This window comes from Biformimicrobium ophioploci, assembly GCF_030270605.1.
GTDB classification, from domain to species: Bacteria; Pseudomonadota; Gammaproteobacteria; order Pseudomonadales; family Cellvibrionaceae; genus Biformimicrobium; species Biformimicrobium ophioploci.
In genome coordinates, this window is the sequence record NZ_BSYJ01000002.1 from 57,672 (window position 1) to 113,843 (window position 56,172).

General features: G+C 61.2%; 54 protein-coding genes and 1 tRNA gene (2 of these 55 running past the window's edge). 33 read left to right on the top strand and 22 right to left on the bottom strand.

Translation table 11 applies throughout. The annotated features are described in order from the left end of the window. Nucleotides 1-566 carry the 5' portion of a VRR-NUC domain-containing protein gene (locus QSJ80_RS03685; RefSeq protein ID WP_285762932.1) on the bottom strand. It extends 1,075 nt beyond the left edge of the window, so only the first 566 of its 1,641 coding nucleotides appear in the window; its start codon is at nucleotides 564-566; its stop codon lies beyond the left edge, outside the window. A gap of 6 nt (nucleotides 567-572) precedes the next feature. Continuing rightward, nucleotides 573-1,292, bottom strand: coding sequence for an SIR2 family NAD-dependent protein deacylase (locus tag QSJ80_RS03690; protein ID WP_285762933.1), 720 nt, complete (start codon nucleotides 1,290-1,292; stop codon nucleotides 573-575). 59 nt (nucleotides 1,293-1,351) lie between these two features. On the opposite strand from QSJ80_RS03690, the gene QSJ80_RS03695 reads away from it, so the two are divergent. From QSJ80_RS03695 to QSJ80_RS03740, 10 genes are all read left to right on the top strand, one after another. Beyond that, nucleotides 1,352-2,170: a methyltransferase domain-containing protein gene (locus QSJ80_RS03695; RefSeq protein ID WP_285762934.1), complete on the top strand. Its 819-nt coding sequence runs from the start codon at nucleotides 1,352-1,354 to the stop codon at nucleotides 2,168-2,170. Between the two features lie 160 nt (nucleotides 2,171-2,330). Then, nucleotides 2,331-2,407: transfer RNA gene (locus tag QSJ80_RS03700), tRNA-Met, on the top strand. A gap of 403 nt (nucleotides 2,408-2,810) precedes the next feature. Next, nucleotides 2,811-3,269 (top strand): ribosome maturation factor RimP, encoded by a 459-nt coding sequence (rimP, locus tag QSJ80_RS03705; RefSeq protein ID WP_285762935.1) that lies wholly within the window; start codon nucleotides 2,811-2,813, stop codon nucleotides 3,267-3,269. A 60-nt stretch (nucleotides 3,270-3,329) separates the two neighbouring features. Further along, nucleotides 3,330-4,820, top strand: a complete 1,491-nt coding sequence (gene nusA, locus QSJ80_RS03710) for a transcription termination factor NusA (protein WP_285762937.1) — start codon at nucleotides 3,330-3,332, stop codon at nucleotides 4,818-4,820. A gap of 37 nt (nucleotides 4,821-4,857) precedes the next feature. Then, nucleotides 4,858-7,590 (top strand): translation initiation factor IF-2, encoded by a 2,733-nt coding sequence (infB, locus tag QSJ80_RS03715; RefSeq protein WP_285762938.1) that lies wholly within the window; start codon nucleotides 4,858-4,860, stop codon nucleotides 7,588-7,590. A 66-nt stretch (nucleotides 7,591-7,656) separates the two neighbouring features. Continuing rightward, nucleotides 7,657-8,079 carry a 30S ribosome-binding factor RbfA gene (gene rbfA, locus QSJ80_RS03720; RefSeq protein ID WP_285762939.1) on the top strand — a complete coding sequence of 141 codons (423 nt, stop codon included), beginning with the start codon at nucleotides 7,657-7,659 and terminating at the stop codon, nucleotides 8,077-8,079. An 8-nt stretch (nucleotides 8,080-8,087) separates the two neighbouring features. Beyond that, nucleotides 8,088-9,029, top strand: a complete 942-nt coding sequence (gene truB / locus QSJ80_RS03725) for a tRNA pseudouridine(55) synthase TruB (RefSeq protein ID WP_285762940.1) — start codon at nucleotides 8,088-8,090, stop codon at nucleotides 9,027-9,029. Nucleotides 9,030-9,120: 91 nt separating this feature from the next. Further along, nucleotides 9,121-9,390 carry a 30S ribosomal protein S15 gene (gene rpsO, locus QSJ80_RS03730; RefSeq protein WP_285762942.1) on the top strand — a complete coding sequence of 90 codons (270 nt, stop codon included), beginning with the start codon at nucleotides 9,121-9,123 and terminating at the stop codon, nucleotides 9,388-9,390. Between the two features lie 190 nt (nucleotides 9,391-9,580). Beyond that, the gene (gene pnp, locus QSJ80_RS03735; RefSeq protein WP_285762943.1) at nucleotides 9,581-11,692 is read left to right on the top strand and encodes a polyribonucleotide nucleotidyltransferase; all 2,112 of its coding nucleotides are present in this window, start codon (nucleotides 9,581-9,583) and stop codon (nucleotides 11,690-11,692) included. An 89-nt stretch (nucleotides 11,693-11,781) separates the two neighbouring features. After that, a complete protein-coding gene (locus QSJ80_RS03740; RefSeq protein WP_285762944.1) occupies nucleotides 11,782-12,663 on the top strand; it encodes a D-hexose-6-phosphate mutarotase in 882 nt (293 codons plus the stop codon). A 48-nt stretch (nucleotides 12,664-12,711) separates the two neighbouring features. Here QSJ80_RS03740 and QSJ80_RS03745 read toward each other — a convergent pair whose 3' ends face one another. From QSJ80_RS03745 to dksA, 10 genes are all read right to left on the bottom strand, one after another. After that, nucleotides 12,712-13,509 carry an acyl-CoA thioesterase gene (locus tag QSJ80_RS03745; RefSeq protein ID WP_285762945.1) on the bottom strand — a complete coding sequence of 266 codons (798 nt, stop codon included), beginning with the start codon at nucleotides 13,507-13,509 and terminating at the stop codon, nucleotides 12,712-12,714. Nucleotides 13,510-13,519: 10 nt separating this feature from the next. Next, nucleotides 13,520-14,344: a 3-methyl-2-oxobutanoate hydroxymethyltransferase gene (gene panB / locus QSJ80_RS03750; RefSeq protein ID WP_285762947.1), complete on the bottom strand. Its 825-nt coding sequence runs from the start codon at nucleotides 14,342-14,344 to the stop codon at nucleotides 13,520-13,522. A gap of 13 nt (nucleotides 14,345-14,357) precedes the next feature. Then, nucleotides 14,358-15,044, bottom strand: a complete 687-nt coding sequence (locus QSJ80_RS03755) for a deoxynucleoside kinase (protein ID WP_285762948.1) — start codon at nucleotides 15,042-15,044, stop codon at nucleotides 14,358-14,360. A gap of 58 nt (nucleotides 15,045-15,102) precedes the next feature. Next, the gene (gene folK / locus QSJ80_RS03760) at nucleotides 15,103-15,582 is read right to left on the bottom strand and encodes a 2-amino-4-hydroxy-6-hydroxymethyldihydropteridine diphosphokinase (protein WP_285762949.1); all 480 of its coding nucleotides are present in this window, start codon (nucleotides 15,580-15,582) and stop codon (nucleotides 15,103-15,105) included. Nucleotides 15,583-15,589: 7 nt separating this feature from the next. Continuing rightward, on the bottom strand, nucleotides 15,590-16,933 hold the full coding sequence (gene pcnB / locus QSJ80_RS03765; protein ID WP_285762951.1) for a polynucleotide adenylyltransferase PcnB: 1,344 nt from the start codon (nucleotides 16,931-16,933) through the stop codon (nucleotides 15,590-15,592). A 717-nt stretch (nucleotides 16,934-17,650) separates the two neighbouring features. Then, complete coding sequence (locus QSJ80_RS03770; protein ID WP_285762953.1) at nucleotides 17,651-19,051, bottom strand: sigma-54-dependent transcriptional regulator; 1,401 nt, start codon at nucleotides 19,049-19,051, stop codon at nucleotides 17,651-17,653. Nucleotides 19,052-19,136: 85 nt separating this feature from the next. Further along, entirely contained in the window at nucleotides 19,137-22,094 is a 2,958-nt protein-coding gene (locus tag QSJ80_RS03775) for an ATP-binding protein (RefSeq protein WP_285762954.1), read from the bottom strand. Continuing rightward, nucleotides 22,084-22,260: a hypothetical protein gene (locus QSJ80_RS03780; protein WP_285762956.1), complete on the bottom strand. Its 177-nt coding sequence runs from the start codon at nucleotides 22,258-22,260 to the stop codon at nucleotides 22,084-22,086. Before QSJ80_RS03780 ends, QSJ80_RS03775 begins: the two co-directional genes overlap by 11 nt. A gap of 42 nt (nucleotides 22,261-22,302) precedes the next feature. After that, entirely contained in the window at nucleotides 22,303-23,190 is an 888-nt protein-coding gene (gluQRS, locus tag QSJ80_RS03785) for a tRNA glutamyl-Q(34) synthetase GluQRS (protein ID WP_285762958.1), read from the bottom strand. A 174-nt stretch (nucleotides 23,191-23,364) separates the two neighbouring features. After that, nucleotides 23,365-23,799, bottom strand: coding sequence for an RNA polymerase-binding protein DksA (gene dksA, locus QSJ80_RS03790; RefSeq protein ID WP_285762959.1), 435 nt, complete (start codon nucleotides 23,797-23,799; stop codon nucleotides 23,365-23,367). A 333-nt stretch (nucleotides 23,800-24,132) separates the two neighbouring features. Between dksA and sfsA the strand changes: the two genes are divergently transcribed. Then, nucleotides 24,133-24,846: a DNA/RNA nuclease SfsA gene (sfsA, locus tag QSJ80_RS03795; RefSeq protein ID WP_285763645.1), complete on the top strand. Its 714-nt coding sequence runs from the start codon at nucleotides 24,133-24,135 to the stop codon at nucleotides 24,844-24,846. On the opposite strand, the gene QSJ80_RS03800 is transcribed toward sfsA, so the two are convergent. From QSJ80_RS03800 to QSJ80_RS03815, 4 genes are all read right to left on the bottom strand, one after another. Next, entirely contained in the window at nucleotides 24,843-25,199 is a 357-nt protein-coding gene (locus QSJ80_RS03800) for a Rieske (2Fe-2S) protein (protein ID WP_285762960.1), read from the bottom strand. The genes sfsA and QSJ80_RS03800 overlap by 4 nt on opposite strands. A gap of 28 nt (nucleotides 25,200-25,227) precedes the next feature. After that, entirely contained in the window at nucleotides 25,228-26,325 is a 1,098-nt protein-coding gene (locus QSJ80_RS03805) for a S1C family serine protease (RefSeq protein ID WP_285762961.1), read from the bottom strand. A 13-nt stretch (nucleotides 26,326-26,338) separates the two neighbouring features. Further along, nucleotides 26,339-27,226, bottom strand: a complete 888-nt coding sequence (gene htpX / locus QSJ80_RS03810; RefSeq protein ID WP_285762962.1) for a protease HtpX — start codon at nucleotides 27,224-27,226, stop codon at nucleotides 26,339-26,341. 178 nt (nucleotides 27,227-27,404) lie between these two features. Further along, nucleotides 27,405-27,689 carry a TfoX/Sxy family protein gene (locus QSJ80_RS03815; protein WP_285762963.1) on the bottom strand — a complete coding sequence of 95 codons (285 nt, stop codon included), beginning with the start codon at nucleotides 27,687-27,689 and terminating at the stop codon, nucleotides 27,405-27,407. A 239-nt stretch (nucleotides 27,690-27,928) separates the two neighbouring features. On the opposite strand from QSJ80_RS03815, the gene QSJ80_RS03820 reads away from it, so the two are divergent. The 3 genes from QSJ80_RS03820 to QSJ80_RS03830 all read left to right on the top strand — a co-directional run bounded on the left by QSJ80_RS03820 (nucleotide 27,929) and on the right by QSJ80_RS03830 (nucleotide 30,059). Beyond that, nucleotides 27,929-28,621: a M15 family metallopeptidase gene (locus tag QSJ80_RS03820; protein WP_285762964.1), complete on the top strand. Its 693-nt coding sequence runs from the start codon at nucleotides 27,929-27,931 to the stop codon at nucleotides 28,619-28,621. A gap of 27 nt (nucleotides 28,622-28,648) precedes the next feature. After that, nucleotides 28,649-29,431, top strand: coding sequence for a serine O-acetyltransferase (gene cysE, locus QSJ80_RS03825; protein ID WP_285762965.1), 783 nt, complete (start codon nucleotides 28,649-28,651; stop codon nucleotides 29,429-29,431). Between the two features lie 118 nt (nucleotides 29,432-29,549). Next, nucleotides 29,550-30,059 (top strand): hypothetical protein, encoded by a 510-nt coding sequence (locus QSJ80_RS03830; protein WP_285762966.1) that lies wholly within the window; start codon nucleotides 29,550-29,552, stop codon nucleotides 30,057-30,059. An 85-nt stretch (nucleotides 30,060-30,144) separates the two neighbouring features. On the opposite strand, the gene ppa is transcribed toward QSJ80_RS03830, so the two are convergent. Both ppa and QSJ80_RS03840 read right to left on the bottom strand, forming a co-directional pair. Next, a complete protein-coding gene (ppa, locus tag QSJ80_RS03835; protein WP_285762967.1) occupies nucleotides 30,145-30,681 on the bottom strand; it encodes an inorganic diphosphatase in 537 nt (178 codons plus the stop codon). Between the two features lie 134 nt (nucleotides 30,682-30,815). Then, entirely contained in the window at nucleotides 30,816-32,078 is a 1,263-nt protein-coding gene (locus QSJ80_RS03840) for a 6-phosphofructokinase (protein WP_285762968.1), read from the bottom strand. A 241-nt stretch (nucleotides 32,079-32,319) separates the two neighbouring features. On the opposite strand from QSJ80_RS03840, the gene mpl reads away from it, so the two are divergent. Genes mpl through QSJ80_RS03855 form a run of 3 tightly spaced genes read left to right on the top strand, consistent with a single transcriptional unit; the run spans nucleotide 32,320 to nucleotide 37,079 of the window. Then, nucleotides 32,320-33,690 carry a UDP-N-acetylmuramate:L-alanyl-gamma-D-glutamyl-meso-diaminopimelate ligase gene (gene mpl / locus QSJ80_RS03845; RefSeq protein WP_285762969.1) on the top strand — a complete coding sequence of 457 codons (1,371 nt, stop codon included), beginning with the start codon at nucleotides 32,320-32,322 and terminating at the stop codon, nucleotides 33,688-33,690. A 36-nt stretch (nucleotides 33,691-33,726) separates the two neighbouring features. Further along, a complete protein-coding gene (locus QSJ80_RS03850) occupies nucleotides 33,727-34,347 on the top strand; it encodes a flavin prenyltransferase UbiX (protein WP_285762970.1) in 621 nt (206 codons plus the stop codon). Between the two features lie 50 nt (nucleotides 34,348-34,397). Beyond that, nucleotides 34,398-37,079, top strand: coding sequence for an efflux RND transporter permease subunit (locus QSJ80_RS03855; protein WP_285762971.1), 2,682 nt, complete (start codon nucleotides 34,398-34,400; stop codon nucleotides 37,077-37,079). A gap of 160 nt (nucleotides 37,080-37,239) precedes the next feature. On the opposite strand, the gene QSJ80_RS03860 is transcribed toward QSJ80_RS03855, so the two are convergent. Both QSJ80_RS03860 and ypfJ read right to left on the bottom strand, forming a co-directional pair. Beyond that, complete coding sequence (locus QSJ80_RS03860; RefSeq protein ID WP_285762972.1) at nucleotides 37,240-37,527, bottom strand: peptidylprolyl isomerase; 288 nt, start codon at nucleotides 37,525-37,527, stop codon at nucleotides 37,240-37,242. A gap of 85 nt (nucleotides 37,528-37,612) precedes the next feature. After that, nucleotides 37,613-38,530 (bottom strand): KPN_02809 family neutral zinc metallopeptidase, encoded by a 918-nt coding sequence (gene ypfJ / locus QSJ80_RS03865; RefSeq protein ID WP_285762973.1) that lies wholly within the window; start codon nucleotides 38,528-38,530, stop codon nucleotides 37,613-37,615. Nucleotides 38,531-38,627: 97 nt separating this feature from the next. Between ypfJ and QSJ80_RS03870 the strand changes: the two genes are divergently transcribed. The 14 genes from QSJ80_RS03870 (at nucleotide 38,628) to QSJ80_RS03935 (ending at nucleotide 52,617) form a co-directional block, all read left to right on the top strand. Then, complete coding sequence (locus tag QSJ80_RS03870; RefSeq protein ID WP_285762974.1) at nucleotides 38,628-39,206, top strand: LON peptidase substrate-binding domain-containing protein; 579 nt, start codon at nucleotides 38,628-38,630, stop codon at nucleotides 39,204-39,206. Between the two features lie 90 nt (nucleotides 39,207-39,296). Next, nucleotides 39,297-40,598, top strand: a complete 1,302-nt coding sequence (locus QSJ80_RS03875) for a glutamate-5-semialdehyde dehydrogenase (RefSeq protein ID WP_285762975.1) — start codon at nucleotides 39,297-39,299, stop codon at nucleotides 40,596-40,598. Between the two features lie 12 nt (nucleotides 40,599-40,610). Next, nucleotides 40,611-41,264: a nicotinate-nucleotide adenylyltransferase gene (gene nadD / locus QSJ80_RS03880; protein ID WP_285762976.1), complete on the top strand. Its 654-nt coding sequence runs from the start codon at nucleotides 40,611-40,613 to the stop codon at nucleotides 41,262-41,264. A gap of 28 nt (nucleotides 41,265-41,292) precedes the next feature. Next, the gene (gene rsfS, locus QSJ80_RS03885) at nucleotides 41,293-41,646 is read left to right on the top strand and encodes a ribosome silencing factor (RefSeq protein WP_285762977.1); all 354 of its coding nucleotides are present in this window, start codon (nucleotides 41,293-41,295) and stop codon (nucleotides 41,644-41,646) included. Between the two features lie 7 nt (nucleotides 41,647-41,653). After that, nucleotides 41,654-42,136: a 23S rRNA (pseudouridine(1915)-N(3))-methyltransferase RlmH gene (rlmH, locus tag QSJ80_RS03890; protein ID WP_285762978.1), complete on the top strand. Its 483-nt coding sequence runs from the start codon at nucleotides 41,654-41,656 to the stop codon at nucleotides 42,134-42,136. A gap of 166 nt (nucleotides 42,137-42,302) precedes the next feature. Beyond that, nucleotides 42,303-44,189 (top strand): penicillin-binding protein 2, encoded by a 1,887-nt coding sequence (gene mrdA / locus QSJ80_RS03895; RefSeq protein WP_285762979.1) that lies wholly within the window; start codon nucleotides 42,303-42,305, stop codon nucleotides 44,187-44,189. Beyond that, nucleotides 44,182-45,327, top strand: a complete 1,146-nt coding sequence (rodA, locus tag QSJ80_RS03900) for a rod shape-determining protein RodA (protein WP_285762980.1) — start codon at nucleotides 44,182-44,184, stop codon at nucleotides 45,325-45,327. The genes mrdA and rodA overlap by 8 nt, the downstream gene beginning before the upstream one ends. 137 nt (nucleotides 45,328-45,464) lie before the next feature. Further along, the gene (mltB, locus tag QSJ80_RS03905) at nucleotides 45,465-46,472 is read left to right on the top strand and encodes a lytic murein transglycosylase B (RefSeq protein WP_285762981.1); all 1,008 of its coding nucleotides are present in this window, start codon (nucleotides 45,465-45,467) and stop codon (nucleotides 46,470-46,472) included. A gap of 463 nt (nucleotides 46,473-46,935) precedes the next feature. Further along, the gene (locus QSJ80_RS03910; RefSeq protein ID WP_285762982.1) at nucleotides 46,936-47,772 is read left to right on the top strand and encodes a septal ring lytic transglycosylase RlpA family protein; all 837 of its coding nucleotides are present in this window, start codon (nucleotides 46,936-46,938) and stop codon (nucleotides 47,770-47,772) included. Nucleotides 47,773-47,870: 98 nt separating this feature from the next. Then, entirely contained in the window at nucleotides 47,871-49,016 is a 1,146-nt protein-coding gene (locus tag QSJ80_RS03915; protein WP_285762983.1) for a D-alanyl-D-alanine carboxypeptidase family protein, read from the top strand. Nucleotides 49,017-49,197: 181 nt separating this feature from the next. After that, nucleotides 49,198-49,470 carry a YbeD family protein gene (locus tag QSJ80_RS03920; RefSeq protein WP_285762984.1) on the top strand — a complete coding sequence of 91 codons (273 nt, stop codon included), beginning with the start codon at nucleotides 49,198-49,200 and terminating at the stop codon, nucleotides 49,468-49,470. Continuing rightward, nucleotides 49,470-50,135, top strand: a complete 666-nt coding sequence (gene lipB / locus QSJ80_RS03925; RefSeq protein WP_285762985.1) for a lipoyl(octanoyl) transferase LipB — start codon at nucleotides 49,470-49,472, stop codon at nucleotides 50,133-50,135. The genes QSJ80_RS03920 and lipB overlap by 1 nt, the downstream gene beginning before the upstream one ends. A gap of 29 nt (nucleotides 50,136-50,164) precedes the next feature. Beyond that, nucleotides 50,165-51,187: a lipoyl synthase gene (lipA, locus tag QSJ80_RS03930; protein WP_434219163.1), complete on the top strand. Its 1,023-nt coding sequence runs from the start codon at nucleotides 50,165-50,167 to the stop codon at nucleotides 51,185-51,187. 107 nt (nucleotides 51,188-51,294) lie between these two features. Next, nucleotides 51,295-52,617 (top strand): NADH:flavin oxidoreductase/NADH oxidase family protein, encoded by a 1,323-nt coding sequence (locus QSJ80_RS03935; protein ID WP_285762987.1) that lies wholly within the window; start codon nucleotides 51,295-51,297, stop codon nucleotides 52,615-52,617. A gap of 5 nt (nucleotides 52,618-52,622) precedes the next feature. Here the strand turns inward: QSJ80_RS03935 and QSJ80_RS03940 are convergent, their stop codons facing one another. Together QSJ80_RS03940 and QSJ80_RS03945 are read right to left on the bottom strand one after the other, a co-directional pair. Then, on the bottom strand, nucleotides 52,623-53,363 hold the full coding sequence (locus tag QSJ80_RS03940) for an N-acetylmannosamine-6-phosphate 2-epimerase (RefSeq protein WP_285762988.1): 741 nt from the start codon (nucleotides 53,361-53,363) through the stop codon (nucleotides 52,623-52,625). Continuing rightward, nucleotides 53,360-54,097: a GntR family transcriptional regulator gene (locus QSJ80_RS03945; protein WP_285762989.1), complete on the bottom strand. Its 738-nt coding sequence runs from the start codon at nucleotides 54,095-54,097 to the stop codon at nucleotides 53,360-53,362. The genes QSJ80_RS03940 and QSJ80_RS03945 overlap by 4 nt, the downstream gene beginning before the upstream one ends. A 163-nt stretch (nucleotides 54,098-54,260) precedes the next feature. On the opposite strand from QSJ80_RS03945, the gene QSJ80_RS03950 reads away from it, so the two are divergent. Both QSJ80_RS03950 and QSJ80_RS03955 read left to right on the top strand, forming a co-directional pair. Beyond that, nucleotides 54,261-55,553, top strand: coding sequence for an ABC transporter substrate-binding protein (locus tag QSJ80_RS03950; protein WP_285762990.1), 1,293 nt, complete (start codon nucleotides 54,261-54,263; stop codon nucleotides 55,551-55,553). 7 nt (nucleotides 55,554-55,560) lie between these two features. Continuing rightward, nucleotides 55,561-56,172 carry the 5' portion of an ROK family protein gene (locus QSJ80_RS03955; protein ID WP_285762991.1) on the top strand. 327 nt of this gene lie beyond the right edge of the window, so the window shows 612 of its 939 coding nt (coding positions 1-612); it begins with the start codon at nucleotides 55,561-55,563; the stop codon falls past the right edge of the window.

Genomic DNA, 56,172 nt, shown 5'->3' on the forward strand with positions numbered 1-56,172 from the left:
AAGCGGTACAGGCCGAGGTCGCGCAGCACAAATTCGGTCAGGTCCTGGTGCAGGTTGCCGAAATAAAGCAGCTTGAACGTATCGAACCAGGCCGGTTGCCGCAGCTCGATGATGGTAGAGGGCAGGCAAGGCCTGTCGCCGCTGTAAATGTTGCGCAGTTCCGCATCGAGCTCGGCGCGCTTCAGAGCACGTAGCGCCCTCAACTGTTCGGTACTTACCTTGTCGGCCAGGGTATGCAGCCATTCCGGCTTGCTGTACAGCCCGGCCACCGCTTCGACCGGTAAATCCGGGTCCAGCCGCACCAGGCCGGCCGCTTCAAGTGTTTGCGCACTTTGTGCGGTATCGGCAATTTCAGCGTATTGCAGCCTGTCGAGCCGGAACAGGTTGCCGCGGCGCATCAGCATGCGCACGTACCGCATCTGCGCCTGTGCAGGCAGTGCGCGCAGGGTGCTCACCTGATGGCGCTCGGTATCATTCAGCAGGTCGTCATGATGCGCGCGCACGTGGTCCACGAGGCCGCAGAAATTACGGAAATAGTAATCCGGGGGCAGGTCGGGCGTGCTCATCCGGGCCTAAGCCTGCTGCTCGCGCACGTAGGCTGATGCCCGCATACGATGGTAGGTGACATTGCTGAGGGGCACCGGTACCGGCTCGGGGTCGACAACTTCCACCGGCGTATCCAGTTCCCGCGCAATCATCAGCGCCATCTGGGTGATGTTGACGCTGAACGAGGTACCCATAAATACGATGCGGTCTGCCTCGAACATGCGCTGTTGCGCCTCGCTGATGCCGTAATTGTCGGTGTAGAGCTCATCGAACAGCAGTACATGGGGCTTGTACGAATGGCCGAGGCGGGGCGCACCGTCGATGCGGAACAGTGCCAGCAGGGAGTCGGTCAGGTGCGCTTCATCGACCCGGTCCCAGGGGGCGTCGATCATTTCGGCCGGTAGCTCCTCGTCGTCGAACAGCGCCATCTTGTCGATGCGCCCATGTATCGCGACATAATCCGTGTTGCCGGCCTTGCCGTCGAGGCCGTCGATATTCTGGGTGATCAGGTTCTTGTCCGCGAGCCAGTGGTGTACCTCGTTGGGACCGTGGTTGCGGTAGGCCACGAAGCGCTGGTAATACCAGCGCAGGAATTCTGCCGGGTTGTCGCGGTACATGCGCCTGGTGGCCATTTCCTGAGGTGTGTAGTTGGTGCTGCCGATGGTCCAGTAGCCGTCGCGCCCGCGAAATGTGGGAATGCCGCTTTCCGCGCTGACGCCCGCCCCGGTAATGTAGAGTGTGTTCATTTCGTGCCCCCGCTCAAGCGGGTATTATGCCGCAGGAACAAGGGAATTGGGGGTGGCGTTTGAGCGGTGAACGATCGCGCGAGGATCGCAATTTCGACGATCTGGTCCAGCATTTTGAAAGCAAAGTCTACGGCGGGCGCAAGGGCGCCATCCGGCTTGCGGTGTTGCGCCGCGACCTGGAGCGGTTGCTGGATGCCAGGCCGCCTTCCGCAGCGCCACTGCGGGTACTGGATATCGGTGGCGGGCTGGGGCAGCTGGCGTGCTGGCTGGCAGGCCGGGGTCACCGGGTAACCTACAATGACCTTTCCGATTCGATGTTGTTGCGCGCGCGAGAGCACGCGCGCAATGCCGGGCTGGAGGACCGTATTACCTGGCACGGCGGGCCCTATCAGTCGCTTGTGCAGGGGCTAGTGGAAACGGCGGGTGAGCCCTTTGACCTGGTCCTGTGCCACGCATTGCTCGAATGGCTGGCGGAGCCGGAAGCGCTATTCCCGGTTTTGAACCGGCTGGTCGCGCCCGGCGGGCACCTCTCCCTGTGCTTTTATAATCCGGCGGGCAAGACCATGCGCAACCTGGTGGCAGGTAATTTCCTGGCGCTGCAGCGGCAGGCGCGTGCAGACGATGGCAGCCTGACCCCAAACAGCGCCATGACCCTGGATCTGGTGCAGGCGCATCTCGCCAGCGCGGGATTTGGGGTGGAAGCCCGTAGTGGCCTGCGGGTATTCAATGACTATGTATTCGAGCGACGTGGCGGCAACGCGGATGACAATGCGGTGATCGAGATGGAGCTACTGCACTCGGACCGGGAGCCGTTCTGGCGCATAGGCCGTTACCTGCACCTGCTGGCCAGGGCCGAAGCTGCCGGGGCAGCGCGCTGATTTGCCGCGGAAAAGGCCTTTGGCGCGGCTATAATTGGGCAACCGTAGCGTGTGAGGGCCCTGTCGGAGCCCCGGGCCTGACTTGACGCGGCGGGTACAGGTGCATAGAATGCGCACCCTTAATTGCGGTTGCTGTTTCAGGCGCCGTAGACGAGATTGATGCGGGGTGGAGCAGCCTGGTAGCTCGTCGGGCTCATAACCCGAAGGTCGTCGGTTCAAATCCGGCCCCCGCTACCAAATCGAGATTGGTGACTGAGGTCCCAGAGACAGCCCGGGTCGGGCTCCCTCTCTACCTCAGGCGGCATATCCGGCGAAGGTCGACGGATTATTCCGGCCCCCGCTACCAATTCGCAATCAGCATTGACTGATTGTCAGGTCGTCAGAGGCATTGGTGTAGTCACCAGTCTTCGCTACCATGTTTATCTGGCGGCTACAGGTGCCGGCAGAGTGTCTGCACCGTCCGGTGCGCGTTGGAGGCCCCTTTTCAGGGGCTTTTTCGTATTCGTCCGGTACGGTGGTTTAGTTGTCAGCGGGGTGCAGCTCCGGCTGGCGTGTCGCGAATGGGCCAGGAGTCAGCCTGCAGGCACGATGCCAGCGGTGTTGTTTCCTCTGCCCATTTTTTGTTTTTAGAGGTATGGCAATGGCAGGTAAGCAAGACCAGTTGCGTGATTTGCTGGCTCCGGTGGTGGAGTCGCTGGGCTGCGAGCTCTGGGGTCTCGAGTATATGACCCACGGTCGTAATGCGACCCTGCGACTGTATATCGACAGTGAGAACGGTATTGGCGTGGAGGACTGCGAGCGCGTCAGTCGTCAGGTTAGTGCGGTCATGGATGTAGAGGATCCGATCAGCGGCGAGTACACGCTGGAGGTTTCCTCCCCAGGACTGGATCGCCCGCTGTATACGCTGGCCCAGTATGAACAGTTTGTCGGTGCGCAGGTGGAGTTACGCCTGCGCATGCCGCTGGAGGGGCGCCGCAAGTGGCGTGGCCTGCTGGCGGGCGTCGAGGGGCAGGAAGTGATCCTGCGCATCGATGCAGAGAATGAATACCTGTTGCCGATCGATAGCATCGAGAAGGCAAATGTAGTGCCCACTTTCTGAGTAGAGTGGCACCAGGGAATTTGGTTTGAAGTTTCAACGTGGCGTGAAAGAGGCAGCTGCATGAACAAAGAGATCTTGCTGGTAGCCGAGGCGGTTTCCAACGAGAAGGGAGTCGACAAGGACATCATCTTCGAAGCGATTGAAGTGGCGCTGGCGACAGCGACCAAGAAGCGTTATGACGAGGATTCCAATATCACCGTCAATATCGATCGCCTGTCCGGTGACTACGAAACCTTCCGTACCTGGGAGGTTGTCGACGACGATACCCTCGCAGAGCTTGGTACCCAGTTCACGCTGGAAGAAGCCCACGAAAAGGATTCGGAGCTGAAGGCCGGTGACGTTTACCAGGAGCAGGTGGAGAACGTCGAATTTGGCCGTATCGCGGCGCAAACCGCCAAGCAGGTGATTGTGCAGAAGGTCCGTGAGGCCGAGCGCGCCAAGGTTGTGGAAGAGTACCGCGACCGCGTGGGCGAGCTGCTCAGCGGCACCGTCAAGAAAGTTACCCGCGAGTTCATCGCGGTCGACCTGGGCAACAATGCCGAGGCGCGCCTGCCGCGCGACCAGCTGGTTGGCCGTGAGATTTTCCGTCTGGGTGACCGCGTACGCGCGATCTTGAAGGAAATCGACGCAGAGGCACGTGGCCCGCAGTTGATGATGAGCCGTTCCTGCCCGGAAATGCTGATCGAGCTGTTCCGCATCGAGGTGCCTGAGATTTCCGAGCAGGTGATCGATATTCGCGGCGCAGCCCGTGACCCGGGCTCCCGTGCCAAGATCGCTGTGACCACCAACGACGGCCGTATCGATCCGGTGGGCGCCTGTGTCGGCATGCGCGGCGCGCGTGTACAGGCGGTTTCCAACGAACTCGGTGGTGAGCGCGTGGACATCGTGCTGTGGGACGACAACCCGGCCCAGTTCGTCATCAACGCCATGGCCCCGGCCGAGATCGAGTCCATTGTGGTGGACGAGGATGCCGGCTCCATGGACGTGGCGGTTGTCGAAGACAACCTGGCGATGGCGATTGGTCGTAACGGCCAGAACGTGCGCCTGGCCTCTAACCTCACCGAGTGGCAGATCAATGTCATGAGTGTCGAGGAGTGGCAGCAGAAGCAGGAAGCGGAATCTACCAGCATCGTGCAGCTGTTTATGGATCGCCTCGAAGTCGATGAAGAAATAGCTGAAATCCTGGTGGAAGAGGGTTTTACTTCCCTGGAGGAAGTGGCTTACGTACCGCTGGAAGAAATGCTCAATATCGACGGCTTCGATGAGGATATCGCCGAGGAGCTGCGCAACCGCGCCAAGGATGCGCTGCTGACTCAGGCCCTGGCCAGTGAGGAGCAGCTGGATGCGGCCGAGCCGCAGGAAGACCTGCTGAATATGGAAGGCATGGACCGTCACCTGGCGTATCTTCTCGCCAGTCGCGGTGTGGCTTCGATGGAAGACCTGGCAGAGCAGGCGGTAGACGACCTGCTGGATATCGAAGGTATGGATCAAGAGCGCGCGGCTGCGTTGATTATGAAAGCCCGCGAACCCTGGTTTGCCGATGATGAATAAATAGAAGTCGGCAAGACTGAGGAATTGAGGATCAAGAATGGCAGAAGTAACAGTTAGCGAACTCGCCAAATCGGTAGGCGCCAGTGTAGAGCGCCTGCTCAAGCAGATGAAGGATGCGGGGCTCTCTCATACGAGTGCGGACGCCCTTGTGTCTGACACAGAAAAGCAGACACTGCTGAACTTTTTGAAGAACAGTCACGGCGAGAAGCCTGTGGAAGCCCCGCGCAAGATCACGCTGAAGCGCAAGACCACCACTACCCTGAAGACCGGGTCCGGTGCCGGGCGCAAGACCGTCAATGTTGAGGTGCGCAAGAAGCGTACTTACGTGAAGCGTAGCCCGGAAGAGCTGGTGGAGCAGGCGGCAGCGGCAGAGGCTGCAGAAGCCGAAGAACGTGCGGCGGAAGAGGCTCGCGCCCAGGCCGAAGCGGAGGCCAGGGCAGCAGAAGAGGCTGCCATACTGGCTGCCGAGAAGGCCGCTGCAGAGGCCGCTGCGAGGGCAGCCGAAGAAGCTTCCGCTTCTGAAGCCACTGCCGAAGAGGCGCCGGCGGAGAAAGAGGCGGCTGAAAAGCCGGCCGAGCCGGTGCGTTCCAGCTATGTGGACGAAATTGAGCAGATGCGCATTGCCGCGCGCGAGCGCCGCCGCGTTGAAGATGAAGCCAAGCACAAAGAGCAAGAGGAAAAGCTCAAGCAGCTGGCAGCCAACCGCGAACGCGCCGAGCGCGAGGAAGAAGAGCGCAAAAAGGCTGCGGCCAAGAAGGACGAAGCTGCAAAAGGCCCGCGTCGCTTGAAGACAGCCGCGCCGGCAGAGCCGGCTAAGGATGATGACGACGACAAGCGCCAGTCCCGCAAGCGTCGCGGGCCGAAGACCGGCCCGAAGAAGTCGGGCAAGGCCGAACTCTACGCGCTTGCCGAAGACGACCTCGACGATGGCCTTGGTAAAGGAACGCGCACCCTGAAGCGTTCTGCACTCAAGGGTCGCAATGAACATGGGTTCAAAAGACCCACAGGAAAACAAGTGTACGAAGTATCCGTTGGCGAAAGCATCTCTGTTGGCGATCTCGCCCAGCAAATGAAGGTCAAGTCCGGTGAGGTCATCAAGCGCCTGATGAAGATGGGCGTGATGGCGACCATCAACCAGGAAATTGACCGCGATACGGCACAGCTGCTGATCGAGGAGATGGGCCACAAGTTTGTGGAACGTTCCGAATCTGTTCTGGAAGACAAGCTGGTGGCGGAAGTCAGCGAAGCCAAGGGCGAAACCGTAGCGCGTGCGCCCGTGGTTACCGTCATGGGTCACGTCGACCACGGTAAAACGTCCCTGCTCGACTACATCCGTAAAGCCAAGGTCGCTTCCGGTGAGGCGGGCGGTATTACCCAGCACATTGGTGCTTACCGGGTGAAGACCAGCCAGGGTGAAATTACCTTCCTGGATACCCCGGGCCACGCCGCGTTTACCGCCATGCGTGCACGCGGTGCCCAGAGTACTGACGTGGTGATCCTGGTTGTGGCGGCGGACGATGGCGTAATGCCGCAGACCGAAGAGGCCATCAACCATGCCAAGGCCGCGGGCGTGCCGCTGGTTGTCGCAATCAACAAGTGCGACAAGGAAGCCGCGGACCCGGATCGGGTCAAGAACGAGCTGGCTGCGAAAGATGTCATCCCGGAAGACTGGGGTGGCGATACGCAGTTCATCAACGTATCGGCGCACACCGGTGAGGGCATTGAGGAACTGCTGGAAGCGGTCTCCCTGCAGTCCGAGCTGCTGGAACTGAATGCCGAAGTAGGCGTACCTGCACGTGGCGTTGTGGTTGAGTCCCGTGTCGAGAAAGGTCGCGGTGTTGTCGCCACCCTGCTGGTACAGAGCGGTGACCTCAAGCGCGGCGATATCGTGCTGGCCGGCCAGAGCTATGGCCGCGTGCGCGCCATGACCAACGAGCTGGGCAAGCAGGTCAAGGATGCGGGCCCGTCCGCACCGGTCGAGCTGCTGGGTCTCGATTCCGCACCGGCAGCCGGTGACGAGTTCATGGTCGTGAAAGACGAGCGCAAGGCCCGCGAGGTTGCGCAGGAGCGCGCCGACGCAGAGCGCATTGCGCGTCAGAAGCGCCAGCAGGCAGCCAAGCTGGAAAACATGTTCGCCAATATGGGCGAGGGCGAGAAGAAGACTCTGCCTGTGGTTATCAAGGCGGACGTGCGCGGCTCCCTGGAAGCGATTCAGTCTGCACTGGCAGATGTGGGCAACGAGGAAGTTTCCGTCATGGTGGTCAGCGGCAGCGTCGGCGGTATCACCGAGAACGACGTCAACCTGGCACTCACTTCCGGCGCCATCATCATGGGCTTCAACACCCGCGCCGATGCCGGTGCGCGTGCACTGGCCGAGAAAGAGCAGGTAGAAATCCGCTACTACAGCGTGATCTACAACCTGCTGGATGAAGTGAAGCAGGCCCTGAGCGGCATGCTGGATCCGGAAATCCGTGAAGATATCGTCGGGATCGCAGAGGTGCGCGATGTATTCCGCTCACCGAAGTTTGGTGCCATTGCAGGCTGTATGGTTACCGAGGGTACCGTATACCGCAACAAGCCAATCCGCGTTCTGCGCGACAACGTGGTGATCTACGAGGGCGAACTCGAGTCACTGCGCCGCTTCAAGGACGACGCCCAGGAAGTCCGCAACGGTATGGAGTGTGGTATCGGCGTTAAGGACTACAATGACGTCAAGCCCGGTGACCAGATCGAAGTCTACGAAGTCGTCAAGGTTGCACGCGAGCTGTAACCATTACCTGCGGCCCGCAGTGCGGGCCGCAGGACTCTACCTTTCAGATTTTTCAGGTAACCCCTATTGGCAAGAGAATTTCACCGTACTGATCGCATCGCCGACGCCATGAAGCGCGAGCTGGCGCAGCTGATCCAGAACGAAATCCGCGACCCGCGCGTCGGCATGACCAATGTCAATGACGTCGAGGTCAGTCGCGACCTCTCCCATGCAAAGGTCTATGTGACCTTCGTTGGCGAGGATGACGCGAAGAAAATCGAGGACGGCGTGCAGGTGCTGAACCGCGCCGCCGGCTTCCTGCGCAGCCAGCTGGCTGGCAGTATCCAGATGCGCGCCATGCCGCGCCTGAGCTTCCGCTACGATGAGACTTCCGTGCGTGGACAGCAGCTGTCGGCACTGATCGACAAGGCTGTGGCTGCAGACCGTAAGGACCTCGATGAGGGCGAAGACGGCCAGCAGGACGACAACCAGGAAAAGAGCCAGGACTGAGACGCGGTATGGGTCGAAGACCAAAATGGGGCCGCCAGATCGATGGCGTGCTGCTGCTGAACAAGCCCCTTGGCGTCAGCTCGAATGACGCCTTGCAGAAGGCCAAGCGCCTGTTTTTTGCCAACCGCGCCGGCCACACCGGTGCGCTGGACCCGCTAGCAACCGGTGTACTACCGATCTGCTTCGGCGAGGCCACCAAGTTTTCCCAGTACCTGCTCGACGCCGACAAGCGCTATCGCAGCACCTTCCGGTTTGGCACGGCCACGGAAACCGGTGATTCCGATGGCGATGTGGTCAGTCGCACCGATGCATCCGCGCTGACAGAGCAGGCGGTGCGCGAGGCGATGCGCGCGTTCGAGGGCGAGATCGAGCAGGTGCCGTCCATGTACTCGGCACTCAAGCATCAGGGCCAGCCGCTGTACAAGCTGGCGCGGCAGGGCATTACCGTGGAGCGGGAAGCCCGGCCAGTCACAATTTTCCATTACGAGCTGCTGGCGTTTCGCCCCGGCCGCCATGCCGAGGCAGATATCGAGGTACATTGCTCCAAGGGCACCTATGTACGCACCCTGGCCGAAGATCTCGGTGAGGCGTTGGGCGTCGGGGCGCACGTGGCAATGCTGCACAGGAGCGGCGCAGGCCCGTTTGTGGAAGCCGATGCCGTGACCCTGGAGGAGTTGCAGCAGGAACGCGGCGAGGGGCCCGCAGAGGTACTGGATCACCACCTGCTGGCGGTGGACACACCTGCCGGCCATCTGCCGGAGCTGGTGCTGCCGGAAGACTCCTGTTACTACCTGCGCCACGGCAACCCGGTCATGGACAATCAGGTCTACCGTATCGGCGAAGAAGGTGATATGGTGCGCCTCTTCTCAGAAAGTGGCGATTTTCTGGGCGTTGGTGAAATCACCGACGACGGGCGCGTCGCGCCAAAACGCCTGGTGGCTGGCAGTTGATGAGCTGTCCACACCAGAATCACGACTAGCCAGTCTGTAAATATGCACGGAATGGCTGAATCTTTAAGGCATATTGACGAGGTATATCGTTATGGCACTGACTGCCGCAGAAAAAAGCGCAATCCTGGGCGAGCACGCCCGCACTGAAGGCGACACCGGTTCTCCTGAAGTTCAGGTTGCACTGCTGACCGCTAACATCAACAAGCTGCAGGGGCACTTCTCCTCGCACAAGCAGGATCACCACTCCCGTCGTGGCCTGATCCGCATGGTAAACCAGCGTCGCAAGCTGCTGGACTACCTGAAGAGCAAGGACCTGGGTCGCTACGCTGCCCTGATCAAGAAGCTCGGTCTGCGTCGTTAAGACAAGCTTTAAAAAGGTGCCCGCAATAGCGGGCACTTTTTTTATTGGCCCCCGGTAAAGGGGTAACGGGTCGAAGGCTGATATAGAGCCCGAGGCTCGCGACTCACCGCTGTCGATGTAAATACACGGTGTTGGTCGCAAGGCCAGGCGGGGCAATGGGGCCCCACTGGCAGGAAAAGGAAAGAGAAAAGTGAATCCAGTAATCAAGACATTCCAGTTTGGAAATGACGAAGTAACCATCGAAACCGGGCGCGTTGCGCGCCAGGCCTCCGGCGCCGCGCTGGTGACCATCGGTGAAACCGTCGTGCTGACCACCGTTGTAGGTGCCAAGGAAGCAAAGCCGGGTATGGACTTCTTCCCGCTGTCCGTGCACTACGTGGAAAAAGCCTACGCAGCCGGCAAGATCCCGGGTGGCTTCTTCAAGCGTGAAGGCCGTCCGTCAGAGAAAGAAACCCTGACTTCCCGCCTGATCGACCGTCCTATCCGCCCGCTGTTCCCGAACGGCTTCAAGAACGAAGTTCAGGTCATGTGTACCGTTATTTCCGCGGACAAAAATGTGGACCCGGATATTGCGGCAATGATCGGTACTTCCGCGGCACTGTCTGTGTCCGGTATCCCGTTTGCCGGCCCGATCGGCGCTGCGCGCGTCGGTTACACCCAGCAGGACGGTTACATCCTGAACCCGGGCTACAAGGCCCTGGCAGAGTCCGAGCTGGACATGGTTGTGGCCGGTACCAAAGAAGCGGTACTGATGGTTGAGTCCGAGGCAAAAGAACTGCCGGAAGACATCATGCTGGGTGCGGTGCTGTTCGCGCACCAGGAAATGCAGCCGGTGATCCAGGTATGTGAAGAGCTGAAAGCAGAAGCTGGCAAGCCGACCTGGGACTGGCAGCCGGAGTCTGTGAACGAAGCGCTGGTTTCCGCGCTGGATTCCCAGTTTGGTGCAGACGTGGCGGAAGCCTACAAAATTACCGACAAGCAGGCGCGCTACACCCGTCTGGGCGAGATCCGCAGCGCTGCGGTAGAAGCCCTGGCCAGTGACGAAGACGAAGTGCCGGCGGAGCTGGTAAAAGGCTACTTCGGCAAGCTCGAGAAGAAAACCGTGCGTGGTGCTGTTGTACGTGGCGAGCCGCGTATCGATGGCCGCGACAGCAAGACTGTGCGCCCGATCTCCGTGGAAGTCGGCGTACTGCCGAATACCCACGGCTCTGCACTGTTCACCCGTGGTGAAACCCAGGCGCTGGTCGTGTCTACCCTGGGCTCCACCCGTGACAACCAGATCATCGATGCGCTGGAAGGCGAGCGTAAAGACTACTTTATGCTGCACTACAACTTCCCTCCGTACTCCGTAGGCGAGTGCGGCCGTGTTGGTGCAACCGGTCGTCGTGAAATCGGTCACGGCCGCCTGGCGCGCCGCGGTGTTGCCGCGGTTCTGCCGAAAGAGGAAGACTTTCCGTACACCGTACGTGTGGTTTCCGAGATCACCGAATCCAACGGTTCCAGCTCCATGGCTTCCGTGTGTGGCTCCTCCCTCGCCCTGATGGACGCGGGTGTGCCGCTGAAAGCGCCGGTTGCCGGTATCGCCATGGGCCTGGTGAAGGAAGACGAGGGCTATGCGGTCCTCACCGACATCCTCGGTGACGAGGATCACCTCGGCGATATGGACTTCAAGGTAGCGGGTACTGCCAGCGGCGTAACTGCGCTGCAGATGGATATCAAGATCGAAGGCATCACCGAAGAGATCATGGAGACCGCGCTGGAGCAGGCGCTGCACGCACGTCTGCACATCCTTGCGGAAATGAACAAGGTGATCTCCGAGTCCCGTTCCACCATCAACGAGAACGCACCGCGTTACGCAACCCTGAAGATCCACCCGGACAAGATCCGCGATGTGATCGGCAAGGGCGGCGCGACCATTCGTGCGATCACCGAGGAAACCGGTGCGACCATCGATATCGAAGACGACGGTACCGTGAAGGTATTCGGCGAAGACGGTCTCGGCCTGGAAGCGGCTGTGACCAAGATCGAGGAAATCACCGCGGAAGCCGAAATCGGCGCGGTTTACGAGGGCACGGTTGTGCGCATCGTGGACTTCGGTGCATTCGTGAACTTCCTGCCTGGTAAGGATGGCCTGGTGCACATCTCCCAGATCGCGGAAGAGCGTGTAAACGCAGTGACCGACTACCTGAGCGAAGGCCAGGTGGTGAAGGTACGCGTTCTGGACGTGGACCAGCGCGGTCGTATCAAGCTTTCCATCAAGGAAGCGCAGGAGCAGGCAGGCGACGCGGCAAGCGCCGAGTAAGCTGTTGCTCTGAACCGAGAAAGCCCGCGCATGCGGGCTTTTTTGTGGCCGGGATAAAACCGGCCGCAGGAATTTGTTACAGGGAGTAAATGATTTTGCAGTTGGGTGAATTGGCCTGCAGTGGCGTCAGTGTGACAGACTCAGGTGCGCTATACGACAAACCGGGCCTCGAGTTGTTACTGGTGGAAACCGAAGCCTGCCGCGCGGTGATCGGACTGCAGGGCGCGCAGGTGCTGGAGTTCCAGGCAGCAGGGGCCGAGCCATTACTGTGGCTGAGCCCGCGCGCTGAGTTTCGCGCAGGGGTGTCGGTGCGCGGCGGTGTACCCGTCTGTCTGCCCTGGTTCGGTATCAACAGGGAAGATCCGGAAAAGCCCAAGCACGGTTTTGTGCGTAACCATGACTGGCAGCTCGCCAGTGCGCAGCAAAGCGACGGGCGCGTTATGCTCGATTTTGAATACGATCATGCCGGTGACGCGCTTTTTGCAACGCCGTTTCATTGCGCGTTGACCATCAGCCTGGGAGACTCGCTGGAATTTTCTCTCAAGGTGGAAAATACAGGTGAAGCTCCATCCGAATTCAGCTGGGCGCTGCATACCTATTTCTCAGTGCCGGATATTGCCAGCGTGCAGGTTGGCGGGCTGGATGGCCTGAGCTACCTCGACAACACCGACGGCCTCGCGCGCAAGCGCCAGGACGGCCTGGTGCATTTCAGTGGTGAAGTGGACCGCGTGTACGAGAATTGCGGCCCTTTGCAGCAGATCTTCTGCGGGCGTACCATCGAATGCCGCAGCGACCTTTGCGATTCCGTCATCGTCTGGAATCCGGGCGCGGTACTGGCGAATACGGTGGCGGATATCGGTGCGGATGGTGCGCGCGGCTTCGTCTGCGTCGAGCACGGTAATGCGTTTGAAAACAGCTGGACCCTCACTGCGGGAGAGGTGCGCAGGGCGCAGTTGCGCCTTAAGGGGTAGAGGGATGCATTTGCGCCTCAAGGGGCGTCTCGGCGGACAAAGAAGTGCTCAGGCGAATACTGTTATTGCCTGGCGGGAGAAGGCCACGAGCTTACCATCCGGGTTCCACAGGCGGGCACCGGCCACACCGTAGCCATCGGCGGCCTGTTCGAGTTCCGCACTGTAGCGCCACCAGTCGCCGGCGCTGAATGCGGGCATGGGCTCGATAAATTCCAGGTTCCAGGTCAGGGAGCTGGTCGGGGCGGGCTGGCTGAGCATCGGCAAGAGTACCGGCGGCCAGGCATCGATAAGTGCCAGCAGGTGGCCGATGCCGACCGGTGCTGACGCATCCCCGGGCTCGCTAAAGCGCACCCAGCCCCCGAGTACTGTTTCTTTGCTGCCGCTGAACGGCAGTTGCCCTTCGGTAATGCGGTAATCGAATTTTTGCGTGAACTCCGGCACCAGCCCCTCGAGGTAGGGTAACGCCTGCCCCTGTTCCGCTGCTGCAGTGGCCGGCGCGTTTGCCGGCTGCAGTGCAGTTGCGGAGCTGCGCGGTGCGCCGAAGCTGGCCAGGGCCGCAAGTACCGGTGCGCCACCTTGATGGATACGCCCCTCTACCTGGGTGACAGAGCGCCCGGCGCGGAGAATTTCGCTGCGCAGCTCCACTTCGCCGGATGTGGCGGGCGCGACAAAGGAAACGGTGAGGGCGCGCAGGCTGCTACCGGCGTCGACTTCGGCCGCCATGCGTTCGTACAGCATGGCCGCTACCAGGCCGCCAAAGGTGGCGCGACCCTGGCCCCAGCCGCCGGGGATATTATGTGCGGCACCGGTTTCGCGGCACTGCGCCATCAGGTCAGAAAACTGCACGGCCTTTGCCTCAGCTGAAAGTGTGTTCTTCGGCCGGGAAAATCCCGCTTTTCACATCCGCGGCGTACTTGCGCAGTGCGCCGGGAATATCACCGGCCTCCACCAGGAAGTTCTTGGAAAATTTTGGAGGCTGCTCGGTAAGCCCGAGAATATCGTTGATCACCAGTACCTGGGCATCGCAGTCGCGGCCCGCGCCAATGCCGATCGTCGGCATGGAAACCGCCGCGGTAATCCTTTTTGCCAGCTCTGACGGCACGCATTCGAGTACCAGCAGGTCCGCGCCGCACTGGTCCAGCAGCTTGGCGTCGTTGAGTATCGCTTCGGCCTGGGTGTCGTCCCGGCCCTGCACGCGGAAGCCGCCGAGCTTGTTGACGTACTGTGGCGTGAGACCCAGGTGGGCGCACACCGGGATGCCGCGCTCGGACAGCATTTCCACCGTGTCCGCCAGCCAGGCACCGCCTTCCAGTTTCACCATATGTGCGCCGGCCTGCATGATGCGGGTGGCATTCTCCAGTGCCTGGGTTGGGGTGCCGTAGGTCATGAACGGCATGTCGCCCATGATCAGGGACTTGTTGTTGCCGCGACGCACCGCCTCTACGTGGTAGATCATCTGCTCCATGGTCACCGGTACGGTGCTGTCAAAGCCCAGCACGGTCATGCCGAGGGAGTCCCCCACCAGCAGCACCTCGACCCCGGTCTTCTGCGCCATGGCCGCCATGGGGGCGTCGTACAGGGACACGGTGATGAACTTCTCCCCGTCCGCCTTCATGCGGCGCAGGGTGTTGATGGTGATGGGTTTTTCCAGCGCCGTCGGCGCAACACTTCCGTAAGGCATAGGGGCTCCGTACCTAGCGACTGCGCGGGTTGTAGTAGTGGCGGCCGCTATTTGTATTGAGGAGGGTTTCCACCAGCTGGCGGTAGTCTTCATCGTTATTGATGATGTCGATGTCCGCGCAATTGACGATCAGCAGGGGCGTGGCGTCATAGTAGTGGAAGAAATTGGTGTAGGCGTCGTTCAGGCGCGCCAGATAATCCGGGGTGATGTTCTGTTCAACCGCAACACCGCGCTTGCGAATGCGTGATTGCAGCACACTCACCGGAGCCTGCAGGTAAACCACCAGGTCCGGCTGCGGTGCCTGCAGTGTCAGCTGCTCATAGACCTGGCGGTAGAGGCGCATCTCGTCCTCATCCAGGGTGACACTGGCAAACAGCTGGTCTTTCTCAACGATAAAGTCTGCGACGCGGGTGGGGGCGAACAGGTCTTCCTGGCGCAGGGACTGGATTTCGCGCGAGCGCTGCAACAGGAAGTAGAGCTGGTTGGGCAGGGCGGTTGCGGGGTTGCCCTGGTAGAACTTTTCCAGGAACGGGTTACTGCTGGCGTCTTCCAGCAGGGTGTCGTAGCCGAGGGTCAGCGCCAGCCGCCGGGCCAGGCTGGTCTTGCCGCTGCCGATATTGCCCTCGATGGCAATGTAACGCGGCACTGTGCGCCCGGTGAGATCCGGGTGCCATTCGCTCTCCAACTGTTCTGTCGCCATGGACACTCCTGTGGTTGGCTGTGCTGCTTCCGGTATTCGCTGCAGCACGCGATGGCGCTCAATCCTCGAGCTTTTGCAGCGCATTCTCCGGTGCGGCTTTCAGTAACACCTGTACCGATTCACCCGAAGGAAGATACAGGTCCGGCGCCAGATCCGCCAGTGGTTGCAGGACAAAGTTGCGTTCCGGAATGCGCGGGTGTGGCACCTGCAGGCGCTCGCTGTCGATTATGCCATCGCCGTAAAGGAGGATGTCCAGGTCCAGGGTGCGTGCACCCCAGCGCAGGGTGCGTACCCGGCCGTGGGCCTGCTCGATGGCCTGCAGGGCATCCAGTAGCGCCTCCGGCTCCAGTGCGGTTTCCAGTTCTGCCACCGCATTGACGTAATCCGGCTGCCCCTCAGGGCCTACCGGGGCACTGCGGTACAGCGGTGAGCGGCGCAGCAGGTGCGTATGCGGGATTCGGTCCATGGCTTCGCAGGCGCTCAGCAGCTGCTGGCGCGGCTGTTCGAGATTGCTGCCAAGGCCGATAAAGGCGCGCACGGTGGTCTTACTCGCCGGACGGGCTTTTCTTGCGGCGTGGGCCGCGCCTGCGCCGGCGCTTTGCGGGGCCGCCGTCGCGGACATTGCGGCTCATGGCCTCGCGCTCGTCCTCGTCGGCCTCCTGGTAGCGGGTCCACCACTCACCCAGGCCCGCTTCCAGCTCACCACTCTCTTCGCGCAGCAACAGGAAATCGTAGCCGGCGCGGAAGCGCGGGTGCTCCATCAGCTGCTGTGCGCGCTTGCCCTCGCGACGTGGCAGGCGCGCCTGCAGGTCCCAGATCTCGCGCATGGTCAGGATGAACCGCTTGGGAATGGCGGTGTGTGCCATCTGGTGGCCTATCACTTTCTGGGCTGCTTGCTGTATGGCGGGGATCTCGGGCAGGCCGCGCTGCAGCTGGCGGTCGCGCTCGCGCAGCAGCGCAGGCCACAGCAGGGTGGCGAAGATAAATGCGGGGGTAACACGCAAATCGCGGCGAATCCGGTCATCGGTATTGCGCATGCCCTGGCGTGTCAGCTTCTCTGCGACCGGGTCATCCAGCACCGCGGCACTCTGCGGGAACAGGTGTTGCCACAGGCCGTACTCCACCAGTAGCTCGAAAGTGCGCTCGGCATGGCCGGCCATGAGTAATTTGAGCACTTCCTCGAACAGGCGCGCCGGTGCGATATTGCGCAGCAGCGGTGCCAGTTCTGCCAGCGGCTGCGCGGTCTTTTTCTCGATATCGAAGTCCAGCTTGGCCGCAAAGCGCACGGCGCGGAGCATACGCACCGGGTCTTCCTTGTAGCGGGTTGCCGGGTCGCCGATCATGCGAATCAGGCGGCGCTCGATATCGTCGATGCCGCTGGTGTAATCGTGAATCTCGAAGCCCTTGCTGGTGTAGTAAAGGGCGTTGACTGTGAAATCCCGGCGCAGTGCGTCACTGCAGATGTCACCGTAGACGTTGTCGCGCAGCAGCATGCCTTCCTCGGACTGCTTGGCGGTCTTGTCGTCACCTTCGGTATGGTGGCCGCGGAAAGTGGTGACCTCGATGATCTCGCGGCCAATGCGGGCATGCACGATGCGGAAGCGGCGCCCGACAATGCGGGCTCCGCGGAACAGGCGCTTGGTCTGCTCGGGGGTGGCATTGGTGGCTACATCAAAATCCTTGGGGTGTCCGCCGAGGAGCAGGTCGCGTACGCCGCCGCCGACGATATAGGCTTCGAAGCCGGCTTCCTGCAGGCGTCGCATGACGGTCAGGGCCGCCTTGCTGATGTCCCTGCGGGAAAGGTTGTGGCCGTCCCGGGTAACGATGGTCGGCTCGATGGTGGCGGGATTGCGCCGACGGGAGAAGGCGCGAATCAGGCTTTTTAACATAAGTACCGGTACTTCTTGCGGCGGCACATGCCTCTGCTGTCAGGTGTCGCGCACTGCAAGGGTTTAGCTCAATAATTGGCCGGGGATTCTACCACAGGGGATGGGGTGTTTCAGGGAAAGAACTGGCCGGAGAGGCTTGCGCCTCTCCGATAATAGGAATTTTTATTGTTTTTAAGTCTTTTTATTGTGAAGGGGGGAGCTGCTTCCTTGCGCTATCGCTTGCCTTTCGGCAAGGCCCTCTCCCGAGTACAATCAGTCAGTTTTAACGCGCTTGTCGTTATTATTCTTGTTGTGCTTTTATTCTTGTTTATTGTTATTTTTTGAAATTTTATTCTTATTTTTCAGTCATTGAGCCGTTAAATTTTCTTATTGTTATTCGTTAGCTCAGCCAAACACCTTTATTGTTATTGTTAGTTGTTCTCAGGCTTCAAGTTGTTACTTATTTTTATTATTTGTTGTTTTTATTGTACGCGCTCTAGATAGCAGCATGTGTGCCAACTTCTAAAAAGTATAATAAAAACAATAGGTTAAAGTGTTTAGAAGTGTTTTGACGCCCGTTGGAGACTGTGATTTCGTTACCAATTGTTCCGGAACTGTTACTCCTTCTGGGTGAGGGGTAACACACACCCGCGGGTAACGCGGGTAACAATGACCCGGCCCTGAATCGCAGGCACAAAAAAGGCGGCCTGGGGCCGCCTTCGGGTTGTCTGGGTTTGCCTAGCCCTCGGCCTCAGCCTCGGCGGCGCGTTTGCGTTTGCTGCGCGGGATGCCCAGTTTCTGGCGCCGCTCCCACAGGCACTTGCGGCTGACGCCCAGCTTCTTGGCCAGCTCGGTTTCGCTCATGGTGTCCTGGTTCTCCAGTACGAAGCGCGCGAAGTAGTCCTCCAGCGAGAGGTCTTCCTTCGGGTCCTGGTGGCGCGGGCGCGCGCGGTGCACCAGCACGTCATCGTCCTCCACCGGCACCAGGTCCAGCTCGATATCCAGTACCTTGTGGTCGATTTCCTTGCGGCCCGGATCCGTAAGGATCACAGAACGCTGCAGCGCATTTTCCAGCTCGCGCACGTTACCCGGCCACGTATAGGTGGTAATGGCCTGGATGGCCTCGGGGGACAGGCGCAGGGTGGCGCGGCCCTGCTTGCTGCAGTATTTCTCCAGCAGGTGCTCGGCAATCGCCATCACATCCTTGCCCCGCTCGCGCAACGGCGGCAGGGTCAGCTGCACCACATTGATGCGGTAATAGAGGTCGTCACGGAACTTCTTTTGCTGGCACAGCTGGCGCAGGTTGCGGTGGGTGGCCGCCACCAGGCGTACATCCACTTTGCGCGATTCGATCGAGCCGATGGGGCGCACCTCACCTTCCTGCAGCACCCGCAACAGGCGCGCCTGGGCTTCCAGCGGCAGTTCGCCGATTTCGTCCAGGAACAGGGTGCCGCCATCGGCGGCGGCAATCAGGCCCTCGCGGGCACTCTGTGCACCGGTAAAGGCCCCTTTCTCATGGCCGAACAGCTCGGCTTCGATCAGGGTCTCCGGGATGGCCGCGCAGTTGACGGAAATCAGGGGTTTGTCGGAGCGCCGGCTCTCCTCGTGGATCGCGCGCGCAACCAGCTCCTTGCCGGTGCCGGTTTCGCCGTGCACCAGTACGGTGGCGTCGGAGGGGGCCACCTTGTGAATGCGGCTGTAGAGGTCGCGCATCACCGGACTGGAGCCGATCATGCCGGCAATGCCGCTGGCATTGGCGTTGGGCTTCGGTGCCGCGGCGCGACTGCGCTCGGCCTTGCCGATCACGCGCCTTACCGTAGCCACCATCTCGTCATGGTCGAATGGCTTGGCTATATAGTCCGCTGCGCCCATGCGCATGGAGTCCACCGCGGAGCGCAGGCTTGCATAACTGGTCATGATCAGGACCGGCACGTCGCCGGCCATCTTGATCAGGTCGGTGCCGGGCGCGCCGGGCAGGCGCAGGTCGGAGATAATCAGGTCGACATCGGCCAGGCGGTAATTGGCGGTGGCTTCACGTACTGACCCGGCTTCGCTCACCCGGTATTTGTGGCGCTCCAGCAACTTGCGCAGCGCGGTGCGGATGATGGCTTCGTCCTCGACGATCAGGATGTGACTCATGTGTTACGCCTGGTTACAAATTAGTCAGCGGGCGCCTAGTTTTACCGCAAAAGCGTTTCTTTGCAACCCAAAATGCGAACCGGAACTATGCATGGCCAGTTGGTCCTTGCGGAAGCTGCACCGTAAAGCGCGCACCACAGCCTTTTTCCGGGTTTGCCGGACTGGTCAGTTCCAGTTGTCCGCCGTGGTCCTCCACGATGCTGTACACCATGGCCAGGCCGAGGCCGGTGCCCTTGCCGGGGTCCTTGGTGGTGAAGAAGGGCTCGAGGATGCGATCCTGCAATTCCGGCGGTATACCGGGGCCCTCGTCGGTCACCGCAATGCAGATCATGCCCTCTTGCCGGTGCCCGTCGATGGTCACAGCGCCGTTTTCCGGGCTGGCGTCACGGGCATTGCTGAGCAGGTTGATAAACACCTGGATCAGGCGCTGGTTGTCGCCCTCGGTGCGTAGCCCTTGCGGGATCCGGTTCTCGAACACCACCTGGGTCTTGTCTTTCTGCAGTGACAGCAGCTGCACGGCTTCCTCCACGGTTTCGCGCAGCTCGACAGGTTCGAAGCGGGTATCACTGCCGCCGCTGTGGGAGAAACTCACCAGTGAATGCACGATGCGGCTGATACGCTGCGTCTGGCTGAGGATCTGGTCGGCGGTCTCGTGCACATCCGGGTTGTCGGAGTCGTAGTGCAGGTTCTGTGCGAGGCAGGCGATGCCCGTTACCGGGTTGCCGATTTCGTGCGCTACCCCGGCGGCCAGGCGGCCGATGGACGCCAGGCGCTCGCTGTGCAGTAGTTCCTGCTCCAGCAGCTGGGTTTCTGTTACGTCCTCGAGCAGGATGATCATATTGTCACGGCGGAATTTCTTGTCACTGCTGACCCGGGTCTTGTGCAGGCTGAGCCAGTGGTTGCCACCGCTGATCTCCACCGGCTGCTTGTGCACCGTGTCCTCTTTGCCCTCGACAAAATTGCGTAGCAGGCTGCCCCAGGGCTCCGCCAGGTAATCGAGCTTGGCCCCGATCACATTGCTTGCGGCGATGCCGGTGATCTCATGCATGGCCGCATTCCACATCAGGATCTCCCCGTCCTGGCCGAGGGTACAGGTTGCCATCGGCAGGTCCTCGAGCATCTGCCGGTGGTGCAGGCGCAGGTTGTTCAGTTCCGCCGCGAGGCCGGTCATCTGGTTCTTGTAGCGGCTCAGGCGCGACTCGATCAGGTGGATGTCGCGCGGCGCGCGACCGGGGCTGGCCTTGAACGGGAAGTGGCGACCGATGACCTGCCCTGCCAGCACCGTACCCACCAGACCGGAGAGGTTGGCTTCGAGCTTGTTGCGCAGTTGCCGCAGGGCGAAGGGGCGGCGCTCGTCATCAGCGAGGTTCAGTTGTCGCAGCGCCTTGTTGACTTCCTTGTTGGCGGTGGCGCTGCCCAGGCTTTCCGCCAGTCGCAGGCGGAATTCCGCAGTCGATTGCACATCCAGTTCCTGGCGCAGGGTTTCCGCCAGCGGGTCTTCCGCGCACAGGCTCGCGGCGTAATCCTCGAGTTTGGAGCGGCGAGTCAATATCGATACGCCGATAAACAACAGCGTGTTGATGCCGAGCGACAGCGAGGTGATCTCGGTCCAGATATCCACACCCACCGGTACCGAGATATCACTGCCCGGCAGTGACAGGTTGGCGAAGCCGAACAGGGAGGGCAGCAGCAGGCCGAGCGCCCACACCAGCATGCCGGCGATCATGCCGGTGATCAGCCCGAGGCGGTTGCCGCGCGGCCAGTAGATCACTGCGAAGATACCCGGCAGGAACTGCAGCGAGGCAATAAATGCTGTCAGGGCGAGGTCGGAAAGGCTGAAGCGGTTGTTCAGCACCAGGTAGAAGGCAAAGCCGCAGGCGAAGATCGCGGCCACCAGTGCGCGGCGCAGCCACTGCAGCTGGCGATACATATCATCGTCAGACTGCCAGCGCGTGCCGGGCAACAGCCAGTGGTTCATCACCATGGTGGACAGGGCCAGTGAGATCATCACCAGCGCACCGGTGGCTGCGGACAGGCCGCCGAGAAACGCAATGATCGTGAGCGTGCTGGAGCCGCTTGCGCGCGGCACTGCCAGGGTGAAGTACTGCACCGGCTCACTGACATCCAGCGCGAACCCGGCCCACATGATCGGGAAAATCGGCAGCGCCATCAGCAGCAGGAACAGCGGGAAGGCCCAGCTGGCAATGCGCAGGTAGTGGCGCCCGGGGCGCTCGGCCACACCCATGCTGAATATGTGCGGCATGGCCACCGCGGTGGCGATAAACACCAGCAGCAGGGTGTGCGCAGAGCCTTCCTTGATGGGGGCATACAGCAGCTGCTGCATGTCGGACTGTTCTGTCAGCCAGCTGTCGAGTCCGCCCATATTGCCGAATACACCGTAAATGGCGTAGCCGCCCACTGCCAGCAGGGCCACCAGTTTCACCACGGATTCCAGTGCCATCGCAGAAACGAGCCCCGCGCGGCGCTCGCGACTGGCACCGAACAGGCTGGTAAACAGCGCCAGCATCACGCAGTAGGCGGCTGCGATGAAATCCTTGCTGGACAGGCCACTCTCCGGCAACGCCAGCGCCGCGGCACTTTCGCTGCTGAGCAGTTGCAGGGTTTCTGCCACTGCCTGGATCTGCAGGGAAATCAGCGGCAGCATGCCCAGCAGCATAAACAGCGTCACCAGCGCGCCGGCACCGCGGCTGTGGTAGCGGAATACGATCAGGTCTGCAGGCGAGGTGAGCTGGTAGCGCTGCGCCAGCTTTGCCAGCGGCTCCAGCGCCACCGGCCCGAACAGGAACATGGCGCCGGTACCCAGGTAATAGGCGAGGATGCCGTAGCCGTATTGCCATGCGAGGTCGACCACGCCATAGAACGACCAGGCGCTGACGGACACGCCCAGTGACAGGATGTAGGTGGCCGGGTGGAAGGCAATTTTCTTCGGGATCCAGCCCTTGCTGGTCGCGACTGCGACGAAGAAGATGCACGCAATATACAGGGTGCCAAACAGCGCCAGGTGACCGATCTCAAAGGTCATCTTTACCGCGCCTCGACTGGATGTAGGCGGCCACCAGGATCAGGCCGAACCAGATGATAAAGGGGCGATACCAGGCGCCGCCCGGATTGACCATCCAGGTGAACATTGTGGGAGAGAATACGTAGCCCACCAGCACCAGCAGTATGAGAAGCGTTCGGTTATTCATGCACCGGCGTATCGCGCAAATTGGCCCCCGAGCTTACTGGACTCAATGGGTGCCGGCAATTGTGCCCGGCGCCTCGCGGTTGTGGGCGTTTACCGTGTCGCGCTGCCAGTTGGGAATGGCCCACGCCAATACTTCAGTGGGGGTGGCAGTGGCGAGCGATGCGGGCGGCTCCTGGCCGAGAAATTCCAGCGCCCGGCACAGGTTATGTGTGGGCTGGCCGTCGTCCAGTGCCGGTGCGTGGTTCTGCTTGCTGAGTTTCTGGCCTTCGCGGTTCATGGCCAGCGGCAGGTGCCCGTAATGGGGCTCGCTGTGGCCCAGTTGCCGGAACAGGTCCATCTGGGTGGCGGTGGTCTCCAGCAGGTCGGCGCCGCGCACGATATGGGTAACGCCCTGGGCGATGTCGTCCACTACCACTGCCAGCTGGTAGGCATGCAGGCCATCGCGACGCTTGAGGATACTGTCCTCGCGAATGGACTGGACCTGATGGCCGTGCCAGATGTCGTCAAAGCGATATTCCCTGCCAGCCTGCGCCAGTCTCCGGGCAGCGCCCTCAGGCTCCGCGCCCTGTGTACGACAGCCGCGATCATCGTGGCCGCCCGCCGCGCGAATCTGCGCCCGGGTGCACTGGCAGTGGTAAACCAGCCCGCGCGCCTGCAGTTTGTCGAGTACGTCTTCGTAAATATCCAGGCGCTGGCTCTGGTACATCACCGGGCCATCGCCCTGCAGCCCGTGGGCCTCCAGGGAGGCAAGAATGCGGCCGGCCGCGCCGGGCTCCTCCCGCGGCGGGTCCAGGTCCTCCATGCGCACCAGCCACGTACCGTCATGCGCGCGCGCATCCAGGTAACTGCCGAGCGCGGCAACCAGCGAACCAAAATGTAAAGGTCCTGAGGGGGAGGGTGCGAACCTACCGATATATCGCTGGCCTTTCATTTCTGAGGGCTTTCTTGGGATAGGGGGAAGGAGTTCCGCTTTAGTAAAAGCGTTAGCGGCGCAGTCGGGGTTAGGCAAAAACTGGCGCGGGCGCGGAGTTTACCGGGAGTAAATGAGCAGCCCAAGCCAGTTTTTAACGCCACCCTGACAAGCAAGGTAGCTTTTACCAGTAGGTTAACCAGAGATCTGTTTTTCTTTGATCTCCGCCAGAGTCTTACAGTCGACGCAAAGGGTCGCAGTCGGACGCGCTTCAAGCCGACGAATACCGATCTCCACACCGCAGGCTTCGCAGAAGCCGTAGTCGTCCTGCTCGATCAGCTCGAGGGTCGCATCAATCTTCTTGATCAGCTTGCGCTCGCGGTCGCGGGTGCGCAGCTCCAGGCTGAATTCCTCTTCCTGGCTGGCGCGGTCGGCCGGATCCGGGAAATTGGCAGCCTCGTCCTTCAGATGGGTTACAGTGCGGTCCACTTCTTCCATCAGCTCTGCTTTCCAGGCCAGCAACAGGTTGCGGAAGTGTTGCTGCTGCTCCTCATTCATGTACTCCTCGCCCTTCTTTTCCTTGTAGGGTTCGAAACCGTGGAGCGTTTCAGCTGTCGCAGTACTCGGCATGGTTGGGTGCCTCTCTTCTTATTACCGGACCCTGCAATATTAGGGTCAAAGAACCAATTTCAATGCAGACCCGCCGCCGGCCTGTACATTTTTCAGCGCGGATTAAACGCCAACTGCAAGCGTAGCAGGTGCCTGTACAAATATTGTACTGGGGCGGGTTTCGGGGGGAGATGCTGGCGGCTAAATCAACCTGCAGCAACACCCGGAAGCAGGAAGCTATCAAATAAGTGCGACTCCCGCCAGCGTTTGCTTTGCCCGGGTAACGACTACACCCGCAAACGGGTCTTTTGTGTGTAATATCGCGCCAGATAAGCCAAATAAGAGGCAGGAATGATGAAAATTTCACCGCCCTTGCAGGAGGTAACCCTGCTGCGCCGTTACAAACGCTTCCTCGCCGACGTGCGCGATGCCGATGGCAACGAGTTCACCGTGCACTGCCCGAACACGGGCTCCATGAAGAATTGCGTGGTGGAAGGCGGGCCCTGCTGGATTTCGGATTCCGGCAACCCCAAGCGCAAGTATCGCCATACCCTGGAAGTCACGAGCACCCCCGGCGGGTTTCGTGCCGGCGTCAATACCGGTCGCGCCAATGCGCTGGTGCAGGAGGTTATCGAGCGGGGGCTGGTGCCGGAGCTTGCAGGTTACGACAGTATCCGGCGCGAGGTGCCCTACGGTGAGGAGCGCAGCCGCATCGACCTGTTGCTGGAAGGCAGTGCTGGCCCCTGTTATGTCGAGGTCAAGAACGTCACCCTGGAAACAGGTAGCGGCGAGGGCCAGTTCCCGGATGCGGTGAGCGCACGTGGCGCCAAGCATCTGCGTGAGTTACAGCGTCTTGCGGAGTCCGGGGTGCGCACGGTGCTGTTCTACTGCGTGCAGCACACCGGTATCGAGCGGGTATTGCCGGCGCGGGAAATAGACCCGGACTATACCGCAGCACTCGAGGAGGCTGTCGCTGCGGGTGTGGAAGTACTTGCTTACGGTGCCAGGATTGAGCCGGACGAGATTGCCCTGGAGCGGGCCATCCCGTTCAGTCTGGGGCAGGGCTAGGCTGGCTGCTGCTCCTTGAATGGCAGCAGCACAAACAGGCCTTCGGCAGTGTGTTCCACCGGTACGGGAGTGAGGGAGGCGCCAGTGCAGGGGCCGGCCACACACTCGCCACTGGTGGGCAGGAACAGGGCGCCGTGGGTGGCGCACTGGATCAGTTCGCCATCGGCATCCAGGAACTGGTCCGGTAGCCACTCCAGGTTGACCCCGAGGTGGGGGCAGAAGTTGCGGTAGGCGTAGATCTCGCCATCCTTCTTGACGGCGAAATGGCTGGCTTCTTCACCGCCATCCAGGGCAAAGCCGCGGGCCTTGCCCTCTTCGATATCGTCGTAGTTGCAGAGAAACTGTCTGCGCATCACCAACCTCTGTACCGCTGTGACGGGTCTACTGTGGAGGCGCCAGTTTAAGTGAAGTTCGCTGGCGTGTCCCGTCACGCAGGTACTCAATACTGACCTGGTCGCCGACTTCGTGCTGCTCCAGCGCCGTCAGCAGGTCGTCGTAATTACGGACCTGCTGGTCGTCGATTGCGGTGATGATATCGCCCAGCTGCAGGCTGCCGTAGCGGCCGCGGGCGGCGCCTCGCAGTCCTGCACGGTCTGCGGGCAACCCCGGCGCCACCCGCATGATAGGCACACCCTGCACGCCATAGCGGCGGGCCCACTGGTCCGGCGCCGACTCGATCCCAAGAATGGGCCTGACCAGACGGCCATATTCAATCAGTTCCGGCACTATCTCGCGCACCGTGTTGACCGGGATGGCAAAGCCGATGCCGACGCTGGCACCGCTGGGGCTGTAGATGGCGGTGTTCACACCGATCAGGTTGCCGCTGGAGTCGAGCAGGGGGCCGCCGGAATTACCCGGGTTGATGGCGGCATCAGTCTGGATCACGTTGCGGATCCGGCGCTGGTTGGGCGCCTCGATCTCTCGTCCCAGGGCGCTGACCACGCCCACCGTCAAGGTGGTATCGAGGCCGAACGGGTTGCCGATGGCCAGTACCTTGCGCCCCACGGTGAGGTCGGCGGAGTTGCCGAGCGGCAGGCCTTTCAGCTTTTCCGCCGGCGCTTCAATTTTGAGCACCGCCAGGTCCTTGTCCGGTGCCAGGCCCACCACCAGCGCGGGCCATTCGCTCTGGTCCTGTAGGGTGATGGTCAGGCGCCGCGCGCCCTCCACCACGTGGAAGTTGGTGACGATATGGCCCTGGTCATCCCATACAAAACCGGTGCCGGCACCGCGCGGCACCCGCTGTACCTGCAGTGTCCAGCGGTCCCGCACCAGGGTCTCGTTGGTGACGTAGACCACTGCAGGGCTCGCGAAGTTGAATACCTCGATGGTGTTCTTTTCGTCGTCGGTGGAAAACTGGCCTGCCTGTGCGGCCGCCGGCAGGATCAGCGTCGACAGCAGCGCCACAATGGCGCCAATTGCGGTGGCCAGGGACAGAAAACCGCCCCGGAGGGCGGTTAATGTGTGGTTTACACGGGGCATGGGGTGTGCCTCATCAGGCCGCGCGATTCTGCAGCGCCAGGATGCGGTCCGCCAGCGGCGGGTGGCTGGACAGCATCATTGCCATGCTGTTGCCGCTGATGCCGAAGGCGCGCATGCTGGATGGCATATGCACTTCCGCGCCGGCCTCGCTCTCTGCCTTGAGGCGTGCCAGCGCACCGATCATGGCATTGGTGCCGGCCAGGTTGGCGCCGGCCTCATCCGCGCGGAACTCGCGCCGGCGGCTGAACCAGGCCACGATGAACATGGCGATAAAGCCGAACACGATATCCATCACGATGGACGTAATGTAATAACCGATACCCAGGCCTTCCTCGTTCTTGAGGATCACGCGGTCGACAAAGAAGCCCACCAGGCGTGCGAAGAACATGACGAAGGTGTTGACCACGCCCTGGATCAGGGACAGGGTGATCATGTCGCCGTTGGCGACGTGGCCGATTTCATGGCCCAGCACCGCGCGCACTTCTTCGCGGCTGAAGCGGTGCAACAGGCCCTCGCTCACCGCGACCAGCGATTCGTTGCGGTTCCAGCCAGTGGCGAAGGCGTTGGATTCCGGTGCCGGGAAGATGCCCACTTCCGGCATGCCGATGCCGGCCTTGTCCGCCAGCTCCTTCACGGTATCCAGCAGCCAGCGCTCATCGGCGGTCTGCGGCTGCTCGATCATGTGCACGCCCATGGCGCGCTTGGCCATGAACTTGGACAGGAACAGGGAGACAAAAGAACCGATAAAGCCAAATACGGCACAGAATGCCAGCAGGCCGCCCACATCCAGGTCGACGCCGTTGGACGCCAGGATGCCGTTCAGGCCAAGCAGGTTCATGACGATACCGGCCAGTACCAGCACCGCAATATTCGTAAGTAAGAACAAGCCAATCCGCAGCACGGGATTCCTCCAAAACAGGTTGATCAGCACCGCGCACAGGCGGCGCGCCTCACAGGAATATTGGGCCGCCGGGGTTGAATTTCAAGTACCCGAATGGCCAATTGGTCCGCTTTAGGACCGGCGGAGGGAGGGAAAGTTCAGCGCCGCGAGATGGGGCGGGCAGCTTTCGGGGCGCCGGTCAGGCGCTCTGCTGGCTGCGTTCGCCGCGCTCGACGTCTGCCACCAGTTGTGCCTTCAGGTCGGGCTCAAGCTGGTTCCAGTGCACATCGAGCAGGGCGCCCTGCAGCGCGTAAAGCAGTACCCGCGACGCATTGATACCGCGGTTGCGTACCGTGAGGTATGCGTCCACTGCGCCGATACGCTGCAGGTCCGCATAGGTGCGGATACCAATGGAATTGAGGATATTGACCGAGGCGGCGCCCAGGTTCTTGAGTTTGATCAGCTCACACTGATGTGGATGCATCGCACGTCCCTTTGTACAAACTGGTGCCGGTTTCTGCGGCCGCGCCCGGTGAATTCCTTTCTCCGTTGCACGATCTTGCCGGCTTTATTATTAGCTTTTGGCCGCAAGGCATCTGGCGCTTGCGGTCGCAGGCTTGTTTATGAGTATTGGTTATATAAGATTAGGACGTATCGCGGCAATAGCCAATGGTCTAGGACTGCTCAGTTTGCGCAAAAAATCTTCTTAGCTGGCACGGGCGCATGAATTACCACACCCAGGAAATACCCCCGGAAGTTTTACTTGGTACCTGTGATACGCATGTCATTGCAGAGCCCGAGTCAGGTCAACTGCTGCACCCGCAGGCGCTGCTGGCTTTCCGGCAGTTGTGTCGCGAAGCGGAGCCGTTGGGATTTCGTCCGCGGGTGGTGAGCGGCTTTCGCAGTTTCGAGCGGCAGCTGGCCATCTGGAACGGCAAGGCCTGCGGCCAGCGGCCAACGCTCGATGGCGATGGTGCACCGTTGGATCTTTCCTGCCTTGCCCCGGTGGATTGCGTACACGCGATTTTGCGCTGGAGTGCGTTGCCAGGTGCGTCGCGTCACCACTGGGGTACCGACTTCGACGTGATCGACGCCAATGCGTTGCCCGAAGGGCAGCCTGTTGAGCTTACGGTGGAGGAGGCGCGCACCGTGTTTGGTACATTCCACGTGTGGCTGGATGAGGTGCTGCAGGATGAGTCGCGCTTCGGCTTTTACCGGCCTTATGCGGAGGATCGCGGCGGCGTTGCGCCGGAGCCGTGGCACCTGAGCTTTGCGCCATTGGCGCGGGAATATGCGCGGGCGCATTCGCCGGAATTGTTGCGCGATCAGTTGCAGCGCTGCGACATGCTGCTTGGCGATATTGTGTGCGAGAACCTCGACACGCTGTACGAGCGTTACGTGGCGATGCCCGAATGACGGCTGGCACAGGAATGGAATGACAAAATGAATGACCAATTGTGGCAGGCCATGCGCGAGGAAGCGCAGGCCGCCGCGCAAAGCGAGCCGGTACTGGCCAGCTATTTCCATAATACGGTGCTGCGCCACGCTTCGCTGGCGGCTGCGCTGGCCTACCAGCTGGCCTCGGTGCTGGATCACACCGCGTTGCCGGCAACCACTTTAAAAGAGGTGATCGCGGAAGCGCTGGCGGCCGATCCGCAAATTGGCGAGGCCATGCAGCGCGATATCTGTGCCTGGTACGAGCGCGACCCCGCCTGCGATGCGCACATACTGCCGTTCCTCAACTTCAAGGGTTTCCATGCGCTGCAGTCACACCGTATTGCGCACTGGTTGTGGCAGCAGGGCCGGCAGACGCTCGCTTACTATTTCCAGAGCCGCGTGTCGGAACAGTTCGCGGTGGATATCCACCCGGCCGCGCGCTTTGGTGCCGGCATTATGATCGATCACGCCACCGGGCTGGTGGTGGGGGAGACCGCAGTGGTGGGCGATGATGTGTCCATCCTGCATTCGGTTACCCTCGGCGGCACCGGCAGCGGTGGTGGCGACCGCCACCCTAAAATCGGCAACTGTGTGATGATCGGCGCGGGTGCCAAGGTACTGGGCCCAATTCATGTCGGCGAGTGCGTCAAAGTTGCCGCGGGTAGCCTGGTGCTGGAGGATGTGCCGGCGCATTCCACTGTGGCAGGGGTGCCGGCTCGCGTGGTTGGCCAGGCTGCAGAGGCGCAGCCGGCACTGACCATGGATCAGTCGCTTGGCGACGAAACCTGAAAAGGGTTGGGGATAAGCGCAGCAGCGCACAGAAACACTGCGTTGAGATATTTACTATCGGTAATGTAACTGGAGTAGCTGAGTTGTTCGCACGAACCCGACAGGACAACAATAAAAGATGACGGAACCGACTTATTCAATCGTGGTGCGCGGCGACCTGCTGCCCGGATTTACCCTGGCCGATGCCAAGGCCGGCACTGCGCGCCTGTTCAAGGCCGCGCCCGAAGCGGTGGAAAAACTGTTTAGTGGGCGGGCGGTGACGGTGCGTCGCAACCTGCCGCGCCACCTGGCCATGAAAACCGTGGCCGCGCTGGAAGGTGTGGGCCTGAAAGCGGTGATGCAATCCGAAGCGGCCGCGGACGACCTGCCGCCGCCGGCGCCGCGTGCGCAGGCGGATGCGCCTATAGCGCATGCTGCTTCAGGCGGGCTGACCCTGGCACCGATGGAAGGTAACCTGGTCAAGGCCGGGGAGATCGAAAAGCCGGCGCCGGTTCAGGTGGCCGGTATCGACGCGACCATTGCCCCCGCCGGTAGCGACCTTGGCGGCACGGCTACGCGCAGTGAGCCCACGCCGCAGATCCGGGTGCCGGACTGGGAGTTGAGTCCGATGGAGTCCGCCGAGGACTGACCCCAAAACAGGCAGGCATAAAAAAACCGGCGCGAAGCCGGTTTTTTTTGTTGGCGCCCGTAGGTCGGGGCCTGCAAAGAAGGGCTTAGCCTTCTTCTTTCAGGTAGCGCTCGCGGGAGGCCATGATTTCCTTGCGCGCGGCTTCGGCGTCGGCCCAGCCGTCTACCTTCACCCACTTGCCGGCTTCCAGTGCCTTGTAGTTTTCGAAGTAGTGCACGATCTGCTTGACCAGCAGCTCCGGCAGGTCTTCGATTTCGTTCACGTCGTCGTACAGCTTGGTCAGCTTGGTGTGCGGTACCGCCAGCAGCTTGGCATCAACGCCGGACTCGTCGGACATGTTCAGCACGCCCACAACGCGGGAGCGGATTACGGAACCCGGCATGACCGGATACGGGGAAACCACCAGCACGTCTACCGGGTCGCCGTCTTCAGACAGGGTCTGCGGGATGTAGCCGTAGTTGGCCGGGTAGAACATCGGGGTAGCTACAAAACGATCCACAAAAATCGCGTCCGCGTCCTTGTCCACTTCGTACTTGATCGGGTCGTGGTTGGCCGGGATCTCGATGATGACGTTGATGTCGTTCGGCAGGTCCTTGCCTGCAGGGATGTCGTTATAGCTCATGGGTATTCCTAGTTCTAAAGCCTGGAAGGGAAAATCGGGAGCGCGGATTATAAGGCCCACCACCGGCTAATGCCAGTGGTGGCGGGGTCTTGCGGGATTCAGTTGGTATTACTGGTCAAAAGTTGGCCAGAGCTTCAGATCTCGAAAGTGTCAGCCAGCTTCTTCTCTACCATCGCTTTCTTCAGGCGCGCGTAGCGCGGGATGCCGTTTGCATATGGCGGGTAGTCCTCACCCTGGATCAGCGGCGCCAGGTAGGCGCGGCCGGCGTCGGTAATACCAAAGCCATCTTCGCTGATGTATTCGCGCGGCATCATCTTCTCGACGTTGGCCACCTGATCCAGCGGCGCCTCGCCGATGTGCCAGCGGTACTCATCGCCCTGTTCGCGCACGATGGTCGGCATGATTGCATTCTTGCCGGCAATCGCCGCTTCCACGGCGGCCTTGCCCACGGCATAGGCCTGCTCCACATCGGTGGCGGAGGCGATATGGCGCGCGGCGCGCTGCAGGTAATCCGCCAGTGCCCAGTGGTATTTGAAGCCCAGTTCGGAGCGAATCATGGTGGCCAGGGTCGGCGCCACGCCGCCCAGCTGCTTGTGGCCGAAGGCGTCGGTGGTGCCGGCATCGGCCAGGAAGGTGCCATCGGCATACTGGGCGCCCTCGGAGGCGACGATCACGCAGAAGCCGTGCTGCTCGACAGTGTCCTGCACCTTGGCCAGGAATTTCTCTTTATCAAAGGCGATTTCCGGGAACAGGATGATATGTGGCGCATCGCCTTCCTGTTCCTGCGCCAGTGCGCCCGCTGCGGCGATCCAGCCGGCGTGGCGGCCCATGACCTCGACGATGAAGACCTTGGTGGACGTGGCACACATGGAGGCCACATCCAGGGCCGCTTCCTTGGTGGAAACCGCCACATACTTGGCCACGGAGCCGAAGCCCGGGCAGTTGTCGGTCAGGGGCAGGTCATTGTCCACAGTCTTGGGTACGTGGATGGCCTGGATCGGGTAGCCCATCTTCTCCGACAGCTGGGAGATCTTCAGGCAGGTATCGGCGGAATCGCCACCGCCGTTATAGAAGAAGTAACCGATGTCGTGCGCCTTGAATACTTCGATCAGGCGCTCGTACTCGGCGCGGTTCTGCTCCAGGCTCTTGAGCTTGTAGCGGCAGGAGCCGAATGCGCCGGACGGCGTGTGGCGCAGTGCGGCGATAGTCTCCTCGCTCTCCTGGCTGACGTCGATCAGTTCCTCGCGCAGCGCGCCGACAATACCGTTCAGGCCGGCGTAAACCTTGCCAATCTGTTCCGGGTACTGGCTGGCGGTCTGGATGACACCGCAGGCGGAGGCGTTGATGACTGCCGTAACGCCGCCGGACTGGGCGTAGAACGCGTTTTTCTTGGACATGCTGGACCTGTCAGTTTCGGGGGCAGGTGGGCAGAGGAGGGGGCCGCAAGAGGGATCGCCACTTGTGTTTTGGACCCGGGTTAGAACGCCTGTCCTGCCTGAGCGGGTTGAGTGTCAAATTTGGCGCGCAGTCTAAAGGATGGGCTGGCAAAAGCCCAGCCGGCGCGGCCTGGATCACGGGTGAAGCGGCCACTGCGTGGTAAACTGCAGCCATTACCTGCAATAAATTATCCAGATCAGCATGCATATCCATATTCTTGGCATCTGCGGCACCTTTATGGGCAGCCTTGCGCAACTGGCGGTTGCCGAAGGCCACAAGGTGACCGGCAGTGACGCCAACGTGTACCCCCCGATGAGCACCCAGTTGGAGCGCGCGGGCATCGCCCTGACCGAGGGGTATGACCCGGAGCAGCTGGATCCAGCGCCGGACCTGGTGATCATCGGCAATGCCCTGTCACGCGGTAATCCGGCGGTAGAGGCGGTGCTGGACAAGGGGCTGCCCTATACCTCCGGCGCGCAGTGGCTGTGCGACCATTTCCTCGGCGAGCGCTGGGTGCTGGCAGTGGCCGGTACCCACGGCAAGACCACCACCGCGAGCATGCTGGCGTGGATCCTGGAAGAGGCCGGCATGGCGCCCGGGTTCCTGATTGGCGGGGTGCCGGATAACTTTGGCGTGTCCGCACGTCTCGGTGATACCCCGTTTTTCGTGGTGGAGGCGGACGAATACGACACCGCCTTCTTCGACAAGCGCTCCAAGTTTGTGCACTACCGCCCGCGCACCCTGATCCTCAATAACCTGGAATTTGACCACGCCGATATATTCGACGACCTGGCGGCGATCAAGAAACAGTTCCATCACCTGGTCCGCACGGTGCCCGGCAGCGGCCTGATCGTGTCCTCGGCGGAAGAAAACCTGGAATCGGTGCTGGAAATGGGGCGCTGGACCGAGGTGCAGCGCTTCGGGCTCGAAAATGGCGGCGCCCGCGTCGGTGACTGGTGCGCGGTCGGAATCAACACCGATGCAAGCCGCTTCGACGTACTGTTCCGCGATGAAAAAATGGCCACGGTGGAGTGGCAGCAGACCGGCCTGCACAGTGTGCGTAACGGGCTTGCGGCCATGGCAGCGGCACGCCATGTCGGGGTGGATCCGGCCGTGGCGGCCGCGGCACTCGGCACCTTCACTGGCGTCAAGCGGCGCATGGAATGCCTGGGCGAAGTGGCGGGTGTCCATGTATACGACGATTTTGCCCATCATCCCACCGCAATTGCCACGACTCTGGATGGGTTGCGCGCTAAAGTCGGCAGCGACCGGGTTATTGCCCTGATCGAGCCGCGCTCCAACACCATGCGAATGGGAATCCACCAGGATCGGCTGGCGCAATCCTGTGCCGGTGCCGACGTGGTGCTCTGGTACCAGCCGGACGGCATGGACTGGTCACTCGACAGCGTTGTGCACCAGTCCAATGTGCCGGCCAAGATCGTCAATACCATCGAAGGCGCGGTGGAAACCGTCGCGCAGCTGGCGGAATCCGGCGCCCATGTGGTGGTGATGAGCAACGGCGGCTTCGGCGGAATACACCAGAAGATTCTCGCGGCGCTCGCACAGCGGTAGAATGGCTGCCAATTTGCGTTCCGGGGGCCGTTAGCCTTGCCTGACAATCAATTCGAAAAAACCGTCACCCTGGCCATTACCGGCGCCTCGGGTGCCCAGTACGGCCTGCGCCTGTTGCAGTGCCTGCTGGCGGCCGATTGCCGGGTGTGGCTGCTGGTCAGCGATGCCGCGCGTATCGTGATCAGCACCGAGACCGATTACGAGCTGCCGGAAGACAAGGCGGACTGGCCGGCGTTTTTTGCCGGGCACTTTCCGCACCGGGACGGCCAGCTGCAGTGGTTCACGGCGAAGGACTGGTTTTCCCCGGTCGCCTCTGGCAGCAGCAGCCCGGTCAGCACCGTGATCTGCCCGGCCAGTGGCGGCACCCTGTCGGCGGTGGCCTGCGGGGCTTCCAACAACCTGATCGAGCGCGCCGCAGATGTGGCCCTCAAGGAGCGCCGCCAGCTGATCCTGGTGCCGCGTGAGGCGCCGATGTCAGAAATTCACCTGGAGAACATGCTGAAGCTGACCCGCATGGGGGCGGTCATGATCCCGGCCAGTCCCGGCTTCTACCAGCGTCCGAAGACGGTGGCAGACATGGTGGACTTTGTAGTGGCGCGTATCCTCGACCAGCTCGGGCTCGCGCAGAAGCTATTGCCCAAGTGGGGCGAAGAATAGGCGCCGCCAGGCCGCCGAAAAGATTTCACAATAAGGATTTTCCTGACCGAATGGTTATTTTTACAAGACTCTTCAAGCGCCTGCAGGCGGCTTACGAAAACCTGGTTACCGCGCATCCGGGCTGGGTGCTGGGTGTGCTGGCATTACTGACCATCGCTGCGATTGCCGGCCTGCCGCGTTTCAAGCTTGACGCGTCCGCCGACAGCCTCACCCTGGAGTCCGATACCTCGGTGGACTACTACCGCGAGATTTACGAGCGCTATGACAGCGGCGATTTCCTGGTGGTGACCTATCGATCGCGCGGTGTGGATCTGATGAGCGACGAGGCGCTGTCCAGTATCCGCCGCCTGAGTGACGAGCTGGCGGAGCTGCCGGGAGTCACCAGCGTGCAGAGCATTCTCGATGTGCCGCTGCTGTACAGCCCCAAGCCCAGTTACTCGGAACTTTCCAGCAATGTGCGCACCCTGGAAACGGAAGACACAGACAGGGACCTGGCACGCACGGAGTTCCTGGAGAGTCCGCTGTATCGCGAGCTGATCCTCAGTGAGGACGGCCAAACGACCGCACTGCTGGTGAACCTGGACATCGATGAAACCGGGCTGGCACTGGTACGCGAGCGCAATGAATTGCGTCGCCAGAAGAGTAGTGAAGGCCTGGATGAAGCGCAGCAACAGCGACTCGATACTGTTTCAGCGGAATACCTGACGCACCGCACCGCAGCGGATGCGCAGGCACGGGAGCGTGTGTCAGAGGTGCGTGCCATCCTCGACAACTATCGCGGCGAAGCCGAGCTGTTCCTCGGCGGCGTAACCATGATTACTGCGGATATGATCGCGTTTATCCAGAGTGATCTGGTGGTGTTCGGCGCGGGCATCGTGCTGTTTATCATCCTGACCCTGGCGCTGATCTTCCGCCAGCTGCGCTGGGTGCTGCTACCACTGACAACCTGTGTGCTGAGTGTGGTGCTGATGCTGGGTCTGCTCAGCTGGCTCGACTGGCGCCTGACCGTAATCTCCTCCAACTTTGTGGCGCTGCTGCTGATTATCACCCTCGCCATCACCATTCACCTGGCGGTACGTTACCGCGAGTTCCTGGCGGAAAACCAGGACTGGGACAAACGCACCCTGGCGCTGGAAACCGTGCGCTTTATGGCGCGGCCCTGCCTGTACACTGCGTTGACCACCGCTGCGGCTTTCACCTCCCTGGTGGTGAGTGGTATCCGTCCGGTGATCGATTTTGGCTGGATGATGACCATGGGGGTGGGCCTGGCACTGGTGCTGGCTTTCCTGATGATTCCGGCCGGTGTCATGCTGCTGCCGAAGCGCCAGGTCAACCACCGTGCGGATAGTTCCCACGCGTTTACCCTGCGCTTTTCCGAATTTACCGAGCGCAACGGCAGTCTGGTATTGCTGGTGGCCTTTATCGCTGCGCTGCTGAGTGCCGTGGGCATTTCCCAGCTGAAAGTGGAAAACCGCTTTATCGATTACTTCGATGAGTCCACCGAGATCTACCAGGGTATGTCGGTGATCGACCAGCGCCTCGGTGGCACCACGCCGCTGGATATCGTCATCAATCGTGCGCCGGAAGAGGCGGAAGAGGACTTCGGTGCGTTCGGTGAAGGTATCGAGGATTCGGAATACGGCAGTGCCGACGAATTCTCAGCCGAAGACCCGTTCGCCGCGGAGGACCCGTTTGCCGGCGGCGATGAGTTCGGCGAGGAAGAGGACCCGTTTGGCGATGCCGGCACGGACGATGCCGCGGAAGAGCCGGTGGCAACCTACTGGTTTACCCGCGCCGGGCTCGGCCAGCTGGAACAGCTGCACGATTTCCTGGAGGCGCAGCCGGAAATCGGCAAGGTGCAGTCCCTCGCGATCACCTACAAGATTGCACGCGACCTCAACGATGGCTCGCTCAATGACTTCGAGCTGGCTGTCGCGCGCCAGAGCCTGCCGGACGACATCAACGCAGTACTGGTCGACCCGTACCTGTCGCCGGAGATCAACCAGACCCGCATCAGCCTGCGCGTGATGGAAACCGACCCGAACCTGCGCCGGGTGGAGCTGATCGAGCGTATCCGCAATTATGCGGTCAACGAAGTCGGCTTCGCGGAAGAGGATGTACAGTTCACCGGTATGCTGGTGCTGTATAACAACATGCTGCAGAGCCTGTTCAAGTCCCAGATCCTGACCCTGGCGGCGGTCTTCCTTGGCATCCTCGGCATGTTCCTGATCCTGTTCCGCTCGCTGTCGCTGGCATTGATCGCGCTGCTGCCGAATATCCTCGCAGCCTGTGTGGTACTGGGTGGCATGGGCCTTGCGGGAATCCCGCTGGACATGATGACCATTACCATTGCGGCGATTACCGTGGGAATCGGTGTGGACCACGCGATTCACTACATCTATCGCTTCCGCGCCGAATTCGCCAAGGATCGCAATTACCTGGCCACCATGCACCGCAGCCACGCATCTATCGGGCGTGCCATGTTCTACACCGCCATCACCATCATTGTGGGCTTCTCGATCCTGGCGCTGTCCAAGTTTGTGCCGTCGATCTACTTTGGCCTGCTGACCGCGCTGGCAATGAGTGCCGCGCTGCTGGGCTCGCTCACGCTGCTGCCGAAGCTGTTACTGGTATTCAAGCCGCTGGGGCCGGAAGCGTCCGCAGAGGCGGAGCCGGAAAAACAGATGGAGCAGGAGAGGGTGGCTGTGGAGGAGCAGCACCAGGGCTGCTAGTACTGCCTGGTGCGCGGCTCTTGATGCGAAGGTAGCGCGCCAGGGTGTGGTTTTCAAAACCGTTGCGACAGGGACGTCGCGAACGGAGCCACATGGATGTGTTTATGCGTTTTTGAAAACGATACCCTGTCGCGCTGCCGCCAAAATGTCTGTCATGAAGTCAGTCGTTGCGACTGGTCACTTCCACCAGGTGATAGCCGAACTGCGTTTTTACCGGCCCCTGTACCGCGCCGATTTCGCTGTCTTTGGAAAATACCACCTCGTCGAATTCCGGCACCATCATACCCTTGGCAAACTCGCCCAGGTCGCCGCCCTGGCGGCCGGACGGGCAGTTGGAGTACTGCTTCGCGACTTCCGCAAAATCCGCACCGTCGGCGATCTGCTGCTTCAGCTCATTACACTGCTTTTCGGTTGCCACCAGAATGTGGCGTGCACTGGCACTGGACATTTTGCTCTCCCAAAATTTGGTTCAGGTAAAAGTTGTGGCCATAGTATCAGGTCTGGGTATCAGGTTTAGATATCAGGTCCGGGACTCAGAGTTTGAGCCCCGCCATGGCCGCAAAGGTATCGCACTGGTTCACGTCACCGCTTGCCAGGCCCTTGCGAAACCAGAAGCTGCGCTGTTCGGCACTGCCGTGGGTAAACGCATCCGGCATTACGCCGCGGCCCATGCGCCGCATGATGGTGTCGTCGCCCACCGCGGTGGCGGCGCGTAGGCCTTCCTCCAGGTCACCGGGTTCCAGAATCTGGCGTTGGCGCTGTGCATGGTGTGCCCACACACCGGCAAAGCAGTCGGCCTGCAGTTCCAGCATCACGGACAGGCGGTTGCCGGTGGCTTTATCCGCGCGCATCCGCATCTGCTGCACCTTGGCCGAGGTGCCGAGCAGGTTCTGCACATGGTGGCCGATTTCATGGGCAATTACGTAGGCGAAGGCAAAGTCGCCGGGGGCGCCCATCTTGCGCAGCTCCCCGAGAAAATCGAGATCCAGGTAAACCTTCGCATCACCCGGGCAGTAAAACGGCCCCACAGCGGCGGAATTCAGGCCGCAGGCAGACATTACCCGGTCGTCGTACAGAACCAGTGTGGGGGCGCGGTAGCCGGAGCCCGCCGCTTTGAATAGCGATCCCCAGGTGTCTTCGGTATCCGCAAGTATCACGGAGACGAAGTCGGCCACCTCATCGGTGGGGCCCGCAGGCGCACCGGGCTTGCCCGCAGTTTCCCCGGTTGCGGCCGTGTCCGCGTGCTGGGGGCCGAACAGGTTGCCGAAGCCGCCGCTCTTGAAAAACCACAGGCCGCCAAGCACCAGCAGGATCAGCCAGCCGCTCTTGAAGCGGAACAGCAGCGGCAGCAGGGCAATCAGGTTGCCGCGCCCCATACCGAGTCCGCCCGGGGCCTTCTCGCCACGCCTGTCCTCGATATTGCTGCTTCGCCTGCCTTTTCGCCAACGCATAATGGGCCCGCAAATTTAATGACACTTCTGCAAACTATAGATGCTCTGTCGGGATTATCATTGTCCAGAGGAAAGCCACATCAAATACGGAGAGGCAGTGACCAGAATTCCCCTGTTTCCGCTACGTACCGCCCTGTTTCCGGGGGTGACCCTGCCGTTGCGTATCTTCGAGCAGCGTTACCTGCGCCTGGTCAGCGAATCCATGCGCGCTGGGGAGGGCTTTGGTATTGCGCTGATCCGCAGTGGGCGTGAGGTTGGCGGGTCTGCCGATGTCTGGCCGTATGGCCTCTTGGTGGAGATTGTGGACTGGAGCCAGGGCGAGGGCGGCCTGCTCAATATTGCGGTGAGTGGCCATCGCCGTTTTCGCATTCTGCAAACCGAGCCCGAAGAAGACGGTTTGCTGTACGCCGAGGTGGAGTGGTTACCACCGGAGCAAATTGAGCCGGTACCGGAGGATTGTGACGGGCTGGTAGCACTGCTTGAGGAACTCAAGACGCATGCGGCGATGATGCACCTGGGGTTTGAGCCCGTGGAGAGCGCCAACGCCCTGTCCTGGCAACTGGCGCAGCTTCTGCCACTGGATGACGCCGAACGCGAGGATCTGCTCGCCATGGCCACGCCGCTGGAGCGCATTGCGCGCATTGCCGAGAGCGTAAAGCGCTGGGCGGTGGACTGAAGCTTGCGCTGAGTCCGGCGACAGTGCGCGTTTTTACCGTACAATGGCAGTCCTGTAATCAGTTATTTTTTGTTTTTAGGGGTGGGTTGCATGGATAGCACCGTTTTGAAAAAAATCATTTCTCGCAAGTCGACGCGCAACGCGACAACCGATCTGGACAGGATGGGGCAGGCCGCGCGCAGTGCGAGTCGCGTCATGGCGCTGGCCGACTCCAGCGCGAAGAACCAGGCGCTGACCTGTATCGCTGCGGAAATCGACGCGCACCGGGCTGAAATCATTGCTGCCAACCGTATCGATATGGATGCCGGCGAAGCCAAGGGGCTGGACAGCGCATTGCTGGACCGGTTACTGCTGACCCAGGCGCGTGTGGATGCCATGATCGAGGGGCTGCAGCAGGTTGCCGCGCTGCCGGATCCTGTCGGTGAAGTCTCTGAACTTAAGTACCGCCCCAGTGGCATCCAGCTCGGACGCATGCGGGTGCCGCTCGGTGTGGTGGGCATCATTTATGAATCGCGCCCGAATGTGACCGTGGATGCCGCCAGCCTGTGCCTGAAGTCCGGCAACGCCGCAATCCTGCGTGGCGGCAGTGAGGCACTGAACTCCAACAGTGCCATTGCGGCCTGTATTCGCCGCGGCCTCGCCGCAGCCGGCCTGCCGGAAACTGCTGTGCAGGTGATCGAGACCGCTAACCGCGCTGCCGTGGGCGCGTTGCTCACCATGGACAAATATGTGGATGTGCTGGTGCCGCGCGGTGGCCGCGGGTTAATCGAGCGGGTCAGCCGCGAGGCGCGCATGCCGGTGATCAAGCACCTCGACGGTATCTGTCACGTTTATATCGATGACAAGGCAGATCTTGAGAAGGCCCACCAGATTGCCCTGAATGCCAAGACACACCGCTATGGCGTCTGCAACGCGATGGAGACCCTGCTGGTTGCCGAAGGGGTGGCGAAAGACGTGTTGCCGCGCCTGGCGGAAGATTACCGTACGGCCGGCGTGGAGCTGCGCGGCTGTGCCCGCACCCGGGTGATCATTCCCGGGAGCCTGGCGGCCACCGAGCAGGACTGGCACACGGAATACCTGGCGCCGGTGCTGTCCATCCGCATCGTCGCCGATATGGATGCCGCCATGGACCATATCGCCAGTTACAGCTCCGGCCATACCGAGGCCATCGTAACCGAGGATTACAGCCGCGCGCGCCGATTCCTGGCGGCGGTCGACTCCAGCTCGGTGATGGTGAATGCCTCCACCCGTTTCGCCGATGGCTTCGAATACGGTCTCGGCGCGGAAATCGGTATCAGCACCGACAAAATCCACGCCCGCGGCCCGGTTGGCCTCGAGGGGCTTACCTCGCAGAAGTGGGTAGTGTTCGGCGATGGCCAGATACGCGAGTAACGGGCTGCCGGGATGACCGCAGCGAGCAACGGCCCCATCGGTATATTCGGCGGCACCTTCAACCCGGTGCACTTCGGTCACCTGCGCATGGCGCTGGAACTGCGCGAAACCCTGGACTTCGACGAAATGCGGCTGCTGCCCTGCAGCCTGCCGCCGCACAAGGAAGAGCCCGGCGTCAGCGCGCAACACCGCCTCGAAATGCTGCGCCTCGCCACAGAGCAGTGCCCGGGCCTCGCGGTGGATGACCGCGAGCTGCGCCGCGCCGGTCCGTCCTACAGTTACGACACCCTGGCAGAAATCCGCGCGGAACTGGGGCCGGCCCGCCCGCTGGTGTTCTGCATGGGTCTAGACTCTCTGGTCAAGCTGGATAGCTGGTATCGCTGGCAGGAACTCTTGCAATTGACGCACATAGTGGCAGTATCGCGGCCCGGCTGGCGGTTGCCGGCGGAAGGTGCCGTGGCCGAGCTGATTGTGCAGGCCGCCGGCAGCGCGGCGCAGCTGGCCGCAGAGCCCGCCGGACGGCTGCTGGTGCTGGAGCAGACCCTGTTGCCCATCTCGTCCACCCGCATCCGCGCGCTGGTGCGCGAGGGCCGCAGTCCGCGCTACCTTCTGCCCGAGCGCGTCTGGCAATACATTAGTGAGCAGCGGCTCTACAAGGCGCCGTAAGCGCCCGTTACTGAATACGAAATTAGATATGACTGAACTGAAGCAAACCGTTATCGAAGCCCTGGAAGACATCAAGGGCAGGGACATCGTCGCAATCGATGTACAGGCCCTGAGCGATGTGATGGACACCCTGGTGATCTGCAGTGGTACCTCCAACCGGCAGGTAAAATCCCTGGCCGACAATGTGATCGAGGAAGGCAAGAAGCACGGCCACCGTCCTATCGGAGTCGAGGGTATGGAAGGCGGCGAGTGGGTGCTGGTGGACTACGGCGACGTCGTGGTGCACGTGATGCAGCCCGAGGTGCGCAGCTTCTACGACCTGGAAAAACTCTGGTCCATGGAGCCCGCAAGCCGTCAGGAGCCGCGCGAGCCTGAGGCGTAATCCCGCCGTGAAAATCCGCATTCTCGCTGTGGGCGGCAAGATGCCGGCTTGGGTCGACGCCGGCTATGCCGAGTACGCCAAGCGCCTGCCGCGAGAACTGTCCCTTGAAGTGGTGGAGTTGCCGCTCGGCCACCGCGGGCAGAAGAACTCTCCCGGGCAGACGGCCAAGGCCATTGAGAAAGAGGGCGAGGCCATGCTGGCGGCCCTCGCCAAGGGCGGCCGGGACCACGTGGTCGCACTGGATGTGAAGGGCAAGCCCTGGAGTACCGAGCAGCTGGCCGAACAACTGGCCAATTGGCAGCAGCTGGGTACCAACGTCAGCCTGCTGGTGGGTGGCCCGGACGGGCTGGCACCGGACTGTCTGGCAAAGGCCTCGCAGCGCTGGTCGCTGTCCAACCTGACCCTGCCGCACCCGCTGGTGCGGGTGCTGCTGGCCGAGCAGATCTACCGCGCCCATACCGTCCTCGCCGGCCATCCATACCACAAGTAATTCGCATTGCAGTTTCCTCTGTCGCCAATGCGGCACCGGTACTGTGCTCCGCGCCGGAAATGTGTACACTGCCGCAATTGCCCCGGGGAGTGTTTAGCCGCCAGATGGCGCGGCTCCCGGCCCATTCCACCATTGCCAAGCAGCTGTAGAAAGCCACCGCGGAGACATGTCAGATTCCCTGCGCATCAAGGACCACCTGATTGAACAGCGCCTGTTTCGCAACCGCATGCTGGTGGCGATCCTGGGGGTGGCGCTGCTGCTCGGGGTGCTGGTGGCGCGCTTCTATAACCTGCAGGTGGTGCACTACGACGACTATCGCACCCAGTCCGACAAGAACCGCATCCAGCGCCGCGCGGTGGCGCCCACTCGTGGCCTGATTTACGACCGCAACGGTGAACTGCTGGCGGACAACCGCGCCAGCTACACGCTGACACTGGTGCGCGAGCGGGTGAAGAACCTCGATGACACCCTCGAGCTGGTAGGGCGCCTGGTGCGCCTCGACGACGCAGATGTGCAGAAATTCCAGCGCCGCCTGCAGCGCCGCCGCCCGTTCGAGGCCGTGCCCCTGCGTTTTCGCCTGACCGAGCAGGAAATCGCGCGCATTTCCGTGAATGAATTTCGCCTGCCCGGGGTCTCCGTGGATGCAGAGCTGGTGCGCTATTACCCCTATGGCCCGCTGTTTGCCCATAGCGTGGGGTATGTTGGCCGTATTAACGAACGCGAGCTGAGTGCTTTTACCCAGGAGCAGGTGCAGAGCTATCTCGGTACCAACAGTATTGGCAAGCTGGGCCTGGAGAAGTCTTACGAGGACCTGCTGCTGGGCAGGGTGGGCTTTGAGAACGTGGAAACCAATGCGCGCGGTCGCGTGCTGCGGGTGCTGGAGCGCACCGACCCGAGCCCGGGCGCGGAGCTAACGCTCTACCTGGATACGCGCCTGCAGCAGGTGGCTGCCGATGCCCTTGCCGACCGCCGCGGAGCCGTGGTGGCGGTGGATGTGGAAACCGGCGGTGTGCTGGCGTTTGTCAGCACGCCCAGTTACGACCCGAACCTGTTCGTCACCGGTATCAGTTTCGCCGATTACAAGGCGCTGAACGAATCTCTCGACCTGCCCCTGTTCAACCGTGCGCTGCGCGGCCAGTATCCGCCCGGTTCGACCCTCAAGCCGATGCTGGGCCTCGGCGGCCTGGAAGCCGGTCATATCACTGCGGAAACCACCATCAAGGACCCGGGCTTCTACAAGCTGCCGAATGACCCGCGTATCTATCGCGACTGGAAGCGCACCGGTCACGGCAAGAAAGTGGACCTGGACCAGGCCCTGGCGGAAAGCTGCGATGTCTATTTCTGGGACCTGGCGGCGCGCTGGGGTATCGACGGCATGAATGCCACCGCGATCCAGTTCGGGCTGGGTTCGCGCACCGGGATTGACCTGCCTGGCGAGAAGAGCGGCCTGTTCCCTTCGCGCGAATGGAAGCGCGGTCGCCGTGGCCTGCCCTGGTTCCCGGGCGACAGCCTCAACGCGGTGCTGGGGCAGGGGGATGTGCTGGCAACGCCGCTGCAGCTCGCCACCATGACTGCTGCCATGGCTACCCGCGGCAAGCTGATGCGGCCGCAGGTAGTGATGGCGATTGGCGGGCAGGAACTGCCAACCGAACAGATCGGACATATCGAGGCCAGCGCGGCAAACTGGGATACCGTCATCCAGGGTATGGAATCTGTGGTGTATGCCACCAATGGTACCGGCAAGAAGGCCGGTGCCGGCCTGCCGTTCAGGGTTGCGGGCAAGTCGGGTACCGCGCAGGTGGTGGGTATTGCCCAGGGCGCACGTTACGACTCGGAGGCGCTGAAGGAACGCATGCGCGACCACGCGCTGTTTATCGCCTACGCGCCGGTGGAAAGCCCGCAGATTGCGGTGGCGGTGATTGTGGAAAATGGCGAAGGCGGGGGTGCCGTTGCGGCGCCGGTCGCGCGTGAAGTGCTGAACGAATGGCTGTCGCGGCCACTGGATGAAGTGGTTTTTAACCCGACAGGTGAGGGAGTGGCGCCCGATGGCTAAACGGGATTTCATGCGCCGCCTGCCCGGCATGGGCAGTGAGTTGCGCCGCCCCGCCAGTGTCTGGCGACGCCTGCATATCGATCTGCCGCTGCTGCTGTTGCTGATGGCGCTGGCCGCTTTCGGCCTGACCATCCTCTACAGCGCTGCGGGCGACGAGCTGCACTACGTCAAGCGTCAGTCCGTGTTTATGGTGCTGGCGTTCGTCACTTTTTTTGTTGCGGCGCAGGTACCACTGGATATCTACCGGCGCTGGTCGCCCTGGTTCTACCTGCTTGGTACGGCCATGCTGGTGGCGGTGCTGTTCGTGGGTGTGGGCGCCAAGGGTGCGCAGCGCTGGCTTGAAGTCGGCGGTTTCCGTTTCCAGCCTTCCGAGGCGCTGAAGCTCGCGGTGCCGATTGCGGTGGCGGCCTTCCTGCATAAACGCAGTCTGCCGCCGGGCTTCCTGACCGTATTCACGACCCTGTTGATCATCGCCGTGCCGGCAGCGCTGATTGTGCGCCAGCCGGACCTCGGCACCTCCATCCTGATTGCGGCCTCGGGGATTTTCGCGCTGTACCTGTCCGGCCTAAGCTGGAAAATGATCGGCAGCGCCGTGGGCATGCTGTTGCTGGCGGCCTGGCCGATCTGGCAATGGGGTCTGCGCGACTACCAGAAGCAGCGCATCATGACCCTGTTTGACCCGGACGCGGACCGCCTCGGCGCCGGCTGGAATATCTTCCAGTCCAAGGCGGCGATCGGCTCCGGTGGCCTCACCGGCAAGGGCTATATGGCCGGGACCCAGTCGCAACTGGACTTCCTGCCGGAAAGCCACACCGACTTCATCATTGCAGTTTTGGCGGAAGAGTGGGGCCTGCGCGGTGTTCTGCTGCTACTTTTGCTCTATGTGCTGATCGTCGCGCGTGGCATCTATATCAGCTTCGTCGCACAAACGGTGTTCGGTCGTTTGCTTGCGGGGAGTATTACGCTGACTTTCTTTGTCTATATCTTCGTGAACATTGGCATGGTGACCGGTCTCCTGCCGGTTGTCGGTGTACCCCTTCCGCTGGTCAGCCACGGGGGCACCTCGGTGATCACGCTCATGGCGGGTTTTGGCATCCTGATGGCGGTGGCCACTGAGCAGCGACGCTTGACGATATAGTCACAGTCGCGGCAAAGTCGGGACCCGAAACCTGGCGCCTTACAATCATTCAAAAGCCTGTGGTCAGTAAACTGGCCGCACCGAATCAACAGCCGAGCGGCTGGCGGCAAGAGGAACAATAAGTGGTGGCGAATAGCATGGGAGCAGTAATTTTGAAATGGACCACGGCACTCCTGATGGGGCTGGGATTTACCCTGGCAGCCTGTGCCGCGGAAGACCCCAACTACGGTGAAAACGCCGCGGCCAAGGCCTTCGTGGAGCAGATGGTCAAGAAGCACGGCTTTGATCGCGATGACCTCATGGACCTGATGGGCAGCGCGCGCAAGAAAGAATCCATCCTCAAGGCCATGCAGCGCCCCGCCGAGAAAGCGCTCGAGTGGCACCAGTACCGCAAACTGTTTATCAGCAACCGCCGCATCCAGGGCGGCGTGACCTTCTGGGAAGAAAACGAAAAAGCGCTGCGCGAGGCCGAGGAGAAATACGGCGTGCCGCCGGAAATGGTGGTGGCCATCATCGGCATCGAAACCGGTTACGGTCGCAACATGGGCAGTTACCGTGTACTGGACGCGCTGTCTACCCTGGCATTCGATTACCCGCGTCGCTCCAAGTTCTTCTCCAAGGAACTGGAAAACTTCCTCCTGCTGACCCGCGACCAGGAAGTGGACCCGCGTGAGCCCAAGGGCTCCTACGCAGGTGCCATGGGTTACGGGCAGTTTATGCCCTCGAGCTATCGCGGCTACGCCATCGACTTCGACGGTGACGGCAAAGCCGACATCTGGAACAACCCCACCGATGCCATCGGCTCTGTGGCCAACTACTTCAAGCGTCACGGCTGGGTACGCGATGGCCTGGTGGCCGTATTGGCGGAAAAGGGTCCCAAGGCAGACATGAGCCTGGTGAACAAGTCCCTCAAGCTCAGGTGGACCGTTGGCGAACTCAAGAAACGCGGCTGGATCACCCACGCGCCGGTGAAGGACTCAGCGAAAGCCAATGTGTTCAAGTTGGTAGGGGAGGACGATATCCAGTACTGGTTCGCGTTGCAGAACTTCTACACCATTACCCGCTATAACCACAGCCGGCGCTATGCTATGGCGGCGTACGATCTGGGGCAGGAGATAATTAGTGCCCGTGGCGGTAAGGACTAACTAGAGGGGAAAGCTAGTTTACTCGCGCTGGCGGCGTTAAAACCCGGCTCAGGATGCTCATTTACTCCCGGTAAACTCCGCTCCTTCGCCGGTTTTTGCCTAGCCAGCGCTTCGCCACTTACGCTTTCTAGATTTCCCGTTTTCGTCTTTTCAAGTTGTATATGGGCTATTGCGGTGTACAGGTGGATGGGAGACCCGTCTGAGAAACATTGCAGCCCTCTGCCGTTTTGAGGACGGGTCACCCATTCACCGTTTCGGGGCCCTGCCGTTTTGAGCAGGGATTACCCGTTCACCGTTCTGGAGCCCTGCCGTTTTGAAGGCGGGTCACACATCCGCCGGTTCCTGCTCCAAGCCCCTTTATTTCTAATCCCCGATCCTTAAAAATAAGCAACTCGCGTCGCGCATAAAAACAAACAGGCCTGCTGCCACCTTGGCGCGGGTTTCGGGGATCCTCAGAATAATCATGAAAAGCATTTTCAGACTGTCGTCAGTGGTCCTGGCCGGCCTGCTGGCTGCCTGTGCCGCACCACAACCAACCTTTGACCAGCTCAAGGATGGCTATCCGGCAAAGCGTGTCGACATGACCGCCGCACCGTCACTGACACCAATTCATGAACCGCGTACCCGGGCGGGCAACAAATCTCCCTATACCGTGAAAGGCAAGACCTACCGCATCCGCGATGGTGTCGATGGTTACCGCGAACAGGGCTATGCCTCCTGGTATGGCACCAAGTTCCACGGTCGTCGTACCGCCAATGGTGAGGTGTACAACATGTACGCGCTGTCAGGCGCACACAAGACACTGCCGATTCCCAGCTATGTGCAGGTGACCAACCTCGAGAACGGCCGCAATATCATCGTGCGTCTGAACGACCGGGGGCCGTTTGTGGACGGTCGTGTCATCGACCTGAGTTATACCGCCGCACAAAAACTTGGCATGCTCGAGAGTGGAACGGCGCGGGTGGAGGTCGTGGCGCTCAATCCGGATGATTTTGCCGGCAAAGTCGCGTCAAATTCCCATGCCGGCGCGAATTCCCTGCCGGAAGATGCTAGCTTTAAGCTGCAGCCGACTACCCGGTTGCAGGTTGGTGCCTATGGCAGCAAGCAGAAAGCGGCCGAGATCCAGCGCAAGCTGGAAGAGATCTTTATTTACCCCGTTGCCATTGACCCTGTCAGCAGTGCGGGCAAGCGCCTGTACCGGGTTCGCATCGGGCCGATCCAGCGCTTCGAGCACCTCGCAGAGATACAGAATGAGCTGCTGGCGCGAAACTTTGGTCGTGCCCAGGTTGTCCATGACTAAACGCTATGCCTGAACCGGCATGGCGCCGGGCGGGTAATACTGCCTGCACAAATATATAAAAAGCTTTTACTCGAATTTCGGAATCCAGAGAGATAACCATGCTCAATCGCTTTCTCATCACCTGTTTCACGATGTGTTTTTCCGTCCTGGTACAGGCTCAGGCGCTGATCCCGGCGCCGCCGCAGCTTGCTGCCACTGCCTACCTGCTGATGGATGCGCATACCGGCCAGGTCCTGATCGAATACGATGCGGACAAACAGATTCCGCCGGCCAGTCTCACCAAGATGATGACCAGCTACATCGTCTCCGACGAGATCGGCAACGGCAGCGTCAAGATGGACGACGAGGTGCGTATCTCTGAAAAAGCCTGGCGCATGGGTGGCTCCAAGATGTTCGTCAAGGTGGGGGACCGGGTGAAAGTCAGCGATTTGCTACGCGGCGTCATCATCCAGTCCGGCAACGATGCCAGTGTGGCGCTGGCAGAGCATGTTGCGGGCAGCGAAGATGCCTTTGTCGATGTGATGAACCAGCAGGCCGAACTGCTGGGCATGCAGGATACCCACTTCAAGAACTCTACCGGCTGGCCGGCGGAAGGGCACCTGACCACGGCCCGCGACCTCGCGACACTGGGGCGCGCGCTGATCCGTGATCATCCGGAGCACTACAAGATCTACTCCGAGAAATATTTCAATTTCAATGGTATCAACCAGCCCAACCGCAATCGCCTGCTGTGGCGTGATAACTCCGTAGACGGGATCAAGACCGGCCACACCGAGGAAGCGGGCTACTGCCTGGTATCCTCCGCCGTGAAGCGCGGTATGCGACTGATCGCGGTGGTGACCGGCACCAAGAGTGATGAAAAACGTGCCTCCGAATCCCAGAAACTGCTGACCTATGGCTTCCGTTATTTCCAGACCCACAAGGTGTATGGCAGTGGCGACGTGCTGCAAACCGAGCCGGTTTGGTTCGGTGCAGCGGACCAGGTGGAAATTGCCGTTTCCGAAGACGTGTTTGCCACCATCCCGCGCGGCGGGGAAGACAAGCTCAAGGCGGAGCTGGTGATGGACGGCGAGCTGGAAGCGCCGCTGACCAAGGGCCAGCAGGTTGGCAAGGTTGTGGTGCAGCTCGATGGCACCACCATCGCCGAGGTGCCCGCAGTCGCTGCAGAAGCGGTGGAGGAGGGTGGCTTCTTCAAGCGCATCTGGGACCACATCAAGCGCTTCGTCATGGGCCTGTTTGCCTGAATCTGAACCCCGCCGCTATAGCAGTGGCGGGGTTTCCCGCCTTTTTTACCTTTCCATGGATTCGGGGCGCTTATGGCGCCATAAATAATGTTAATGGGCGCGCCGCAGCCATTTGCGGAAGCTACACCTGCCCCGCTTCTGGCGCTATAATGCGCAACATTTCAACAGCCGGTACCCGTTGATGAGCGAGCAAGAAGCACCAAAGATCGAGTTTCCCTGTGAGGACTACCCAGTCAAGGTGATGTGCAACAGCGGCGAGCACGTGCATGAATACGTGGTCTCGGTGATGCATAAGCACGTTGCCGACCTGGATGTGGAGCGCATTACCGTGCGCGAGAGCAGCAAGGGGCGCTTTATGTCCGTGACTTTCTTTATCACGGCCACGGGCGTGGATCAGCTGGAAGCACTGCATGTTGAACTGCGCAGTCACAAAGACGTGCATATGGTGATCTGATGAGCGTGACCGTTAGGCAGCTGGGGCTGCGTGATTACGAGCCGGTGTGGCGTGCCATGGCCGACTATACCGACCAGCGCGACGAGCACAGTGCCGATGAGCTCTGGTGCGTGGAGCACCCGCCGGTATTTACGCAGGGCCAGGCCGGCAAGGCAGAGCACCTGCTGGCCACCGGAGATATCCCGGTGGTTCAGGTGGATCGTGGCGGCCAGGTGACCTACCACGGTCCGGGCCAGATGGTGGTCTACCCGCTGATCGACCTGCGCCGGCGCAATCTCGGTGTGCGCGACCTGGTGACTGGCCTGGAGAGGGCCACAGTGCGGCTGATGGCGCACTATGGTATTGCCGCAGCACCCCGCGCAGACGCGCCGGGGGTCTACCTGACCGACGGCCCGCTGGCCGGGTCCAAGATTGCCTCGCTGGGCCTGCGTGTACGTCACGGCTGCAGCTTCCACGGAATCGCCATCAATATCGATATGGACCTCGGGCCTTTCCTGCGGATCAATCCGTGCGGCTATGCCGGCATGCAGATGGTGCATATGGGCCAGGTACTCGAGCAGGCGCCGGCATGGCGCGATGCTGCCGAGGTATTCCTCGCGGCGCTGGCCGAAGAGCTGGACCTGGGTGAGCTGCAAGAGCAGCCCTCTGAAGAAATTTTTGCGTAACGCCAGACGGCGCGCATAACTGGAAAGAAATGGACTCCATGACTGATCAAACTACTTCGGGCAGCGGTGAAAAGGCCGCTCCGGAAATTGTCCCGGTAAAACGCACCCGCCGTATCGAGCAGGGTGAAAAGCTGCGCGATGGCGACAAGGTAGAGCGCATCCCGGTAAAGGTGATTGCCACCGATCAGGTGCAGCGCAAGCCGGACTGGATTCGCGTGCGCGTGCCTGCCTCCAAGGAAGTCGATCGCATCAAGAAGATCCTGCGCTCGCAGAAACTGTCGACCGTGTGCGAGGAAGCCAGCTGCCCGAACCTGGGTGAGTGTTTCAGTGGCGGTACCGCGACCTTTATGATCATGGGCGACATCTGCACCCGTCGCTGCCCCTTCTGCGACGTGGGCCATGGCAAGCCGAACCCGCTGGACCCGGAAGAGCCGCGCCACCTGGCCGAGGCCATCGCCGCCATGAGCCTGCGTTATGTGGTGATCACTTCGGTTGACCGCGACGACCTGCGCGATGGCGGTGCACAGCACTTTGCCGACTGCATCCGTGAGTCGCGTGCCCTGTCCCCGAACCTGCAGGTAGAGATCCTGACCCCGGACTTCCGCGGGCGCATGGACGTGGCGCTGGATGTCCTTGAGGAGACCGCTCCGGATGTGTTCAACCACAACCTGGAAACGGTGCCGCGTCTCTACCGTGAATCGCGTCCTGGTGCCAATTACAAGTGGTCGCTGAAACTGCTGAAAGAATACAAGGCGCGTCGCCCGGACGTGTTGACCAAGTCCGGTCTGATGGTAGGCCTTGGCGAAACCAAGGAAGAGATCTTCGAAGTACTGCGCGATATGCGCGAGCACGACATAGATATGCTCACTATTGGCCAGTACCTGCAGCCGAGTAAGGAGCACCTGCCGGTGCAGCGCTTCGTGCACCCGGACGAGTTCGAGGAATATCGCCTGATGGCCGAGGAGCTGGGTTTCAAACACGCGGCCTGCGGCCCGCTGGTACGTTCCTCCTATCATGCCGACAAGCAGGCGCATGGCGAGGAAGTGCGTTAAGCGCAGAATCATTAATGAAAAAACCGCCTGCGGGCGGTTTTTTATTGGGACGGCGCACGTGGTTTGTCTGCCCAACGACAACAAAATAATAAATCTGGAGGCTTGAAGTGAGTTCCCCCTTAGCCCAATCCCTTACGCTTCCGTGCGGTGCGGTAATTCCGAATCGCATTTGCAAGGCCGCCATGACCGAAGGCCTGGCGGATCCTCTTGGGCGCCCGACTGAAGCTCTGGCAAACCTGTATGGCGCCTGGTCAGATGGTGGTGCGGGCCTGTTATTGTCCGGCAATATCCAGGTTGACGGCGATCACCTTGAGCGTCCCGGCAATGTCATTATCCAGGGTGAGCCGGATGCAGAGCTGCGTGCGGCGCTTGCACAGTGGGCAGCCGCGGCCACCCGTAACGGCAACCATTTTTGGGCGCAGATCAGTCACGCGGGTCGCCAGACCCAGAAGAACGTCAACCCGTCACCAAAGGCGCCATCTGCGGTCAAGGTGAAGCTGCCCGGCGGTCAGTTTGGCATGCCGCAGCCGCTGGAAATCGCGGAGATCGAGGATATCGTGCAGCGCTTCGCCATCGCGGCAAAGGCCGTTGTAGCGGCCGGTTTTACCGGTGTGCAGGTGCATGGTGCCCACGGTTATCTGGTGTCCCAGTTCCTCAGCCCGCGCAGCAACCAGCGCACCGATATTTATGGCGGTTCGCTGGAGAACCGCGCGCGCCTGTTGCTGCAGATAGTCTCTGCCGTGCGCGCCGCCATCGGCCCCCAGGTGCCGCTGGCGGTAAAGCTGAACAGTGCCGACTTCCAGAAGGGCGGTTTCGATTTCGAGGACAGCCAGCAGGTGGTGCAGTGGCTGGAGCAGGCCGGTGTCGATCTGGTGGAAATCTCCGGTGGCACCTATGAACAGCCCAAGCTGCTCGGTGTGCAGGGTATCGAGGCGGAAGAGAAACAGCACGTCGCAGAGTCTACGGCAAAACGTGAAGCTTACTTCGTCGACTTTGCCCTGGCGATGCAGGAGAAGGTCAACATCCCGTTGATGGTGACCGGCGGCTTCCGCCAGCGTGCCGTGATGGAGCGCGCCATCGAGAGTGGCAGTGCGGATATGGTCGGCCTCGGCCGGCCGCTGTGCCTGGTGCCGGACGCACCTGCGCGCCTGCTCGATGGTGAGGAAGAGCTGGAGCGCTTCGAAGATTCGGTGGCGTTGCTCCCTGGATGGCTGCAGTTCCTCAACCGCAGCAACGCCATGCGCTCGCTGTCCGCGTTTTCCCTGCAGTACTGGTATTACTGCCAGCTCGAGGAGATCGGCCGTAACGGTAAAGCGGACCGGGGGCTTTCAGTGCTGGCGGCAAGCAAGCGCATCCTTGTGCAGCAGTCGCGCTGGCTCAGGCAGCGGCGCAAGTTGCAGGGGCAGGCCGCTACCGCGCTGCCAGCCTGACGGCTTCAGGTCCCGGCCTGCTCCGGGGCCAGTTCCGCGCTCACACCGAGCGCCTGTGAAAACCAGCCGGTAACCACTTCCGTGCGGGTGATGGCCGTGCCCACGGTCACCGCCCAGGCGCCGAGTGTGCGTGCCCGCGTGCATTGCGCGGGCGTATTGAAGCGGCCTTCCGCCATGACCCGTGGATAGGTGCCTGCAAGTTGTCGCAGCAGCGTATAGTCCGGCTCCTGCGGCACAGGCCCGCCGGTATAGCCTGAAAGGGTGGTGCCGATAATTGCGGCGCCGGCCGCGTATGCAGCGGCTGCGTCTTGCGCGCAGCTGCAGTCCGCCATGGCAATTTTGCCGTACCCATTGATCATCCCGATCAGGTCCAGAACCGGTACCGGCCGCGGGCGCCGTGTCGCATCCACCGCAATGATATCTGCTCCAGCCTTGGCCAGCGCCATGACATCCTCGCGCAGCGGGGAAATGCGCACGGGGCTGTTTTCCAGGTCGCGCTTAACGATGCCGATGATCAGCGCCTGCGGCGCTGTATGGCGAACCGCGGCGACGCGCATGGCGCCTTCGATACGCACGCCATCAGCACCGCCTGCCAGTGCGGCCTGCGCGAGTTGTACCACGGTCTGGTCGTTATCCATGGGGCCGTGGTCAACCGGCTGGCACGAAACGATCAGGCCGCTGCGAATTCTTGTATCGATTGCACGCAGCTGCGAGGTGTTCGCGTGTTCTGTTTTCTTGTCTGTCATTGTTCGTAAGCCGGCGCGAGTCGTGTGCCCTGACGCTGGACCAGGACGTTAAAGCGGTATTTGTCAGCGCGGTACAGGCTCTTCGCAAATTCGATGATACGTCCCTGCTCGTCGCTGACAGTGCGCTCCGCCAGCAGGGCAGGACTGAATGGCGCTACGTCGAGCAGTGCAGCTTCCTCGTCATCGACAACCGTGGCACTGATTTGCTGGGCGGCCTGCTCCGCGGTGATTTCGTATTGATCGTAAAGCAGTTCGTACAGCGAGCCGGAAGCCAGCTCCGAGGGCGCCAGCCCCGGGAAATGCACGCGCGGCAGGTAAACCTGTTCGATGGCGACCGGCGTGTCGTTGGCGAGACGCAGGCGCCGCACCCGCAACAACTCCGCACCGGGCGCGACCTGTAGTTTTCCCGCCAGTTTTACATCGGCCTGGACTATTTCGCCGGCGAGCAACTGGCTCGATGGGGTCAGGCCCTGCTGCTGCATCTCCTCGCTGAAGGACATCAGTTTCAATTGACTCGCCAGGGGGCGGGCGCGCACGAATATGCCCGCACCCTGGCGGATTTCGATCCGGTGGCGCTCCTCCAGCTGTTTCAATGCGCGTCGCAGGGTGTCGCGCGAGACTGCCAGCTTGGCGCTGAGTTCGCGCTCGCCGGGCAGGCGGCTACCCGGCGGCTGGTGCTCGATCAGGGCATCCAGCTCCTGCTGCAGGCGCTGCTGTTTGCGGGTCAGGGACATTGCGATAGTCACTTGTCTTCAGGAGTACTACTAGGCCAATGCGGTAAATAGAGGGCGTATTGGCTCAATATCTTCGAAATACTATACCAATTGGTTTGATTTTGAAAATGGGCTTGGTTAGAGTCATAGTTGACGCTGTCAGCTGACAAGACCAATAACGACAATGAAGAACCGCCAAATCGTCCGGCTAATCGTCGCCTGTGCATTTGCTGTTGCAGGCCTTTCCGGCACGGCCGCCGCGCAGTCCGGGAGCGCCCCGGCGCCTGTCCAGATCCAGTTCTGGACCATGCAGCTGTCGCCTTTCCACGATGAATATGTCAACGGCATGATTGCCGCGTTCGAGCAGGACAACCCGGATGTCCGCGTCAAGTGGGTTGATGTGCCGTGGAAAGAAATGGAGAAGAAGGTACTGGCATCGGTCGCGGCGCGCACGCCACCGGACCTGGTGAACCTGAATCCGCAGTTTGCCGCCAAGCTTGCCGAGTACGGCGCCCTGGCAAATCCCGAGCATTTCCTTTCTGAGGCGCAGGTGGCGACCTACCTGCCGAATATCTGGGGCGCGAACCGCTATCGCGGCGAGGCATTCGCGATCCCCTGGTACCTGTCCACCACCATTACCATTTATAACCGCGAGTTGTTGCAGGCGGCTGGCGCAGAGGTGCCCGCGAACCACGCTCAGTTGTTGCAGACCGCGCGCCTGGTGCGGGAGAAGTTTGACCGCTATGTGTATTTTCCGGCGATGGATGGCAGCCGCCCGCTTGAAGATATGGTGGCGATGGGGGCCAGTCTGCTGAATGCACGTGCCACCGGGGCCGGCTTCGAGGGTGAGTCCGGCAGGGCGTTTTTCAGTTTTTACCGCGACTTGTTTCAGCAGGGACTGGTGCCGCGCAATGTGCTGACGGAGGGGCATCGCAAGGCAGTAGAGCTGTTTCAGTCCGGCGAGGTGACAATGATCACCACCGGCATGCAGTTTCTGGAATCCATTCGTGTCAATTCACCGGCACTTTATGAAAAAGTGGGTATTGCGCCACAGCTCAAGGCAGCAGCGGCTCCCTTTAGTGTCGCGGCCATGAACCTGGCGGTGCCAGAACTGTCGCCTAACAAGGAAGCTGCATTCCGCTTTGCCGCATTTGTCACCAGTCACGAGAACCAGATGGCGCTTGCCCGGCGCGTACCGCTGTTGCCGTCTACGAGGCAAAGTTTTGACGATCCGTTTTTTCTGCCGCCGGCAGCCTCTGCACCACTGATCGCCCATGCCCGTGCGTTGTCCGCGCAACAGACGCTCAAGGGCGAGGTGCTGGTGCCGCCGTTGCCGGGCTATAGCAAGTTGCGCAACAGCTTTGTCTTCAACCTGCAGGCGGCGATGGTGGGCCAGCTCAGCGTAGAGGAGGCAGTCGAGCAGGTTGCGGATACCTGGGCCCTTTTTCTGGGCGATAACAGGGTGGAAGAGGAATAACGCAAATATGAGCAAGCAACCGGTATTTGTTGCGCTGGACCTCGGCGGTACCAAAATCCGCGGTGGCCTTTTCGACGGTGGCAACACCTGTATCGGGCACAAGCAGGTGCCGGCCAATGCGGCCGGGGGGCGGGATACGGTACTGGCAGCACTGGAGTCCCTGACCGCAGATTTGTTGCAGGAAGCGCGGGTCGCGGAGCTTCCCGTGGCGGCAATCGGGGTATCCAGTGCGGGTGTCATAGACCCGGTCACCGGTGTGGTACTGGATGCGACAGATTCGATACCGGGCTGGAAGGGCACCGATATTGCCGGTTACCTGCAGGGCCGGTTTGACCTGCCAGTGGCTGTGGAGAACGATGTGAAGGCCGCGCTCCTCGGCGAGCTGAATGCAGCCGGAGGCACCGCTGATCCTGCCGAGCGGACGGTCATGCTGACGCTCGGAACCGGCCTTGGCGGTGCCGTGAGCGAGGGCGGTGTAATAGTGGCGGGCAGAAACCATGTTGCCGGGCACTTTGGGCGTTTGCTGGTGCCTGACCCACGCGAGGCGGGCGCGTTTGCGCCGCTCGAGTCCAGCCTGTCCGGGACGGGGCTAATGAATACTGGCAACCGTATCGCGCAG

Coding starts and splice junctions, on each gene's coding strand:
- QSJ80_RS03690 (WP_285762933.1), bottom strand. CDS start 1,292: ATGAACACACTCTACATTACCGGGGCGGGCGTCAGCGCGGAAAGCGGC.
- rimP (WP_285762935.1), top strand. CDS start 2,811: ATGGCAGGTAAGCAAGACCAGTTGCGTGATTTGCTGGCTCCGGTGGTG.
- nusA (WP_285762937.1), top strand. CDS start 3,330: ATGAACAAAGAGATCTTGCTGGTAGCCGAGGCGGTTTCCAACGAGAAG.
- infB (WP_285762938.1), top strand. CDS start 4,858: ATGGCAGAAGTAACAGTTAGCGAACTCGCCAAATCGGTAGGCGCCAGT.
- truB (WP_285762940.1), top strand. CDS start 8,088: ATGGGTCGAAGACCAAAATGGGGCCGCCAGATCGATGGCGTGCTGCTG.
- rpsO (WP_285762942.1), top strand. CDS start 9,121: ATGGCACTGACTGCCGCAGAAAAAAGCGCAATCCTGGGCGAGCACGCC.
- QSJ80_RS03740 (WP_285762944.1), top strand. CDS start 11,782: ATGATTTTGCAGTTGGGTGAATTGGCCTGCAGTGGCGTCAGTGTGACA.
- panB (WP_285762947.1), bottom strand. CDS start 14,344: ATGCCTTACGGAAGTGTTGCGCCGACGGCGCTGGAAAAACCCATCACC.
- QSJ80_RS03755 (WP_285762948.1), bottom strand. CDS start 15,044: ATGGCGACAGAACAGTTGGAGAGCGAATGGCACCCGGATCTCACCGGG.
- pcnB (WP_285762951.1), bottom strand. CDS start 16,933: ATGTTAAAAAGCCTGATTCGCGCCTTCTCCCGTCGGCGCAATCCCGCC.
- QSJ80_RS03770 (WP_285762953.1), bottom strand. CDS start 19,051: ATGAGTCACATCCTGATCGTCGAGGACGAAGCCATCATCCGCACCGCG.
- QSJ80_RS03775 (WP_285762954.1), bottom strand. CDS start 22,094: ATGACCTTTGAGATCGGTCACCTGGCGCTGTTTGGCACCCTGTATATT.
- QSJ80_RS03780 (WP_285762956.1), bottom strand. CDS start 22,260: ATGAATAACCGAACGCTTCTCATACTGCTGGTGCTGGTGGGCTACGTA.
- gluQRS (WP_285762958.1), bottom strand. CDS start 23,190: ATGAAAGGCCAGCGATATATCGGTAGGTTCGCACCCTCCCCCTCAGGA.
- dksA (WP_285762959.1), bottom strand. CDS start 23,799: ATGCCGAGTACTGCGACAGCTGAAACGCTCCACGGTTTCGAACCCTAC.
- sfsA (WP_285763645.1), top strand. CDS start 24,133: ATGAAAATTTCACCGCCCTTGCAGGAGGTAACCCTGCTGCGCCGTTAC.
- QSJ80_RS03800 (WP_285762960.1), bottom strand. CDS start 25,199: ATGCGCAGACAGTTTCTCTGCAACTACGACGATATCGAAGAGGGCAAG.
- QSJ80_RS03805 (WP_285762961.1), bottom strand. CDS start 26,325: ATGCCCCGTGTAAACCACACATTAACCGCCCTCCGGGGCGGTTTTCTG.
- QSJ80_RS03815 (WP_285762963.1), bottom strand. CDS start 27,689: ATGCATCCACATCAGTGTGAGCTGATCAAACTCAAGAACCTGGGCGCC.
- QSJ80_RS03820 (WP_285762964.1), top strand. CDS start 27,929: ATGAATTACCACACCCAGGAAATACCCCCGGAAGTTTTACTTGGTACC.
- cysE (WP_285762965.1), top strand. CDS start 28,649: ATGAATGACCAATTGTGGCAGGCCATGCGCGAGGAAGCGCAGGCCGCC.
- QSJ80_RS03830 (WP_285762966.1), top strand. CDS start 29,550: ATGACGGAACCGACTTATTCAATCGTGGTGCGCGGCGACCTGCTGCCC.
- ppa (WP_285762967.1), bottom strand. CDS start 30,681: ATGAGCTATAACGACATCCCTGCAGGCAAGGACCTGCCGAACGACATC.
- QSJ80_RS03840 (WP_285762968.1), bottom strand. CDS start 32,078: ATGTCCAAGAAAAACGCGTTCTACGCCCAGTCCGGCGGCGTTACGGCA.
- mpl (WP_285762969.1), top strand. CDS start 32,320: ATGCATATCCATATTCTTGGCATCTGCGGCACCTTTATGGGCAGCCTT.
- QSJ80_RS03855 (WP_285762971.1), top strand. CDS start 34,398: ATGGTTATTTTTACAAGACTCTTCAAGCGCCTGCAGGCGGCTTACGAA.
- QSJ80_RS03860 (WP_285762972.1), bottom strand. CDS start 37,527: ATGTCCAGTGCCAGTGCACGCCACATTCTGGTGGCAACCGAAAAGCAG.
- ypfJ (WP_285762973.1), bottom strand. CDS start 38,530: ATGCGTTGGCGAAAAGGCAGGCGAAGCAGCAATATCGAGGACAGGCGT.
- QSJ80_RS03875 (WP_285762975.1), top strand. CDS start 39,297: ATGGATAGCACCGTTTTGAAAAAAATCATTTCTCGCAAGTCGACGCGC.
- nadD (WP_285762976.1), top strand. CDS start 40,611: ATGACCGCAGCGAGCAACGGCCCCATCGGTATATTCGGCGGCACCTTC.
- rsfS (WP_285762977.1), top strand. CDS start 41,293: ATGACTGAACTGAAGCAAACCGTTATCGAAGCCCTGGAAGACATCAAG.
- mrdA (WP_285762979.1), top strand. CDS start 42,303: ATGTCAGATTCCCTGCGCATCAAGGACCACCTGATTGAACAGCGCCTG.
- rodA (WP_285762980.1), top strand. CDS start 44,182: ATGGCTAAACGGGATTTCATGCGCCGCCTGCCCGGCATGGGCAGTGAG.
- mltB (WP_285762981.1), top strand. CDS start 45,465: ATGGGAGCAGTAATTTTGAAATGGACCACGGCACTCCTGATGGGGCTG.
- QSJ80_RS03910 (WP_285762982.1), top strand. CDS start 46,936: ATGAAAAGCATTTTCAGACTGTCGTCAGTGGTCCTGGCCGGCCTGCTG.
- QSJ80_RS03915 (WP_285762983.1), top strand. CDS start 47,871: ATGCTCAATCGCTTTCTCATCACCTGTTTCACGATGTGTTTTTCCGTC.
- QSJ80_RS03920 (WP_285762984.1), top strand. CDS start 49,198: ATGAGCGAGCAAGAAGCACCAAAGATCGAGTTTCCCTGTGAGGACTAC.
- lipB (WP_285762985.1), top strand. CDS start 49,470: ATGAGCGTGACCGTTAGGCAGCTGGGGCTGCGTGATTACGAGCCGGTG.
- lipA (WP_434219163.1), top strand. CDS start 50,165: ATGGACTCCATGACTGATCAAACTACTTCGGGCAGCGGTGAAAAGGCC.
- QSJ80_RS03940 (WP_285762988.1), bottom strand. CDS start 53,363: ATGACAGACAAGAAAACAGAACACGCGAACACCTCGCAGCTGCGTGCA.
- QSJ80_RS03945 (WP_285762989.1), bottom strand. CDS start 54,097: ATGTCCCTGACCCGCAAACAGCAGCGCCTGCAGCAGGAGCTGGATGCC.
- QSJ80_RS03950 (WP_285762990.1), top strand. CDS start 54,261: ATGAAGAACCGCCAAATCGTCCGGCTAATCGTCGCCTGTGCATTTGCT.